Origin of the sequence: Halorubrum depositum, from assembly GCF_007671725.1 — an archaeon.
GTDB lineage: Archaea > Halobacteriota > Halobacteria > Halobacteriales > Haloferacaceae > Halorubrum > Halorubrum depositum.
This window is the reverse complement of the sequence record NZ_VCNM01000002.1, coordinates 1-55,968: the sequence shown is the minus strand read 5'-3', so window position 1 is coordinate 55,968 and position 55,968 is coordinate 1. Positions and strand designations below refer to the sequence as shown.

The window sequence follows — 55,968 nt, the reverse complement described above, 5'->3', positions numbered from 1 at the left end:
GAAAGCCGTTCCGGGTCGCCCGCGCGACGCGCCCGTTGTCGCGTGCGAGGGGTCCCGTGTCGCCCGCGAGGGACCCGCTCACCTATGGGTCCACGGGCGTAATCCCAGATATCGCATGACCGAGGCCGACGCCGAGAGCGTTCCCCTGATCGTCGTCGACGGCGACGAGCGCACCGAGCTGGCGGTCGAGCCGGGACGGAACCTGCGGCACGCCCTGCTCGACGCCGACCTGTCGCCGTACGCGGCCGCAACGCGGCGACTGAACTGCGGCGGGCGCGGACTGTGTGCCACTTGCGGCGTCCGGATCCGCGAGGGGCCGCCGCCGGACCACTGGCACGACCGCCTCGCGGCGCGGTTCGGCTACCCGCGGCTCTCCTGTCAGGTGACCGTCGACGGGCCGATGACGGTCGAACTCGTCGACAAGCGCGTGTGGGGGCCACGGGAGCGCGACGGGAACGACTGACGCGCGAGGATGGCCGGGCCCCGCGTCGCGGTCGCTCGGCCCGGAGACACCTCGTTTCCGGTGAAAACGGCGGGGAGTTCGATGCCGTCGCGCGGCGCGCGAGGCGGCGAGGCGATCCGCCCGTGTGCACAAGACACAAGGCCTCACGGGCGAACGCTCCGGTATGCAACCCTCCAAGGAGGAAGAGGCGTCCGACGGCGATCCGATGGACGACCTCGACGACCTCCTCGACGACGACCTCGCCGGGGGAGGGGAGCCCTCGGCGTCGGACCGCGGCGGGGCGGACGCCGCGACGGGCGGGTCGTCCGGACAGGCGGTCGACGCGGGCGACGACGGCGGCCGGGTCGGAATGAGCGGCCGCTGGTTCTCCGGGAGGGCGTTCGCGCTCTCGCTCGCCGCCGTCGCCGCCGGCGTCTTCCTCGGCGGCGCGATCCCCCTCATCGGTGGAACGGTCGGCTCGGCCGGGGGCGTGTTCCTCGCGGCGTTCCTGATCGGGCTGGCGCTGTCCGCCCGTCGGTACGTCGAGACGGGGGTCGCCGGCGCCGCGGCGGGAGCGCTCGTCGCCGTGACGAACGTCCTGAACGTCGGCTTCCTCCCGATCGGCGTCGACTACCTCCAGCAGTGGGGGCTCTCCCTGCTCGCGATCGGGGGCGGGCTCGGGCTCGTCGTCGCGCTGCTCGGCCACTACCTCGGCCGCGACCTCCGCGCTGGCCTGACCGCGGACGTCGAGGGCTGAGGGGTCCGATCGCCGGAAATTCCGACGACTCGGTGCGGACGGTCCTTACTTTCGCCCGGTCAGCGCGGGCCAGTGATACGCGTCGAATCCGACGTACGCGGCGATCGCCCGGCGTTCGAGCGCGAGGAAGCCGGCGAGGATCGCGACGAACCCGACGATCGCCTCCGCCCCGATCAGGCTGCCGAACAGGACCCAGCTCCCGACCGCGGCGACCACGGGCTCGGCGTACCCGACGAGGTGGAGCTGCGCGGGACCGACCGCGTCGAGCAGCGCGAAGTAGATCAGGAAGGCGACGACGCCCGACAGCAGCGTGAGGTACGCGAGCGAGACGATAGCGGTTCGGTTCCACTCGATCGCTGCCGGCGACTCGCCGAACGCGGCGGCGCCGACGAAGAGGAGCCCGGCGCCGAGCACCATCGCCCACCCCTGGAGGGCGGCGATCGGGAGGTCGGTCCGGAGCGGTCGGAGCAGCACCGCGCCGAGCGAGAAGGCGACGGCGCCGGCGAACGCGAGCCCGACGCCGAGCAGGGTGGAGCCGCCGACCCCGGCCGCCGTCGGGTCGGCGATCACGACCACGCCGAGGACCCCGAGCGCGAACCCGCCGATCTCGACGGGACCGAGCCGCTCGCTCGGGAGGAGCAGGGCGGCGAACACCGCGGTCAACACCGGCGCGAGGCTAACGACCACCGCGGTGACCGCCCCGGAGATGTAGAGCTCGCCGACGTACAACAGCCCGTGGTAGGCGGCGATCACGAACGTCGCCGCGACGGCGACGCCGAGCCACTCGTCGCGGCCGCTGGGGACCGTCCGGCCGGACGTGACCGCGGCGACCCCAAGCACGATCGCCCCGGCGATCGCGTACCGGACGCCGGCGAACAACAGCGGCGGGAAGTAGTGTAACCCGGCCTCGATGGCGACGAACGAGGTGCCCCACAGGGTCGCGAGGAGGACGAACGCGGCGACGATAGATTCCGAAGTGGAGAGGAGGTTCCGTAGCTTCATTGAGTGTCAGTTCGAAGTTCCTCGTGATGTTTAAACTATTCTCCTATATCCATCGATATTCAGAATGAACAATCACGCATACGAACTGAGTGCAATTCGGTCCCGAAACGAGGTCCGTTGTTGAACTCGACTACAAGTGTATCGGTCGGAATATACAACAATCCCTCACGCGAAGGGGCCGTATGGACGAGCGCGACGTGCGGCTGTTGAAGGCCATCTCGGACCTCGGCACGGGGAGTCCCGAGCGGCTCCACGAGGAGACGGGGATTCCGGTGTCGACGATCCACTACCGGCTGAACAACCTCCGCGAGGACGGCGTGATCGAGAACGACCTGTACGACCTCGACCACGAGGCGCTCGGGCTCGGCGTCACGGTGATCGTCGAGGTGCTCGCGAGCTACGAGGGGCCGTACGAGGAGTTCGCCGACGAGCTGCTCGCCGTCGAGGGCGTCACGGAGGCGTTCTTCACGATGGGCGAGACCGACTTCGTCGTGCTCGCGCGGCTCTCGTCGTCGGACACCGTCGAGCGACTCATCAGCGACTTCGAGGCGATCCCCGAGGTCGAGCGCACGAACTCGACGTTCACCATCGCGACCCTCCGGGACGAGCCGCGCGCGCCGGCGACGTACGACCTCGACACGCTGATCGCGGAGCTGACGGACTGAGGAGAAGGCGATCTCACCGCGTTGGCGACGACATTTTGAAGGAGAACTGGGAGTTGCGACGATTACAGATAATGGATGTGCGGTGGCGCGCGCCTCCGAGCGGCCGCAGGGCGCGAGGAGCGTCGTGCGAGGGACGCGGCGACCGAAGGGAGCCGCGAGGCTGGGGAGGCGTGAGGCTGCGGTCCCGCGAGCAGCGCGAGCGGGAGCACGGAAGACGCAGCGCCGAGCGAAGCGAGGCGACCGTCTTCCGGCGGTACTTTGCGGGGGGGACTCAAAGGGGCAGTCGCGAGGGCGAAGCCCGGCGACGGTAGCACCGCAGCGAGCACCGCGAGCGAGGAGCGTGGTTCGAGAGAGCAAAGCTCTCACGTCATCACGAGACGCCGAAGGCGTCTCGAACGACACCGAGCCGCGCGAGTCCTCGCGACTGGGGCTTTCGAAGAGTCACCGTCGATCCGGCGTCAACTACGTATCTCCGAGCGGCTGGGGCTTTCGAAATGGTTACTGCAACACCAGTAGCGATAGCTTAAAAACGACCGTCGCACCACACGTCAATGTCTACGACCGCTTGCCGATCTCCTCGCGGAGCACGTCGGAGACGACCTCGCCGTCGGCCTTCCCGCGGAGCGCGCCCATGGCCTCGCCCATCAGTCCCGAGAAGGCGCCCATCCCCTCGGCCTCGATCTGGTCGGCGTTGCGCTCGACGACGTCGACGACCGCATCGCGCACCTCGGCCTCGCTCACTCCGGAGAGCCCGGCCTCCTCGACCGCTTCTTCGGCCGTGAGGTCGGGATCCTCCGCGAGCGTCGTCAGCACCTCCGGCACGCCTTCCTTCGCGAGGTCACCGTCCTCGACGAGTGCGAACAGGTCGAGGAAGTGGTCGTCGGTCAGGTTCTCGACGGGCGCCCCCTCGCGGCGGATCTCCGTCGTCGTCGACTCCAGCGTCGACGCGGCGAAGGTGGGGTCGACGCCGCGCTCGACCGCGGCCTCGAACAGCGGGAAGCGACGCCCGAACGCGACCTGCTCGGCGAGCCCGCGGTCGAGCCCGAACGCCTCGACGTAACGGTCGGTCTTCTCGTCCAAGAGCTCGGGCCGGTCCACGTCGGACGGGTCCGGCTCGACCGGCGGCACGTCCGTCTCGGGGTACATCCGCGCGGCGCCGGGGAGCGGGCGGAGGTACCGCGTGGTCCCGTCCTCGTTGGCGCCGCGGGTCTCCTCGGGGACCCCCTCGATCGCGGCGGCGGCGCGGTCGGCGGCGGCCTCGATCGCGAGGTCGGCCGTCTCCGGGTCGGCGGCGACGATGGCGACCGCGTCCTCGGGGTCGGCGCCGACCGCCTCGCGGAGGGCGTCGACCTCCTCGTCCGTGACGCCGTACGCCGGCAGCTCGTCGGTGTGGAAGATGCCTCCCGCGCCGTGTCGCTTGGCGTGGTCCGAGAGCTCGGTGCCGAGCCGGCGGTCGGGCTGGAGCTCCCGGCCGACGAGGCCGTCGAAGCCGAACAGGGGGACCGCCGTCACCTTCCCGCCCGCGTCGAGCGCGCTTCGGATGACCCCGGAGTCGGTGTCGGCGAAGACGTCGGTGACGTCCGAGACGTCGCCGACGCTCGCGTCGCGCTCGCGGAGCTCGTCGCGGATCGCGAGCAGCTCCGCCTGGCGACCGACCTCGCCGCGGACGATGTCCTCGATCCCCTGCAGGTCCTGGACGCCTTTCACCTCGACGCGGGCGCCCTCGGCGATGGAGACGTTGACGTCCTGGCGGATCGTGCCGAGCCCGCGCTTGACCGCACCGGTCGACCGGAGCAGCATGCCGATGCGCTCGGCGGCCTCGCGGGCGCCCTCGGGGCTCCGGATGTCCGGCCCGGTCCCGATCTCGACGAGGGGGACACCCAGCCTGTCGAGCGAGTAGACGACGCCGTCGTCAGTCTCCTCGACGCGCTTGGCCGACTCCTCCTCCAGCATGAGGTCGACGACGGACACGCGTCCCTCGCTCGTCTCGATCTCTCCCTCCTGGCCGAGCAGGATCGAGCGCTGGAAGCCGGAGGTGTTCGAGCCGTCGATGACGAGCTTCCGCATCACGTGCGCCTGGTCGACGACCGAGACGTCGAGCAGATCCCCGATCTGCAGCGCGACGGAGAGTGCCTCGTCGTCGACGCGGCGCGGCGGCTCGTCGTCCTCCTCCACGAGGCAGGTGGTGTCGTACGCGAGGTAGGTGAACTCGCGGTCGACGCGGCTCTCCTCCATCGCGGCGTCGTCGAGCTCGCCGAGCTCGCTCTTCGTCGGGTGGAGCCGGCGGGTGATCTCCCGCTCGGCGTCGGCGGGGTCGCGCTCGGTCGTCGGAGAGTCGCAGAACAGCTTCGTCTCCGTGTCGAGCTGCTGGTGGATCTCCAGCCCGGCGACGAGCCCCAGCTCCTCGTGGTCGTACTCGGGGGTCGCGTCCTCGCTCATTACGCGTACCTCCGGCAGGCCGGGACTAAAAGGGTGGCAGTTCGTCGGGGAGGCGTCGACCGCGGGAGCGAGCCTGGAGTCGGCCTGTCGCGAAACGAAGCCGTCGCTCGAATCGTAGCGGTCGGTAGGAATTGTGCGTGGGTGCTGTCGTAGAGACAACACCGTGCATCGTGTGGCGGGTGTACCGCCGAGCGATGCGTGGGACCGGATTTGAACCGGCGGACCTCTACAGGACAGCGCCCTCAACGCTGCGCCGTTGGCCTGGCTTGGCTACCCACGCTCGCGGTGTTCTGTCGCGTTCTCACGTACCCTTCCCCCAATTAAAAGCCCTTCCATTCGGCAGTGCCGTGTCGGAGAGTGACACCGGTCGGCGGGGTCGAACGCATCGCCGGTCGAGCGCGTCGGTCGGACGCGCCGGAACCGGCACGCGTTTGGGGGAGGCGACCCTCGAATCCGCCATGTCCGAGTGGGCCCGCGAGAACGTCTCGCTTCTGACCGCGCTCAGCTCCGTCGCCGCGCTCGCCGTGGTGTTCGGCGCCGTCGGCGGCGCGATCCCGAGCGCACTCCTCCCGCGTGCGAGCGACGCCGTCCTCGCCGCCATCCCGCACTTCAACGCCGCCGTCTCGGCGACGGCCATCGTCACCATCGTGCTCGGCTGGCGGGCCATCGCGCGCGGCGACGTGCACCGACACCGCGCGTTCATGCTGACGTCGTTCGGCCTGTTCACGGCCTTCCTCGGCGCCTACCTCTACCGGCTGATCCACGTCGGCACGACCGAGTTCCCCGGCCCCGAGGCCGTCTACACCTACCTCTACCTCCCGTTCCTCGCGATTCACATCCTGCTCGCGATCCTCTGTATCCCGTTCGTTTTCCACGCGCTCCTGCTCGCCGCGACCCGACCGTACGAGGAGCTGTACCACACGCGACACGCGCAGGTCGGCCTCGTCGCCGCCGTCCTCTGGCTGGTCTCCTTCGCGATGGGGATCGGCGTGTACGTCATGTTGTACCACGCGTTCTGAGGCGGCCGCCGAGGCTTGAAGCCGCCACGGTCCGTACGGATCGGCGTGCTGTTCGCGACCCATCTCCTCGCCGCCGTCGGCATCGGGTGGTTCACGGGCCACTCGCGAGTCCGGCGGCGTTTCGCCGGCGTTGCGATGCCGACGCTCTCGACCGCACCGCCACTCTCGGTCCGGTGGCTCGTCGCCGGCGCCGCGATCCCGGACGTGGTCGACAAGCCGCTCGGCGTGCTCGGCCTCTTTGACGTGTACCAGTCTATCGGGCACTCCGCGCTGCTCGCACCGCTCGCCGTCGCCCTGGCCGCGAGGCATCGACGCGGGCTCGCGGTCGCGGTCGGCTGGGGGTCGCACCTCGCGCTCGACGCGCTCCACGTGGTCGTGAACGGGCGGGCGGGCGACGCGCTGTTCCTCGCGTGGCCGGTCCTCCCGCGGTCCGACCCGCTCGCGATCCCGCCGGGCGAGTTCGCGCTCTATTATATCGGGACCTCCGCCTTCTTCCTCGAAGCGGCGCTGTGGCTGTCGGCCGTCCTCCTCCTGTTGCGGTCGCGGGTCGCCGCCGGCGCGGATCGGAAAAACGGTCAGTGAGACCGGCTCGGCCCCCTACCCCTCGTCGTTCGCCATCCGGTGGGCCGCGTAGAAGAGCGGAACGAGCAGCGCGCCGGCGAACCCGAAGCCGAGCGCGAGCGCGCCGATGTCTCCCGCGGTGAGGGTGCGACCGCCGCCGCCGTCGCCTCCGTCACCACCGTCGCTGCCATCGTCGCCGTCACCGCCGTCTCCGCTCCCGCCGTCTCCACCGTCGCCGCCGTCTCCGCCCGCGTCCGGCTCGACGAGGTCGTCGTCGACCGACCCGATCGCGACGGCGCCCTTCATGCCGACCGCCTCGTGGGGGACACAGAGGTAGTTGAACGTGTCGCCCTCGGAGACGTCCTCGAACGTGTGCTCGAAGGTGGTCCCCGCCTCGCTGACCGTCTCGCCGCTGTCGAACGTCCCGTCCTCGGCGACGACGTTGTGCGCGCCGCCCTCGCCGGTCCACTCCCAGACGACCGTCGTCCCGGGGTCGATCAGGATCGCCGCCGGGCCGAACTTGAGCCCGTCGACCGCGCCGACGTCGACCGTGACCTCGTCCTGGCCCGTGTAGTCGTGAGTGCCGTCGTAGTTGTCCACGTCGTCGAGCCAACCGCCGTACTGGGCGGCGGCAGTCCCGGATCCGGCGGCGAGGCCGGTCGCGGCGGCGGCGCCCGCGGCGCCGACCCTGAACAGCCCGCGGCGGCTCATCGTCGCGTCGTCGGCGTCGGATGTCATACCCGTACCTCCCGGCGTGGGCGTATTTAAATTCCCGATTCCTGACTCGCGGCGTGAGAACGCTCCGGCGTCGCGCGAGACGCGTCGGAGATCGCGGTCGAAACCCGATCAGTCGTCCGCCGGTGTGGGGTCCGGCCTGACGGCGTCGAGGTCGCGGTCGCTCTCCTCGCCCTCGACGTCGAACGGGTACTCGCCGGTGACGCAGCCGAGACAGAGGTCGGCGCGGCTCTCGCCGAGCGCCTCGGCGACGGCGTCGATCGAGAGGTACGAGAGGGAGTCGGCGCCCACCTCCTCGCGGATCTCCTCGGTGGACGCGTCGGCCGCGATCAGCTCCTCGCGGGTCGCCATGTCGATCCCGAAGTAGCAGGGAGCGACGATCGCCGGCGCACCGATGCGGAGGTGGACCTCCTCGGCGCCCGCCTCGCGGACGAGATCGACCAGCTGCGTCGACGTCGTCCCGCGGACGATGGAGTCGTCGATGATGGTGACCGACTTCCCCTCCACGGTCGACTTGATCGGGTTGAGCTTCAGCCGGACCGCGCGTTCGCGCTCGTCCTGCGTCGGCATGATGAACGTGCGCCCGACGTAGCGGTTCTTCATCAGCCCCTCGGCGAACTCGATGCCGGCGTCGCCCTCCGGACGGACCTCGCCGTCGGCGGTCGTCTCGCCGGCCGCGTCGGCGTAGCCGGAGGCGAACGCCCGCCCGGAGTCGGGCACCGGCATCACCACGTCGGCCTCGACGCCCGATTCCTCCCAGAGCTTCCGGCCGAGCTTGCGGCGGACCTCGTACACGAGGTTCTCGTCGATGACGGAGTCGGGGCGCGCGAAGTAGACGTGCTCGAAGAAGCAGTGGGCGGTCGACTCTCGCTCGACGAGCTGGTACGTGTCGTACCCCGTCCCGTCGGGGTCGAGGACGACGAGTTCGCCCGGGCGCACGTCCCGGATGAGCTCCCCGTCGAGGGTGTCGATGGCGGCCGACTCGCTGGCGAGCACGTAGCCGCCGTCCACCTTCCCGAGGCACAAGGGGCGGTTCCCGAGGGGGTCGCGCACGCCGAGCACGGTGTCGTCGTGGGTGATCGCCAGCGAGTAAGAGCCGTGGATGCGGTTCATCGTGTGTTTGACGGCGCGCACCAGGTCCTCCTCGAGGAGGTTGCGCGCGAGGTCGTGGGCGATCACCTCGGTGTCGCCGTCGGAGGTGAACGCGTGGCCGGCCGCCGCGAGCTCCTCGCGCACCTCGTCCGCGTTGACGAGGTTGCCGTTGTGCGAGAGCCCGAGCGAGCCGGACTTGAAGGAGACGGAGAACGGCTGCGCGCAGCTCTTGTCGAGGCTGCCGGCGGTCGGGTACCGGACGTGGCCGATGCCGGTCCCGCCCGACAGCGACGCCAGGTCCCCCTCGTCGAACGCGTCGCCGACGAGCCCGCGCTCGACGTGGCTGTGCTGTTGGAACCCGTCGTGCGTGACGATCCCCGCGGACTCCTGCCCGCGGTGTTGGAGCGCGTACAGCGCGTAGTACAGCGGGCGCGCGGCCTCGCGGTCAGCGAGCGAGATGCCGACGACGCCGCACTTCTCTCGCGGCTCGTCAGCGGTGTGGTCCCCACCGGCGTTCATGTACGCGACGGTGGGGTGGCAGGCGATAAAAATCCTCGTGTTCGTGGTGCTATCGGGTTTTACGACGACGCATGTATACACGAACGCGGATCGAACACGGCGAAGTCGCCGACCGGCCGGCCGCGCTCACTCGCCCTCGATCAGCTCATCTAACCGCTCGAAGTACTCCTCGCGCGGCACCTGGTAAGCGGCGCGGTAGTCGACCTCGCCAGCGGCGAACCGCTCCGCGACGGCGACGGCGGCGGCCGCGCCCGCCTCGCGGTCGTCGCGGGTCTCCGAGACCGCCTCGACCTCGGGCTCCAAGAAGAGGACGACGTGCCACTCGTCGGTCGCGTACTGGCCGGAGCCGGGCCGGGCCGTGCGCGCGCCGTTCGTGAGGTAGATGGTCGGCAGACACTCCGCGGGGAGCTCGTCGCCGTCGAACACGTCGGGCCGGTAGACGAGGATGGCCCGCCCGCTCGGCTCCTCGTTCCACACCCGCCAGCCGTCCGGCAGCGCCTCGAAGCTCATGGGCGGAGTCGGGGGCGGAGGCTTGAAAGGGTCGCGCTCCGGGGCGGGGAGGTGGTCATCTCGCTCCGACAGCGCCCGACAATCGCCTCAGTCGACGACGTCGGAGCCGCCCGGCGGGAGGAACTCCTGAAGCTGGTCCGCGCTCGCCACCTTCCGGACGAACGACTGGTCGGCGAACCGCCCTTTCAGCTCGCGGTAGACCATCATCGCGGCGTCGTTCTGCGCGTACATCCCCGGCTCCAGCGTTATCGAGGTCGCCGCGCGGTCGACGATCGCCGACGGCGGCCCGCCGATGGCTCGGGTGACCGGCTCGCACTGGACGCCGACAGCGACCCGGCAGGGCACGTCTTCGAAGTAGGTGCGGTCGCCGCGGATCACGAAGCTCCCCTTCTCGATGTACTCGCCGCTCTCGGGCGTCTTCGACACCTGGTCCGGCGCGACCATGTACGCGTCGCCCGCGCCGCGGCCGTCCTTCCAGTCCGAGGAGTACGAGACCGCGAACTGCGCGGCCTCCCGCAGCGTCTGGTCGGAGAAATCGACCGGGTCCGCGGACTCGGATGGTCCGGCGGCCTTCAGCAGCGTCACCGGCCCCCCGTGCGCCTGCGTGTGGAAGAACCGATCGTGTTTGCCCATGTACTTCTTGACGAGCTCCTCGTTCTGGTCGGCGTTGCGCCCGCCGATGACGAGGTAGCCCGTCGAGGTGTGGAACCACCGGAAGCGGTCGTACCAGTCGTCGGGGCTCCGGATCGGGATCGAGGCGCGCGAGAGCCAGTCGGTCTCGTACTCCTCGTCGTCCTCGTCGGTCTCGTCGTCGCCGCCGGCGTCGCCGTCGTCGGCCGCCTGTTTCGCCTCCCACTCCGCCTTGCGCTCCTCGACCGCCTCCAGCTCGCGGCGGGTCGACTCGATCGCCTCCATCGCGCCCTCCCTCTTCCCCTCGATGCGCTTCGCCTCCTGATAGAGCCGGTCGGCGTTGACCTCGACGCCGGTGCTCGCGTCGAGCTCGACGCGGACCGAGTCGGCGTCCTCGCCGTCCTCGTCGCTTCCGGCCTCGAGCGCGACCGTCACGGTCCCCTCGCCGCCGTCGACGTCGACGACGGCCTCCGCCGCCGGGATGCCGCGCTCCGCGCCCGCGTCGAGCGTCTCGGCGATCTCGTCCCACGGGACCTCGTTCTCGCGGGCCTCTTGGACCGTCGAGAGCACCTCGTCGACGAGGTCGTAGTTCGCGTACAGCAGTTCGGCGCGCTCGCGCTCCGCCTCCGCCTGCTCCTCGAACCCCTCGATCGCCCCCTTCTGCTGTTCGATGATCCGCTCCTGTTTGGCGATCTCTCCCTCGAAGTCGGGCCGAGAGGGACTCGCGTCCGACGGGGCCTCGCCCGCGTCGGTGTCCTCGTTTTCGAGCCGGTAGAAGTACTCGTCCACGGCGGCGTTGAACGAGTCGAAGCCGACGCTCGGGAGCCCCTCGTGCTCGGAGAGCGGGAAGGGCGTGACGTCGACGACGCGGGGGTCGCGGTCCTCGTCGCCGTCCCTCTCGTCTTCCTCGTCGAGCGCCTCCTCGTAGACGCGCGGGTCGATATCGCCGGAGCGAAGCCGGTCGCCGATGCGTTCGAGCGCCTCGTGGAGCGCGCGGAGCTGGTCGTCGGTCGTTTCCTCGATCGGCGTCTCCTTCGGGACCCCGGCGCGGGTGCACACCTCCTCGGCGTAGAGCCCGCCGAGGTTGAGCTGCGTGGCGAGGGTCCGCACCACGTCGCTGTCGGACTCGCGCATGTGCCGCTCGAACCCGCCGAGGCTCACGTCGAGGGGGTTGAGCCGCGAGGCGGGGTACTCGTACTGCGCGCCGGGCGCGACGGTTCGGGACTTGAGCCGGACCGTCGACAGCGACCCGACGACCTCGCCGGTCTCGTCGAGCGCGGCGACATTTCCCTGCCCGAACAGCTCGGCGACGAGCGTCGTGTTCTCGTCCTCGCGTTCGAACTCGAAGGTGAGGATCCGGTCGAACTCGTACTGCTCGACGCCCGCGAAGTCGGCGCCGGACATCCGGTTCCGGAGCATCTTCGCGAAGTTCGGCGGGCGCCCGGGCGCGTCCGCGACGTGGTCGGCGTCCGCGACGTGGGCGCGCTTCACGTCGCCCACCTCGATCATGAGCTCGACGCGGCCGCGGTCGAAGTCGCGGAGCTTCAGCCGGAGCAGGTCGTCGTCGTAGAGGTACGCCTTGTCGACCTTCGCGCCCTCGTACCGATTGAGCTCGGTGACGAGGGCCGCGAGGTCGATGCTCGACAGCTCCCGCTTCTGGTCCATACGCGACAGAGACTCGCGGGCCGGAAAAAGGCGTGTCGTTGTGGGGACGCGCCATCGAGGAGCGGGCAAACGGGTCGTCGAGGAGCGGGCGGCCGCGCCGGCGGCCGGCTACAGCCGCTTCGACACGTACGGCCCGTCCTGGTGGTAGCCGAGCTTGTTCCGGTAGTACTCCCGCGCGCCGATGCCGGAGATGACGGCCATCTTGCGGTAGCCGGCGTCGCGGGCGAGCTCCTCAGCGCGTTCGAGCAGCTTCGTCCCGTACCCCTGATGCTGCCAGTCGCCGTCGCCGCCGATGGCGACCTCGCTGCCGTACACGTGCAGCTCGCGGATCAGGGCGGCGTCTTCCAGCTCCCGGCGGATCGCGTCGTCCTCGGTGCCGGGCGCGCCGGGCTGGTCGGGCGCGAACGAGGGGAACCGCAGGCGACAGAACCCGACGAGCAGGTCGCGGACGGGGTCCTCGAAGGAGATGAAGTGTTCCGTCCCGCCGCCCGCCTCGTAGGTCATCACGTCGAGTTCGACGTCGTCCGGGTCCGGGTCGGCGTCGTTGTGGCCCACCTCGCGGGCGCGGATGTCGCGCTGGACGATCCCCTTCTGTTCGGCCCGCTGGTCCGCGAGCTGTCGGAGGTTCGACTTCCAGACGCCGCCCTCGATGAAGTCGGCGGGGATGTCGCGCTGGACGCGCTGGAGCCGGGTGTACTTCGGGACGTGGTCCATCGCCTCGGCGACGACGTCGGCCGCCTCCTCGTTCGTCAGGGGGTCGAACTCCTCGCGGCGCCACCGATCGTACACGCGGGTCCCCTCGACGACGAGCGTCGGGTAGATCTTCAGGTAGTCCGGCCGCCAGTCGGGGTTCTCGAACAGCTGCCGGAAGTCCTCGATACACATCTCGCGGGTCATCCCCGGCTGGCCCGGCATCATGTGGAACCCCACCTTGAACGCGGCGTCGCGCAGGCGCCGGTTGGCGTTCCGGGAGGCCTCGTTGCCGTGGCCGCGGTGCATCTCGCGGTTGATCCGCTCGTAGGTGGTCTGGACGCCGACCTCGACCTTGGTGCCGCCCAGGTCGAGCATCCGGTCGATCTGCTCGGGGTCGCACCAGTCGGGCTTCGTCTCGAACGTCGTCCCGATGTTGCGGATCTCGTTGGTCTCGTTCGTGGCGATCACGTCCTCGAGGTACTCGAACTCGGTCTCCTCGGGGGCGGGTGCGAACGACTCGCCCTCGGCCGGCTCCGGCTCCTTGTCGAGGTCGTAGTCGTTCATCGCCTGCAGCGCGCGCTTGACGAACCACTCTTGGTAGTCGTGCGAGCGCGCAGTCATCGTCCCGCCCATCAGGATCAGCTCCACCTTGTCGACCGGGTGCCCGATCTTCCGGAGCTGTTCGAGCCGGAGCGTGACCTGTCCGTACGGGTCGTAGTCGTTCTGCTCGCCGCGCGCGGCGGCGGGCTCGTGGCCCGTGTACGACTGCGCCGAGGAGAACTCGGAGGCCGGCCCGCCGGGGCAGTAGAGGCACTTCCCGTGCGGGCAGAGCTTCGGCGAGGTCATGATAGCGACCGGCGAAACCCCGGACGCGGTCCGGACCGGCTTCCGCTGTACCACCTCGATCACGTCGTCGCGGGCCTCGGACGGGGCGTGGTCCAGAATCTCGGTGTTCTTCGGGACCTTCGGCGAGGAGAACTTCGAGCATGCGTCGAGCTTGGCGGACTCGAGGTCGTCGCGATCGATTTCGCCCGCGAGGATCCGGTCGACGAGGTGCTCGCAGGTGCGGACGAACGCCTCGGACTCGGCGTCGGCCCCCTCGCCTGCGTCCCCGCCGTCGTTCTCGCCGCCGGCGTCCGCGTCACTCGCCGCGTCGGTACTCATTACGCTCCGATCGACGGGTTTCGGAGTTAAGCGTGTCGCACCCGCTCGCGTCGACCGGACCGGGGCGGCGGGACGAACCTCTCATCCAAGAATATATTAGTTAGTGGTATAACTAAGTAATCAATGTCCTCGACACAGATTCAGCGGGCTCGGAGCGGCGAGATCACTCCGGCGATGGAGCGCGTGGCGGAGCGAGAGAACCGCGATCCGGAGTTCGTCCGTCGACAGGTCGCGGACGGACAGGCGGTGATTCCGAACAACCACGCGCACGACTCGCTGGATCCGATGATCATCGGCAGGGAGTTCTCGACGAAAGTCAACGCGAACATCGGGAACAGCGAGACGACGAGCGACCGGACGGCGGAGCTCGAAAAGCTCCACGCGGCGGTCCACTACGGCGCCGACACGGTCATGGACCTCTCGACGGGCGAGCGCTTAGACGAGACCCGCGAGGCGAACGTCGCGTACTCGCCGGTTCCGGTCGGCACGGTGCCGATATACGAGGCGGTGAAGCGGGCGGACGATCCGGCCGAGATCACCCACGAGCTGCTGCTCGACGTGATCGAGAAGCAGGCCGAACAGGGGGTCGACTACATGACGATCCACGCGGGGGTGTTGATGGAGCACCTGCCGCTGACCGACGGTCGCAAGACCGGGATCGTCTCCCGCGGCGGCTCGATCCTCGCCCGGTGGATCGAGGAGAACGGGATGCAGAACCCGCTGTACGCGAAGTACGAGGCGATCTGCGAGATACTCGCCGAACACGACGTGACGATTTCGCTCGGCGACGGCCTCCGGCCCGGCTGTCTCGCCGACGCGAGCGACGAGGCGCAGTTCGCCGAGCTCGACACCCTCGGCGACCTCACGCGCACCGCGTGGGACCACGGCGTGCAGGTGATGGTCGAGGGGCCCGGCCACGTCCCGATGGACGAGATCGCCGACAACGTCGAACGACAGCAAGAGGTGTGCGACGGGGCGCCGTTCTACGTGCTCGGACCCCTCGTCACGGATATCGCCCCCGGCTACGACCACGTCACGAGCGCGATCGGCGCGACCGAGGCGGCGCGTGCGGGCGCGGCGATGCTCTGCTACGTCACGCCGAAAGAGCATCTCGGCCTTCCCGACGCGGACGACGTGCGAGACGGGCTCGCGGCGTATCGGATCGCGGCCCACGCCGGCGACGTGGCGAACGACCTCCCCGGCGCGCGCGACTGGGACGACGCCCTCTCGGAGGCGCGCTACGAGTTCGACTGGCGCCGGCAGTTCGACCTGGCGCTCGATCCCGAGCGCGCTCGCTCGTACCACGATCAGACGCTCCCCGGAGACAACTACAAGGAGGCGCGGTTCTGCTCGATGTGCGGCGCGGAGTTCTGCTCGATGCGCATCGATCAGGACGCCCGAGACGCGGACGGCGAGATGGCCGCCATCGACGGAGCGACCGACCTCGACGAGTCCGTCGCCGCCGCGGTGAACGTACCGCCGGTCGGCACGCACGACACCGGCCGTGTTCCGGACGAGATCGAGATCGACGGCGTCACGTTCACGCCGGACACCGGACACGCCGACGACTGACGGACTCTCGAACGACGCCCGCGTCCCTCGACCGGATCCGCCCGTTTTAGGTCGACCGGACCGTACCACGGGAGCGTGCTACGCAAGGACCTCCTGCGCGTCTCGCGGGCCGGCGGCGGCTACCGCCCGCGCTTTACGACTCGCGAGCACCGCCCGCTCGCGGCGCGGGTGCTCGGGACGTTCGAGTCCTGCGTCGGGGAGCGCCGCGGCGCCCTCGACGACGCGCTGGCCGCGCTGGAGGCCGACGCCGGCGACGCCGGCGGCGACTTCAAGCTCGTCCGGGGACTCGCCGCGCTGGTGGAGCGCGAGTGCGAGTTTGAGACGCGGGCCGCGGTCCCCCCGCGCCGCGTCCGGCGGGCCGCGTTCGAGGCTGCGGAGGCGGTCGGCGTCGCGAGCGAGGCGGAACGGGAGACCGCGGTCGACCGCGCCGCCGACGCGTTGGGAATCGAGCCGGGCGACGTGGAGGCGTCGCTGTACGCCGACCGCGACGTCAACGAGGTCCTCGTCGACGCCGACGTGCGATGGGACCCGGACTCGCTCCTGACACAGTACGACCTCTCCTTGGCCCAGACCGCCCTCTTCGACGCGACCGAGGTTCGGATCCGGTCGAACGACCCGAAGCGGCTCGTCTCGGCGGTGAAGCGGCTCCGGCTGATGTACGAGCTGGAGAAGACCCCCGAGGGGCGCGAGCTCGTCGTCACCGGGCCGGACGCGCTGTTCTCGCGGACCCGACGCTACGGGACCGCGTTCGCGCGGCTGCTCCGGACCGTCGCCGAGTCGGCGGAGTGGTCGCTGGAGGCGACCATCGACGACCGCGGCCGCGATCGCACCATGCGCCTCTCCGACGGCGACGTGACGGTGCCGGGCGTCGAGCCGGTCGCGGAGCCCGACTTCGACAGCGGGGTCGAGGCCGACTTCGCCGGGCGGTTCCGCGGGCTCGACCTCGACTGGACGCTCGTGCGGGAGCCGGAGCCGCTCGAAACGGGGACGCGGGTGATGATCCCCGACTTCGCGTTCGACTACGACCACGCCGACTTCCGGCTGTTCTTCGAGGTGATGGGGTTTTGGACCCCTGAGTACGTCGCGAAGAAGCTCGGCCAGCTCGCCGACGTCGAGGACGTTGACCTGCTGGTCGCCGTCGACGAGAGCCTCGGTGTCGGCGAGGAGATCGCCGCGCGCGACCACCGCGTCGTGACCTACTCGGGGACCGTCCGCGTGAAGGCGATCGTCGACGTGCTCCGCGAGTACGAGTCCGAGTTCGTCGCGGACGCGGCGGCCGACCTCCCCGCGTCGCTGTCGCCGGATTCCGACGCGATCGCGCTCAACGACCTCGCGGCCGAACGGGGCGTGAGCGTCGAGGCGATCGAGGGCAAGGAGTTCCCCGACCACGAGCTGGTCGGGCGGACGCTCGTGCGGCCGGCGGTGTTGGAGGCGGCCGGCGAGGGGATCGAGGCGGGGATGGCTCTCTCGGCCGCCGAGTCGATCCTCGACGACTACGGCATCGACGACGCGAGCGCCGCCCTCTCGCGGCTCGGATTCCGCGTCGAGTGGGAGGGGCTGGACGGCGGGACGGTGCGGAAGAAGGCGGAGTAGCGGCACGGGTCGACCGGGGTCTCGACGCCGCGACGCCTACTCCACGACCGGCAGGTCCGCCCGGCTCCCCTTCGGCACCACCGAGCGCAGCTCGTCGTAGAGGTAGAGCCCGACGCCGATCGGCTCCTGCCCGCCGGCTATCTCGTGGGTCGCGATCAGGTACCCCCAGTCGCCGTCCCACTCCGGGAGGTCCTGGTCGTCGCCGGCCATGAAGGACACAGCTTGCTCGGAGCCGAGCTCGATAGCGTTCTTCGTCGCGTGACCTCCGAACCGGGTGGCCGCCCTGCTCGTCGGCTTCCAGTGCTCCTGTCGCGTCCGGAGGAGGGTCATCCCGATCGCCTCCACCTCGCTGGGGTCGGTCGCCTCGCCGTTGAAGATCCACACCTTCCCGGCGCCCTTCTCCCAGAAGCTGTACCCCTCGAAGACGCTCGGGTCCACCCCGAACCGCTCCGCCCACCAGTCGAGCACCTCCCGCCGGCTCGCCCGCCCCTCGACCTCGCGGTCGGCCGGGGTCTCGGGGAGGCGGGCGAACCGCTGCCCGTCGTTGGTGGGAGCGCCGTCGGCGGTCATGCGGCCACCTCGCCGTCGCTCGCGCTCTCGTCGCCCTCGCCGCCCACGCGCAGCTTCGCGCAGAAGAACCCGCCCGTGTCGTTGTGGTGGGGGTAGACGCGGTGCGCGCGCGTCACAGACTCGTCGTACGTCTCGTCCTCCCACTCGGTGACGCCGGGGACCGTGTCCAGCGGGAGGTCGAACTCGACGAGTTCGCAGTCTTCGTTCGCGAGGACGTGATCGAGCACCGCCTCGTTCTCCTCCGGCGCGAACGTGCAGGTGGAGTAGACGACGGTGCCGCCGGGCCGGGTCGCCTGCACGGCGCGCGCCAGGACCCCCTTCTGGATCCCGGCGACCGCGTGGACGTGGTCGAGGGTCCACTGGTCGACGACGTCCGGGTTCTTCCGACAGGTGCCCTCACAGGAGCAGGGGGCGTCGACGAGGGCGCGGTCGAACTCGTCGAACGCGAGCGGCTTCGTCGAGAAGTTGCGGGCGTCCTGGTTCGTGACGATCGCGTTCGTGATCCCGAGGCGTTCCGCGTTGTGACGGAGCGCGGAGAGCCGCCCGAGGTTGTTGTCGTTGGCGACGACGGTCCCCTCGTCGTCCATCGCGTCGGCGATCTGGGTCGTCTTGCTGCCGGGCGCCGCGCAGGCGTCCCAGACGCGTTCACCGGGCTGCGGGTCCAAGGCGAGCCCCGGCAAGACGGAGACCTCCTCCTGGCCGTGGGTCCAGCCGTGGACGTACGGCCAGTTGCCGCCGGGGTTCCCGTCGGGCAGTCGAAAGAGGCCGTCGTGCCACGCCACGGGCTCGTAGGCGACGCCCTCCTCGTCGAAGGCCTCGCGGACCCGAGCGGGCGAGGCCGCCATCTCGTTCACGCGGACGACGGAGGGAAGCGGTCGGTCGCAGGCCGCGCGGAACGCCGCCGCGTCGTCGACGAGCGGCTCGTACCGCTCTAACGGATTCATGGCCCCTCTTTCGCGCCGGCCCGTTAGTCGGTTTCGGGACGGGCGCGGCCGGCGGTCCCGCGCGCTCGCCCCCTCGCCGCCGTACCTTTAGGTCGCTGCCCGGAGTAGGCGAACCCATGGCACGCATCTCCGTCCTCGACGACGACGTCTCGCTGGAGGAGCCGACGCTGGTAGAGGGGTTCCCCGGAGTCGGTCTCGTGGGGAAGATCGCGACGGACCACATGATCGAGGCGCACGAGATGGACCACTACGCGAACGTCCACTGCGACGGGCTCCCGCGGGTGGCCGTCTACCGCGAGGACAACCGGGCGCTGACGACGCCGGTCCGGCTGTACGTCGACGCGGAGAAGGACCTCGTCGCGCTCCGCAGCGACGTGCCGGTGAACCCCGGCGCCGCGACCGAGGTCGCCGGCTGCCTGGAGAGCTGGTTCGCCGAGACGGCGACGTTCCCGGTCTTCCTCTCCGGGCTCGGGAAGGAGAAGGGGGAGGCGCCGCCGGCGATCTACGGCGTCGCGACCGGCGACGGCGGCGACGCCCTCGACCGCGCCGACGTCGAGGACCCCCCCGAGGCCGGGCTCGTCTCCGGACCGACCGGCGCGATGCTGGCGGAGTCGCTGGAGCGCGACCGCGACGCCGTCGGGCTCGTCGTCGAGTCGGACCCGCAGTTCCCCGACCCGGAGGCCGCGCGCGTCCTCATCAGGAACGGGATCGACCCGATCGCGGGGACCGAGACGCCGACCGACGGCCTCGTCGATCAGGCGTCCGAGATCCGGGAGGCGAAGCAGGCGTTCGCCGAGCGGATGCAGCAGGCGACCGAGGAGAGCTCGCAGGCCGAGCCGCTGAAGATGTTCCAGTAGGCGGCGCGCAGATACGCGTGGCCTCAGTCGTCGCCCGCGACGACCGAGCCGGCCCCCGCCTCCAGCTCGTCGAGGATCGGGCGGTACTTGAGCTGGATCTCGTCCCACTCGCGGTCGGGATCGGAGTCGGCGACGAGCCCGACCCCGGCGAAGAGGGTGGCCCGGCGGGCGGTCGCGACCGCCGAGCGGATCGCGACCGCGAACGCGCCGTTGCCGGCGGCGTCGATCCAGCCCACGGGCGCCGCGTACCAGCCGCGGTCGAACGGCTCCGTCTCGTGGATCGTCTCCAGCGCGCGGTCCGGCGGGAGCCCGCCGACCGCTGGGGTCGGGTGGAGCGCCTCGACGAGCTCGAGCACGTGGCGGTCGTCGCGCAGCTCGGCCGTGATGGGCGTGTGGAGGTGCTGGACCGTCGCGAGCCGGCGGACACGACGGTCGCCGGCGGAGACCGACGCCGCGAACGGCTCCAGCTGCTCGCGGACGGTGTCGGCGACGAGCCGATGCTCGTGGACGTTCTTCGCGTCGTCGAGCAGCTCCCGGGCGAGCCACTCGTCCTCCTCCGGGGTCTCGCCCCGGCCGGTGGTCCCCGCGAGCGCGTCGGTCTCGACGGTCCGCCCGCGCAGCGAGACCAGCCGCTCCGGGGTCGCGCCGAAGAAGGCGCTCCCGCCGCCGTCCGGCTCGAAGTAGTACCGGTGGCAGTCCGGGTACTTCCTCGCGAGCCGCTCCAGCGTCGCCGCTCGCGGGAAATCGGCCGCGAGGTCCGCCTCCAGCGCCTGCGCGAGGACGACCTTCCGCAGGTCGCCGCCGCGGATGCGGTCGACCGCGGCCTCGACGCTCTCGCGCCACGCCTCCCGGCTCGTGGTCCGACGGGTCTCGGATATGCCGGGGCGCGGCGGGTCGCTCCCGTCGGCGTCGACCGCGGAGAGGCGCTCGACCTCGTCCGCGAGCCGGTCCTCGACCGCGTCGACGGCGGCGTCCGGCCCGGCGGCGTTCACGGTGAGCCAGGTCCCGTTGTCCGCGAACGTGAGCTGGACGCGCGGGAGCACGAAGCGCGCCTCCGGGAACGGCCCCCACGGGTCGCCGCCGCAGGCCCCTTCGTGGAAGGCGAATCCACCGAACACCCGGGGGCGAGCGGCCTCGGTCCCGGCGTGGACGTCGCCGGAGTCGAACAGCTCGGCGGCGGCGCTCCGGATATCGGCGAACCGCTCCGGCCCGCTTGCGGTGAGCGTCGCGGCCGCGCCGCTCCCGAGCACGAGGGCGTCGTCGGGCGCGCTCCACGTCGTCCGCGGCGCCGAGAGGGCGTCAAACGCGGCCGCGAACGGGGGCGCGTCGACCGCGGTCGTGCGGCTGACGAGGGGCGGAGCCGACGTCGAACGCGCCCGTTCCATTGAACGACGGTCGGTACCGCGGCCCCTTTATCTTGACTATCGCGGGGGTCGGCGGGGGCGTCGATATCGGGGCGTCGATATCGGGGGCGTCCGATCGTCAGCCGTACCGCTCCTCGTTCCACGGGTTCGCGGTGTCGCTGTAGCCGCGCTTCTCCCAGTAGCCGAGCTCCTTCTCCGTGAGGAACTCGACCCCCGAGACCCACTTGGCGCCCTTGTACGCGTACTTGTGCGGGGTGACGACCCTGATCGGTCCGCCGTGGTCCGCGGGGAGGTCGTCGCCGTCGTAGCCGTACGCGAACAGGACGCCGTCGCGCGTGCACTCGTCGAGCGAGAGGTTCGTGGTGTAGCCGTCGAGCGCGTGGAAGAGGACGTGTTCGACGTCGTCGCGGACCCCGGCGCGGTCGACGATCTCGGCGAACTCGACGCCGGTGAACTCGCAGTCGAACTTGCTCCACCCGGTCACGCAGTGGAAGTCCTGTCGCTGGGTGACGGCCGGAAGCTCGCGGAACTCCGAGAGCGAGTACGCGAGGGGGTCGTCGACGGCGCCCCAGACCTCGAACGCGAACGTCTCGGGGCTCCACGAGGGCGTCCCGCTCTTCGAGAGCACCGGGAACCGGTCGGTCTCGCGCTGGCCCGGGGGGAGTCGGTCGTCGCCGTACTCGCGGTAGAGCCCGGTGAGGTCGTCGACATCGCCGTCGGTCTCGGCCGCGGCGTCCGAGGCGCCGGATCCACTCATGCGCCGGCGTAGGCGTCGCGCCCACCTATGGGTATCGCTCCGCGTCGCACTCCCGGCTCGGGGAGCGACGCCGGTGGCGGGGATGCAGCCGTCGCTCGCGGGAAACGAAGTCGTCGCCAGCGACGACGGAAGCCCGCCGATCGATCGGTGGGAACGCAGGTGCGGCGAAACGTGTCGTATATATTCTAGAAATTTCGTATAACGGATCTAGAGTTTAGATAGTTCGAACTGAAGTTTCGGATCTGCCGCTATGAGATTTCCCATAACCGTATCGTCGACGCCACATTTATATACCCATTGCCATTACTCCCGGGCAGGAAATGCCACGAGTAGAGATAACCGTGCCGGAGCATCTGGAGATGCAGATCGCCCAGATGGTCGAGCAGGGAGAGTTCCTCAACCGGGAGGAGGCGGTGGAAGAGCTCCTTTCGACGGGAATCAAGGCGTACAAGACGAGCGGACCGAGAGACGAGGACGACTCCGGCGGGTTCGAGGACGAGGGCATGATGGGCCACGAAGACGAGTACGTGTTCTGAGCCGGCGGCCGGCTCCGCGGTCGGCGTTTTCGTTCGTGTCCGACGACGCCCGACAGCCGTGCGTATTCCCCTCAACAACGCTTAAAGTGTCTACGCCCCGTATCCCGGGTATGCACAAAGACGAGCTCCTCGAACTCCACGAACAGATGGTGACGATCATGGAGCACTTCCGCTCGCACGAGACCGTCGACGGCTCGCTGTTCGACCCGTACGACGAGCTGGAGGTCGACCCCTCGCACGTCCACAAGTCGAAGAGCGAGCACAAACACGCCGTGTTCGTGCTCGGCAACGCCCTGGCGAACGCGATGAGCGAGGACGAGTTCTCCCCCGCCGGCCGCGTCGGGAAGCGCATGGAGGAGCTCGCGGACGACGCCGAGAGCAAGATCTGAGGACGGGGCGTCGCCTGCCCCTCGGACCGTCGCCCGACCCGCGGATTGATATGCGGCCGACCGCTCCTTCTCCCACATGGTCTCGGAGGCGCTGACGTCCGACGCCGCTCACCTCGCCGTCGGTGGCGCGCTCGTCGCCGTCGCGCTCGCCGTAGTTTATAAGACGGACCGGCCGAACGGGGCGTGGACCCGCGCGCTCCGCTCGCGCTTCCTGCTCGGCGTGCCGTGGGGGACCCTCGTCGCCGTCGCCGGCGTGATCGGGGTGTACCTCTTCGTCCAGAGCGGGCTGGAGAACCCCGACCGCCCGGTCGTGATCCCGTTCCGCTCGTGGTCGTACCTCTACCCCGAGGGGATTCTCTGGTCGAGCTTCGCGCACGCCGGCCGGGGACACATCACGGGAAACCTCCTGTCGACGCTCGTCGCGGGAGGAATCGCCGAGTACGCCTACGGTCACTTCCCCGGCGGTCGCGACGTCGACGAGGAGACGGGAACGCTGCGAGGGGCGGTTCCCCCACGCGAGTCGCTCCCCTCGCGCGAGTCGCTTCGCCGGATTCGGTTCGAGGGGGGTGCCGGGTTCGGCCTCGGTGCCGTCGGGCTCCCGACCCTCGCGTCGCTCTCGGCGCTCGCGTCGCGCACGGACGTCGGTACGCTCGCCGAGAACCCGTACGTCCGCGCGTTCGCGGTCGTGCCGGGGGCGATGGCGCTGTTCGGCGTCGTCGCCGCGCTGTTCGCGCTGGGACCGGTCATCGGGTTCTCCGGGGTCGTCTTCGCGCTGTGGGGGTTCGCGCTCGTCTTCCACCCCGTCGGCACGATCGTGGCGCTCACGGGCGCGACGCTGGTGAACGTCGCCTACGAGACCCTCCGGAATCCGGTCGTCACCGCCGGGGCGAGCGGCTTCTACGGGCCGCCGGGATGGGCGAACGTCGCGATCCAGGACCACGCGCTCGGACTCCTCACAGGGGTCCTCGCCGCGGCGTGGCTGGTCCGGCGGCGGCGGGAAGGAGTCGACGGCGACGTCGGCGCCGACATCCGATCTGGAGCTGAAACCGCCGTCGACGACCGCCGAACGACCGCTCTCGTCGCGTTCGGGGCGGTCCTCCTCTTCGGCGTCTCCCGTCGGCTCTGGGCGGTGTACTGGTACCTCGGGAACGAGCGGTACGAGCTGTATCGGGCGCTGGGGTTCGGACTGCTCGCGGCGCTCGCCGCGATCGTCGCGCTCGCGGTCGCGGGACGGGACGAGCCGCTGCGGCCCGACCTGGCCGTGCCGTCGCCCGAGACGGTCCGGGGGGCCGTCCGGTCCGCCACGCCGGCCGGGGTCGGCCTCCTGTTGCTCGCGTCGGCGCTGGCGGTCGTCGCCGGGCCGGGCGTGGTCCCGAACCTCGTCGCCGTCGACGACGGCGACCTGCCGGGCGATCCGATCGAGATCGACGGATACCAGGTGACGTACGCGGAGGACGTGGAGAATCAGCAGGTGAGCGTCGTCGACGTCGAGGCGTTCGGCCGGTCGACGAGCGTCAACACCTCGGGGGTGATCGTGAAGAACGCGGACCGGGAGATCTGGACGACGGCGGTCTCGCGGGGGAGCCTCGCCTTCTGGGAGTACCGCGCCGTCGACGTGGGCGGGACGGGGTGGCGCGAGACCGTCTGGGTCCAGCGGGTCGGCTGGGTGGCGTCGAACGGCGGACCGGCCTACCGGGTCGACGCGGTCCGGAACGAGACGCGCTCGACGCTGTTCACGAGCGAGCCGGTGCGGGCGGAGCCGCGGATCGACGGGCGCAACGTCACCGTCGCCGCCGTCGAGGGGGGGTTCGAGCTGCGCGTCGCCCACGAGGGCGAGACCGAACGGGCGGCGCTCCCCGCGGCGAACGAGTCGGTGGCGCTGCAGGGCGTCGCGTTCGTCCGGGAGGACGACGCCGTGTTCGCGGAGCGCGGGGAGACGCGGGTGCGGATCGCGACGCGGGAGCGGTACGAGGGGCGGCAGTGACGCGGGCGGGTGAGAGGGACCGACGGCCTCACGCCCACTCGATCCGGTACACCTCGGCGTCGACCTCGCGCGACTCGTCTTCGTGGTGGTCGAACTGCGCGTCGATCGCGAAGTCGGCGGCGAACGCGTGGGTCACCTCGCCGCCGTTGTCGGCCGCGAACGCCTCGACGAACCCCTCGCTTCCGGCGTTGTGGACCGAGTAGGAGACGGTCGCGACCCGGCTCGCCGTCGTCAGGAACCCGCGGTCGGCATTGCGGTTCCCGTCCTGCGCGCCGAACGGGGGGTTCATCACGACCGTCACGGGGTCTGGCACGGCCAACGGGAGCCGCGTCGCGTCAGCCTGGATCCAGTGAACGGGCGCGCTCGCGGCCACCCGGCGCTGGTTGGCGATCGCGGTGATCAACGGGTCGCGGTCGAGCTCGACGCCGAGGACGCGGGCGGGGCCGCGGAGGGCGGCGGCGAGCGCGAGCATCCCCGTCCCGGTGCCCAGATCGAGGACGGTCCGCCCGTCGACGTCGCCGTGGAGGTCCGCGAGGTGGACGACGTGCGCGGCCAGATCGGGCGGCGTGGGGTACTGTTCGAGCGCGACGCGCGGCTCCTCGAACCCGGCGACGACGCCGAGCTTCGTCGCGAGCGAGCGCTTCGACGCCATCCGTCAGGCCGCCGTCGCGTCGCCGCCGGTCCGGACGAGCTCGACCCCTTCCCGACGGGCGCGCTCGGCCAGCGCCGACAGCGCCGGCTCCGCGGCGGCGGGATCGGAAACCTCACCCAGACGGACCTCGATCCGACCGGCGCCGAGGAACGACGCCGCGCGGACGTACTCGCGGAGCCGGTCGGCCTCCCGCTGCGTCGAGAGCGTGTCCTCGCAGTCGAAGCAGGCGTCGACCGACAGCGTCGCCGGCTGGTAGCCGCGGGCCGAGAGCTCGGCCTTGAGGTCGCGGAGGTGTTCGGGCGCGGTGCTGTCGAGGTCGGCGGCGTCGATGACGATCGGGTCGATCTCCGCGGGTCGACAGCCGCGGAGCGTCCCCTCGATCCCGTCGGACTGCGTCGTGCTCATGGAAACCAATATGTTGTAGTTATACAAAAGTCTTTGTGAATGCCTAGTAGTAATTATTGGGTCGAGCGCCGAGAGCCGAATGTGACCCACCACGACGGTCACGTTTCGTGTTCGACGTCCGGCGGCGGCGACGTCTCTGCGGGCGGTAGCGTCCGCGCGAGATCGTCAGAAACGTGCGCGTGAAGCGCCGGAGGCCGTACTCAGGCCGGATCAGACGAGTCGCTACCGACCGACGGCGCGTGCGGATCCGGGACAAAGGTTTAAATGCGGCAATAACCAGAAACCTTATAATGGAACGTCCGAGCCGCCAGCGTCAACAGGAGCGGAACACCGAGCGAGAGTCGGACGAGACGGAGACGCTCTCCTGCCCGGAGTGCGAGTCGGAAGAGATCGTCACGGACGCCGACCAGGAGCTCGTGTGCGAGGACTGCGGGCTGGTGTTGGACGAGCGGAACATCGACCGCGGCCCGGAGTGGCGCGCGTTCAATCACTCGGAGCGGCAGTCGAAGTCGCGCGTCGGTGCCCCCATCACCGAGACGATGCACGACAAGGGGCTGACGACGACGATCGACTGGAAGGACAAGGACGCGTACGGCCGGTCGCTCTCCTCGGAGAAGCGGTCGCAGATGCACCGGCTACGGAAGTGGCAGGAGCGGATTCGGACGAAGGACGCGGGCGAGCGCAACCTCCAGTTCGCGCTCTCGGAGATCGACCGCATGGCCAGCGCGCTCGGCGTTCCGCGGTCGGTACGCGAGGTCGCCTCAGTTATCTATCGACGCGCGCTCAACGAGGACCTCATCCGCGGGCGGTCGATCGAGGGCGTCTCCACCGCCGCCCTCTACGCCGCCTGTCGGCAGGAGGGCATTCCGCGGTCGCTCGACGAGGTCGCCGACGTCTCGCGCGTGCCGCAGAAGGAGATCGGCCGGACGTACCGCTACATCTCCCAGGAGCTCGGCTTAGAGCTGAAACCCGTCGACCCCAAGCAGTTCGTTCCGCGCTTCGCCTCCTCGCTGGAGCTGAGCGAGGAGGTCCAGTCGAAGGCGACGGAGATAATCGACGTCTCCGCCGAGCAGGGACTCCTCTCCGGGAAGTCCCCGACCGGCTTCGCCGCCGCCGCGATCTACGCGGCCTCGCTTCTGTGTAACGAGAAGAAGACTCAGCGCGAGGTCGCCGACGTCGCGCAGGTGACCGAGGTCACCATCCGTAACCGCTACCAGGAGCAGATCGAAGCGATGGGGTTCCGCTAGCGGCGACGCGGGCGGAGGCGACGTTCACTCGGCGCGATCGGAAACGCGACTGCGTCGCGCGGTCTTCTCGCGAGGCGCCGCTGGTGATCGGGTTTTTAATCGATACCGAGCGTAGCGAGGGTACGATGTACTCGCAGATCCTCGTTCCGACCGACGGCAGTCCCGCGTCGGACGCCGCGATCGAACACGCGATCGACCTCGCCGGCCAGTACGGCGCCACGCTCCACGCGCTGTACGTCGTCGACGGCGCGGCGTACTCGACGCTCGAAGCGGGCGCCGAGGTCGTCGTCGACGCCCTCGAATCCGAGGGGAAGGAGGCCACGCGGCGGGTCGCGGACGCGGCCGAACGCGCCGGCGTGGACTGCGAGACGACCGTCGCGACGGGGACCGCGTACCGCTCGATCCGCGACTACGCCGACGAGCACGACGTCGACATGATCGTGATGGGGACGCACGGCCGGAAGGGGCTCGACCGGTACCTCCTCGGCAGCGTCACCGAGCGGGTCGTCCGGACCTCCGACGTGCCGGTGCTCACCGTTCGACACCCGACCGATGAGTGAGTCGCCGCCGCGACGGGGGTGACCCCCGTGCGCGACTGGCTGTCACACCGGGTCGCCGCCTCGCCGGACGACGCGGCGCTCGTGCGGGCCGAGGACGGCGAGGCGTGGACGTACACTGACCTCGACCGGCTCGTCTCGGAGACGGCCGGGCGCCTGGTCGCCCACGGGATCGAGGCGGGCGACAGGCTCGGCGTGCTCACGCCGCCGTACGTCGGGACGGTCGGGCTGGTCCACGCGGCGATGCGGATCGGCGCGACCTTCGTCCCGCTCGGGCAGGGACTCACGCCCAGGGAGCTCTCGGAGCGGATCGAACGGGCGGAGCTCTCGGCGGTCGTCTGCGCGGAGCCGACAGAGGACGACGCGCTGGCGGCCGTCGACGGCATCGACGACACGCCCGTCTTCTCCGTCGACGACCCCGCCGACGCGACCGTCACCGCCGTCCACGACGTGGAGCCGGCGACGATCGACCCTCCGGAGTGGGAGTTCGGCGATCACCTCTGTATCCTCTTCACCTCGGGCACGACGGGGGAGCCCAAGCCGGTGCCGCTCACCGCGGGCAACGTGTACAGCTCCGCCGTCGCCTCCGCGTTCCGGCTCGGGGTCGACCCCGGCGACCGCTGGCTCGTCTCCCTCTCGTTGCACCACATGGGCGGGCTCGCACCGGTCTACCGCTCCGCGCTGTACGGGACGACCCTCGTGCTCCGAGAGGGGTTCGACGCCGGCGGCACCGCCGACGACATCGACGCGTACGACGTGACCGGCGTCTCGCTCGTGCCGACGATGCTCAAGCGGATGCTCGACAGGCGCGGCACCCTCTCGGACACGCTCCGCGCGGTCCTGCTCGGCGGCGCGCCGGCGCCGGACGAGCTGCTGGAGCGCTGTCGGGACTACTCGGTCCCAGTCTATCCGACCTACGGGATGACCGAGTCGGCCTCGCAGATCGCGACGGCCACCCCCCGGCAGACGAAGGGCCGGCTCGGCACCGTCGGACGCCCCCTGTTCGGCACCGACGTGACGGTCGTCGACGAAGACGGCGCGCCGGTCGAGGCCGGCGAGACGGGCGAGATCGTCGTCGACGGCCCGACGGTGACGCCGGGGTACCTGGAACGCCCGCCGGACCCAGGTGAGGGGGCGGCCGCCGAGCTCGACCGCTCCGCGTTCGGTCCGCACGGGCTCCACACCGGCGACGTGGGACGGTTCGACGAGGACGGCTACCTCTACGTGCTCAACCGGCTCGACGACCGGATCATCACCGGCGGCGAGAACGTCGAGCCCGGCGAGGTGAGCGACGTGCTCCGGCGGTTCCCCACGGTCGAGGACGTCGCCGTCGTCGGCCTCGACGACGAGACGTGGGGCGAGCGGGTCGCCGCGCTGCTCGCGGTCGACGACGGGATCGGGGAGCAGGTGGACGAGGCGGCCCTCGCGTCGTTCGCGCGGGAGCGACTCAGCGGATTCAAGATCCCGAAAACGATCGCCCTCGTCGACGAGCTCCCGCGGACCGTCTCGGGCACCGTCGACCGGGAGGCCGCGCGGGAGGCGCTTCGGGAGGGGGGTCGGGCGCTGGACCCCGATCCCGAGACCGAGCTGGAGACGGCCGGCTTCGAGCCCTGCGATCCGGCCGAACCGCCGGACGGCGACGGCGAGAGCGAGGGCGACGCCGACGTCGACACCGCGGGGGACGCCGACTCCGGCGGCCGAGACGGCGACGACGACGACCCCGCCGACCGAAACGGGGAAGGCCGAGAGGACGAGAGTCCCGCCGCGGTCGACGACGAGGTCGTCGACGCCGAGGAGACGCGAGGCGGAGAATAAACTCACCCACGGTTTTTCGTTGTTCCACGAACGTTTTGGTCGCGGGGGGCGCGGATCGGACATGGATCTACTCGACGACAGCGTCGTGCCGGAGCACGCGCGCGACGTGAAGGCCGAGGCCCGCGAGTTCGCCGCCGAGCACATCGCGCCGAACGCCGAGGCGTACTACGACTCGGGCGACTACCCGTGGGAGGTGCTGGAGGCGGGGATGGACGCCGGGCTCGTCGCGCAAGACATCGGCGAGGAGTACGGCGGGAAGGGATTCGACCTCGCGCAGATACTCGCGATAGCGGAGGAGTTCTACCGGGCCGACGCCGGCATCGCGCTCACCCTCCAGCTCGCGAGCTTCGGCTGCGAGATGGTCGAGCAGTACGGCACCGACGGTCAGAAGGAGGAGTACCTCCGCCCGGTCGCGGAGAACGACCAGATATCGGGGCTCGCCGTCTCCGAGCCCGAGACCGGCTCCGACCTCGCCGGGATGACGACGAAGGCGGAGAAGGTCGAGGGGGGGTACGAGCTCACCGGCGAGAAGTACTGGGTCGGCAACGCGGTCGAGGCCGACTGGCTCACCGTCTACGCGAAGACCGGCGAGAGCGACGACCGCTACTCGAACTACACCCTGTTCATCGTCGAGACGGACAGCGAGGGGTACGAGGCGGAGCACATCCCGGAGAAGATGGGGATGCGCGCCTCCAAGCAGGGCCACATCGTCTTCGAGGACTGCTTCGTCCCGGAGGAGAACGTCGTCGGCAGCGAGGGCGGCGGCTTCTACGTCCTCGCGGACTTCTTCAACCACGGTCGCGTGGTCGTCGGCGGGCACGGCCTCGGGCTCGCCGCCGCCGCCATCGAGGAGGCCGAGGAGTTCGTCCACGGGCGCAACGCCTTCGGCCGCACCGTCAACGAGTTCCAGGCGGTCCAGCACACGCTCTCGGACATGCGGATCGGCTTCGAGTCGGCGCGCGCGCTCAACTGGCGCGCCTGCGAGAAGGTCGCGGACAACGAGGACGCGGGGTACTGGGCCGCGCTCGCGAAGACCAAGTCCACGGAGGTCGCCACCGACTGCGCCGAGAAGGGGATGAAGCTCCACGGCGGCCGGTCGATCCTCATCGACCGCCGGATCGCCCGCGTCTACCGCGACGTGCGCATCCCGGTGATCTACGAGGGAGCGAACGACATCCAGCGGAACCTGATCTACCGGCAGTCGCGGTAGGCCGGCCGCGGCGGGCCGCCCCTATTTTAAATCCGATCCGCGAGCGCGTCGAGGGCGTCGCCTCCGCCCGACGCGAGCGGGTCGCCGTGGCCGACGCAGGCCACCTCGAACGCCGGGGCGCGGTCGGCGAGGTCCCGGATGCTGTCCAGCACCCGATCCGTGTCGTAGCTGATGACCCACTCGGAGGGCTCCAGCGCTCCGTCGGACTCCGAGACGAGGTCGCCCAGCAGCGCGACGCTCAGCTCCTCGCTCACGTACGCGACGTGGCCCGGAGTGTGGCCGGGCGTGTGGTAGGCGGTGAACGAGCCGAGGCACTCGCCGTCCCTGACCGACTCGATCTCCAGGTCCGGCCGCGTCGCGAAGAGCCCGGCGAGCCGCTGGAACGCCCCCTTGTGGTTCCGCCACGGCGGCGACCGCTCGCCCCGGAGGATCGCCGCGTCGAACCCGCCGGCGTACACGGTCGCGTCGAGCTCCGGCGTCAGCGCGTCGAGCGTCCCGACGTGGTCGAGGTCGTAGTGGGTCAGGAGCACCCGGCCGACGTCCGAGACGTCGAAGCCGGCGTCGGCGAGCCCCTCCCGGATCGCTTCCTCGTCCCACGGCGTTCCCGCGTCGACGAGCGTGGGCACGTCGTCGTCGACGAGGTAGGCGCTGACGCCGCGCAGCTCGAACCGCCACACACCGTCCGCGAGTTCCGTGGCCATGGCGGGTGGTAGCGACCGTCGGGGTTTGACGGTGGCGACCGGCGGGTGTGGGGCCGGCGGCCGGGGGACCGCGGGGACGCGCCGCGTCCGGCGCCCGCCCCGCCGCCGACGAAAACGCCAAGACGCCGCGCCGTCACGTCGGCGTATGCGACTCGAGGACTACTGGGGGATCGGCCCGAAGACGAGCGAGCGGCTCGTCTCGGCGCTGGGGACCTCGCGGGCGATCGAAGCGATCGAGTCGGCCGACGTGCGGGCGCTCGTCGACGCCGGGCTCCACCGCGGGCGCGCCACCCGGATCCTCCGCCGGGCCAACGGCGAGGCCGGCATGGACGTCCTCGCGACGGGAGACACCCGGTCGGTGTACGACGACCTGCTCTCGCTGGCCGCCGGCCACGCGCTGACGGCCCACGCCGCCGACCGGATCCGGGTGTTGACGCCGCTTACCGACCGGGAGGCGGTCGAGGAACGGCTCGACGGCGTCGTCGCCGCCCGGGACGCGTGGGAGGGGCTCGACGAGGCCGACCGGGAGCGGGTGACCGAGGCGTTCGACGCGTACGACGACGCCGAGGGCTCCGACCTCGCCGCCGTCGAGACGGCCCTCGCGCTGCGGGAGGCGGGGCTCGACGACGGCCCGTTCGAGGCGGTCGGCGAGCTGGAGGCCGAGCGCCTCCGGGAGGCCGCCGACGCCCTCGCAGACGTGCGCGGGTCGATCGACCCGACGGCGATCGAAGACGGGGAGATCGAGATCGCTCGCGGCGCCGACGCGGAGCTGGATCGCCTGCGTGATCAACGCGACGCGGCCGAGGGGCTGGCGAACTCCGCGTTCGACGTGCTCGACGCGGTCCGGGACGGATCGCTGCGCGACTTCGAGGCGCTGGAGGCCGCGACGATCGACCACGTCGCGAGCGAGACGGGCGTCGACCCGGCGACGGTCCGATCGGTCGCGCCGGACGACGCGCTCGACGCCGCCGACTTCGTCTCGGCGACCCTCCGCGACCTCGCGGCGGAGCTGGAGGCGGAGGTCGGTGAGCGCGAGGCGGCGGTCGCCGCCGACGTCCGCGAGCGCCTCGGCGGAACGGCGACCGACGGGGAGAACGGCGAGGACGGGGCGCGGGACGGCGACGTCGCCCGCGCCGTCAGCGCCGTCTCGGACGCCGCCTTCCTGCTCTCGCTCGCGCGCTTCGCGGCCGCGTACGACCTCGTTCGCCCGACGCTCGTCGACGACGGGATCGCGGTGCGAAACGCGCGGAACCCCTTTATCGCCGGCGACGTGCAGCCGGTGTCGTACGCGGTCGGGACCCACTCGCTCGCGGGCGACGCGGGCGTCGCGAGCGTCGACGCGCCGCCGACCGGCGACCGCGTGAGCGTCCTCACGGGCGCGAACTCGGGCGGGAAGACGACCCTCTTGGAGACGGTCTGTGCGGTGGCGCTGCTCGCGTCGATGGGGCTCCCGGTGCCCGCCGAGGAGGCCCAGGTCGGTTCCTTCGACCGGATCGTCTTCCACCGCCGGCACGCCTCGTTCAACGCCGGCGTGCTGGAATCGACGCTGAAGTCGGTGGTCCCGCCGCTGGTCGAAGAGGGGCGGACGCTAATGTTAGTCGATGAGTTCGAGGCGATCACGGAGCCGGGGCGCGCGGCCGACCTGCTGAACGGGCTCGTGACCCTCACGGTCGAGCGGGGCGCGCTCGGCGTGTACGTCACGCACCTCGCGGAGGACCTGAGCCCGCTCCCGGACGCCGCCCGGATCGACGGGATCTTTGCGGAGGGGCTCACGAACGACCTGGAGCTCCGCGTCGACTACCAGCCGCGCTTCGGCACGGTCGGCAAGTCGACGCCGGAGTTCATCGTCTCGCGGCTCGTCGCGAACGCGAGCGACCGCGGCGTCCGGGCCGGCTTCGAACACCTCGCCGGCGCCGTCGGCGAGGAGGCCGTCCAGCGTACCCTGTCGGACGCCGAGTGGGCGGGAGACGATGACTGAGGGCGGGTCGGACGGTCCCGGCGGCGCGGGGGGAGCCGACCGGATCCGGTCGATCGCGGTCCACCGCGAGGACGTCGCGAGCGCGCTCGAAGCGACGCTCCGGAGCGACCGCGACGTGGTCCTCCGGGTGACGCCGCCCTTCTCGAGGCGAATGCGCGCCCGGTTGCACGCGGTCGACGCGGACGCACCCGACGGCCGCGGGGCGAGCGAGAGCGACGACGGCCCGGCTCCGATCCGCGTCGATCCGCGGGACCTCGTCGCCGACGTTCCGCCGTATCCGGAGGTCGACGAGACGGCGTCGGACCACCCCGACGCGGACATCGAGAGGCGTCGTGAACTCCACGAGGCGGCCGTCGAGTCGTGGCGCGAACGCGTCAGAGAGTCGATCGTCTCGGTAGTCGAGGTCGCGGTCGGTGACACGACCCGCGAGGTCGACGTGACCGCGCTCGGGTGACTCCGACCGTTTAAAACGCCTCTGTTGAGATCCGTATTGCTCGATAGAGAATCCGTGCCGGATACAGAGTATCTGATCAGCAGAATTGTCAGTCGTCCATTCGAAACATTCTGCGGTTAAAATAGCCGCTAGTTAGCGAGGCATCCTTGCCTAGGGCCCCGGAACGAATACAGTCGGCACATTTTGACAACTTCTACCAGACGACGGGGCGAGAAGACGGACGTCGCTGCACGGTTCTCGATCAGGCGACCAGCGAAAGTAGAACGGAATTCCCTCAGAGAAGAAGTTAGGGTTTTGCTTCGAAGACCAGACTGGTCGGCGTCTCGGCCGCCCGGCGGAAACGCGTGAACCCGCCTCCGGTGACGACCTCTCGCGTTCGGTCCTCTCCCGCCTGCGCGCCGAGCCCGTACCCGACGTCTTGACTGAGCGAATTTGGCGTACAGGCAAGTGTCGAAATAGAGTATCCGAGGCGGCCAAACGGGGTGAGATTGTTTTCGACCTGGTCATCGGCGTACGGTTCGACGATCATCCACGCACCGTTCTCGCTTAGCGTCTCTCGAACGTGAGCAGCCACCCCGACGGGATCCCCCATGTCGTGGTAGCAGTTGAACATCGTCACGAGGTCGTAGTCGGAGCCGGTGTACTCCCGCGCGGTCGCCGCTTCGAAGCTAACGCGGTCGGCCACACCCGCCTCTTGCGCCCGCTCGCGCGCTACCTCGATCGATTCCTCATGGTAGTCGATGCCGACGACAGTCGAATTGGGGTACGCTTCGGCCATGCGGATCGTCGGCGCGCCGTGACCACATCCCACGTCGACGATCCGGCCTCCCGATTTCAGCCCGTCATCGACGCCGTCGAGCGCTCCGACCCAGTCGAGCAGGAACGCCCCGTAGGACGGCCCGAAGAAACGTTCCGTCCCGTGGAACACGTCCTCGTCGTGTTCGTGCCAGCCGATGCCTTCGCCCGTTCGGAAAGCCTCCTTGAGTTCGGGGCCTATCTTTGCCACTGACCCGACCAGCTGGAACGCACCGGGCATGAACACGGGGCTCTCCTCGTCGGCCAAGATGTGCGCCTGCTCCGGGGTGAGGTAGTACCGGTCAGTCTCAGTGTCGTAGGTCACGTACCCGCCCGCGGCCTGCGAGCGCAGCCACTCACGAACGTACCGCTCGACGGTTTCGGTTCTGTCGGCGAGTTCAGATGACGTGAGCGGCCCCTCGTCATCAAGCGTCTCGTACAGCCCGAGCTCGTCGCCGATGACGACCAGTGCGGCGTGAACCGTCGCACCGAGATCGACGAGGGAAGTCGCGACGAGTTCGCTTAGTTTCGCTTCGTTTATCGGTTCGAGTTTGTCTGTGTCTAATGATTCACTCATCGTTGTTCACCGATCAGTCGTCTCCCGTCGCTTCGGCGGGGGTTTTGATGTGTAGCTGGATGTCTTGAGCGAGTGATAACAGCGTGTAGACGGGCGCTCGTCGCGCCCACTCATCGATCAGGTCGTCGTCGATGTCCTCCCCGTCAATTTCGACCTCCGCGGTCAGATTCTCGTACACCGAGTCGGCCTCCTTGAGTTCAGCGAGACTAAAGAGGACCGCCGGATCGAAATCCGTCCCGACGCGCGTCCGAAGACGGTCGATGTCGACGCCGTTCGCGGCGGCGTTGATCGTGATGCCGACGTTGATACAGGCGGCGAGCGCAGACAGCGCCGCTTCGATGGGTTCGATTCGATCGGTCGCACCGACCCACCCACCGGCGTCCAGCACCTCCTTCCAGGCGCCGTACGGAACGGTGTATTCACGCGTCTCGCGAGCGACTGTCTCGCCGCCGAGGTCGTAGCTATCGATCTTTGCCAGGCTGTGCGCGGCCGTCCCCTCGTAGGTCGCGGCCGCCCCGAGGCCGAGCTGAACGGCTTCGGGATTCTCGGCCGCGTGTTCGGCGAATCCTTCGAGTGTTTCGAGGTCGATCCCGTGCATGAGTTGCCGGTCGTCAGTCATTGTTTCGTTGTACCTCCCGACAAGCGACACGACGACCCCTGAGACGTTGTAGCTATCTCGTGCGATTTCGGCAGGCCCGGCTATTCTTTCAGCGACTGCACACGCGGCAACAGGTGCTCACTGAACTCCGCCGAGAAAACGATGACAGACCGGCCCGTGCTGCGAAGTAGAAGAGGAGGCACTGAGCGACCGGATGGACATCGCGCTCACGGGACCGGGAGCGTCACTCCATGTAGGCTTCGGGGGTGACCGGTCGCGCATCGGTCTCGAAGGATGCATACGTCGATTCTGCCCACTCGCGGATAGCCGGAACGTCGGTGTCGATCAGTGCCTGGACTGACCCGCTGTCCTGCTCGTAACAGCTGATGGTAACTCGGGTTTCTAGCAGGCCAATTCCGCATTTGGGGAGTTCGTCATGCTCGAGAACCGTGAAATTGTCTCGTTTCTCCATCTCTAAACTGCGCTCGGGATACGTCGTGATGAAGTATGCGTGACATCTCGGTCGGTCGACTAACGTTATGTCTACACTGGCGTCGATCAACGAGAGGAGCACGTCGAAGCAGGGCTCCATCAAGGCAACCTCTGGTCGGAGATAGCGGACCTCGTTCGTCTGCCTGAGCAGCGACTTGAATCGGTTCACGGGACGGTAGGGTGAATCGGGCTCCGAAAGTGTGACAGTCGTCTCATCCCATGTCTCGATCGGGACTTCAACCATCTCGTCTGGAAGCCAGTGCCAGATGTCACGCAGCTTCCGCTCGGTTTCGAAAAGTTCGATCAGATCCTCCATCCCGGTCGCGATGGCCTCTCCCAACCGCGTTGCCACATACTTGTACCCGTCCTTTCGAACCCAAGCGCGGTCTTCGAATTCGCTTAACGTTCGTCGGACCGTCGACGACGACATCTCAGTCAGCTCACAGAGTTCGGAGCGACTCCGGGGACGCTCCGTCAGCGCGACGAGCATCGGGATGCGATGTTCGGATCGAGAGAGGTACCCGATGTCGGCGATCGGCGAATCACTGGCAAGTGAATTCATACCATACATAGCTGAGGTACGATAATAATCATTCGCTTCGGGGGTGTGGCGACTACATCTAACGGGATACGGAGGGTGTGTGACTGTCACCGACCCTTCATTCTCTTGGAGAATCCTCGGATAAAGTGCCAGAAAGATTCTTCCAACCCATACAGCAGGGTATCGTCATAGATCGCCATAAACCCCTTCAGCGGTACGCAAATCATCTGAACGAACCGATTCGGTTAAACATATCTGCGACGCGTATTCGCGATCGATAAGCGCCTCTCTGTTCAGCACGGCTCCTAACTCCCGTCATCTGTCGCGGATTTCAACGGAACGAGAAAAAACCGCGAACCGCCTACAGCCGCAACCGCTCGACCGACGTGCCGGCGTCGCCGAAGTCGGCGAGGGCCGCGTCCGCGTCGTCGCCGTCGGCGGTCGCCGCCGCGACGACCACCGTGGTGGCCTCGAGGTCGGCGTCGAGCCGGACCTCGTACTCGCCGTCGTCGGCCGTCGCCAGCGTGGAGCCGTCGGCGGCGTACACCGCGACCGCGTCGCCGTCGGTCTCGCCGGAGACCACCAGGTCCCCGCCCGCGTACTCGACGGCGGCGGTAAGGTCGGGACCCGCGGGCCGGTCGCGCTCGACGTAGCGCTCGCGGACGGCGGTCGGGGTCTCGACCGGCTCGCCGGCGTCGACGCCGTGCGCGAGCCGGATGTAGCCGGCCATCGACCACGCGAGCGGGGTCGCCCCCCCGGTGCCCTCGCCGAACTCCCAGCCGTAGTCGGTCGGGTGTTCGCGGTCCCACACCTGCTCGGGGAGCATCCGCCCGGAGTTGCCGAAGCCGGCCATCGTCTCCAAGAGGGCGTCGGGCTCGAGTTCCGCCTCGTCGGTGCCGCCGAAGGCGTCCGGGCCGTCGGCGCGGGCGCGGAGCTCGTACTCGCCGCGCTCGCCGGTGAAGATCGGCCACAGGCGCCCGCGGCCGTCGCCGGTGCCGGCCCACGGCGCGCCCGGGTCGCCGGCGGCGATCTCGCCGTAGGCGTCGCCGACGTAGCGGTACCACGCGGGGCCGTACGGCGTGTCGACGCGGATCGAGTCGTCGACGACGGAGACGGAGTTCCGGACCGTCTCGTCGTCGGCCGGCTTCACGCCGAGCCGGACGAGTTCTAAGAATCCGCCGTCGACGATCTCCCGCTCGTCGTACGTCGGCCCGTCGTTGGCAATCGTCCGCGGCCGCCCGGACTCCGGATCGCCGTCGGCGGTGATCCGGAGGTAGTACGGCGTCTCGGCGTGGCGCTCGGTCCCGGTCGACGTCGCGCACCACTCCTCGACGCGCGCGGCCCAGTCGTCCGCGAGCCCGAGCCACGCGAGCGCGTCGGCGCGGAGCTCTTCCGGAGCGGGACTGCCGCCCGAACCGGTCGCGCCGCCGCCCGACTCGGCCCGATCGGCCTCCGCGAGCGCGAGCGCGGCGCCGCAGACGAGCCCGGCGATCTCGGCGGCGATGCTCGACGGCGAGAAGCCGGCCTCCTCCTCCCACCGTTCCTGTGCCGTCTCCGGGCCGTTCTCGGCGATGTAGCCGAGCGATCGCCGGACCTGGTCGTAGCTGTAGTCGGCGTCCGCCGGCGTCATGCCGTGCTCGTACAGCTGCCACGCCATCACCGACGGGAACGCGATGTTGTCCATCTGCTCGCCGCCCCACCGGGTGCGGCCGTCGATATAGGTGTTCTGCGGGAGGAAGCCGTCCGCGTCCTGCTGGGTGTTGTAGAGGTACGCGAGCGCGTTCGCGCCCCGCTCGACCTCGCCGACCTCGATCAGCGCCGTGAACACCTGGTAGAGGTCGCGCGACCAGACGAAGTTGTAGCCGTAGCCGCGGTCCTCGGCGGCGTACTCGGTCTCGCCCCACGGCACCGACGGGCTAGCGATCCCCGCGCCGTCGTGGCGCTTGTCCTCCACGGCCGCGAGGGTCATCAGCGCGAAGCGGTACTGCGCCTCCAAGTCCGCGTCGCCGGTCACCGAGTCCGGGAACTCCCGGCCGGAGAGCCAGTCGCGCCACGTCTCGACGTACGAGGCGGAGACGTCGTCGAAGCCGCGCGAGATGGCGCCGCGGGCCTCGCCGAGCGCGGCCGCGGTGTCCGCGTTCTCGGCGAACCCGAGCGCGACCGTGTCGGAGACCGCGGTCCCGCTCCCGACGAGTCCGGCGAGGACGACGTTGCCGGTCGCCTCCGCGGCGCCCTCGCCGCGCTCGCCGTCGCCGAACAGGGCGTCGGCCTCCCCGCCGCCGGCCGCGAGGACGCTGGCCCACTCGAACCGGTCGTCGCTGGCGAGCGCGAGCGCGACCTCGAAGGAGTCGCCGTCGTCGTCGACGAGCTTCCCCGTGTTCCGCTCCGCCGCGTCGTCGTTGCGGGCGAGCAGGTGGTAGCCGTCGGCGCCCGCCACGCGGTCGCCCCGGTCGTTGGTGCCGACGTTCGTGATCGTCGTGTCGACGAGGGCGTACACGTCGTACTCCCGCTCGCCCTCGAAGTCGACGTCGGCGAGGACCGCGTCGCCGTCCGTGTCGACCGCGTACTCGACGGTGAGCGTCCACTCGTGGCCGTGGCCGTCGCCGGTCTCTCGGATCGTCTGCGTGTACGCCAGCGCGTCGCCGACCGTCGGCTCCGTCGTCCGCTCCACCGTCTCCGTCGTGGTGACGTGACTCGTCTCGTCGAACGTCCGGACGGTGTGGCCCGTCTCCGGGTCGGCAATGAGGAAGTCGAACGTCCGGACGTTCATCACGTCGATCCGGGGGAACCGCGCCTCGGTGAGCGCGCCCTCGGTCAGCGTGAACCAGACCGGGACCGGGTCGTCGGTCTCGTGGTCGGCGGGCGTGCCGACGCCGAACTTCCGGCCCGTCGTCCAGTGGGGCGCCTCGTCCGGCCCGGTCGGCCGGTCGTGCGGGACCGGGAGCGCGCCGTGCTTCGCGAGCGTCACCGTCGCCTCGATCCGGAGCGCGTGCGACCACCCGATCGGCGTCGCGCTGTCGAGGTCGCCGTCGTCGAACGCCTGCTCGGCGAACAGCCCGGCGTCGTTAACGAAGTGGCCGTCCGGCTCGCAGAGCCGGTACAGGTCGCGGGCCGCCCCGAACAGCTCGTCGGCGTCGTCATCGTCGGCGCCCTCGCCGTCGCCGTCACCGTCTCCGTCGCGCTCGCGGATCAGCCCGCCGAGCCCGGCAGCGGCCGTCGCGCCCCACAGCGTCGCGATCGACCACACCTTCGCGGCGCCCTGCTCGGCGGTGCGCCAGTCGTCGCCGGTGAACCTGACGAGCCCCTCGACGTCGGCCGTCTCGCGGCGGAGCGCCTCGACCGAGTTCCGGACGTGGGTCGACACGCGGTCGAGGAACAGCTCGAAGTCGGCCGTCGCGACCGCCGCGCCGGAGCCATCGGTGACCGCGCCGTCGACCTCGGCGCGCTCTTCTCGCAGCGCCGCGTACTCTGCGGTCGCGCCCGCGAGCGCGAACGTGCTGGCGTCCGCTCGGTCGTCGCGGCTCCCAGCGCTCGCGCGCTGCGGGAACCGTTCGGTGTCGGGGTTCCAGCGGCCGTCGAGCCCGGCGAGCGCCTCGTCGGCCGCCGCGGCCGCCGCGACGCGCGTCTCGTCGTCGACCGGGGCGCGGGCGACCGCGGCGAACGCGCGGAGGTACGTCGCCCCGGTGTGGGTGAACCGCCCGAGCGCGTTCTCCCAGCAGTTCTGACAGCGGCGGGGGAGCCCGTCGTCCTCGGTCGTCTCGCGGAGGAAGGCGACCGCGTCGGCGATCGTCGCGTCGATCCGCTCGCGCCACTCCTCGGGGAGGTCCGTCGTTCGTCGGAGCCGGGCGAGGAACGCGACCACGGACGCGGGCTGGTCGAGCTGGTCGTTCGGGCCGGCTGTCCCGTTGGCGCCCTCGATCCGGGCGTTCGCCCAGCCGGGGGCGACCTTGCCGGAGTCGGCCCAGACGCGGTGGGGCCACGAGCCGTCGGCGTCCTGCGTGCGACAGAAGAAGGCGGCCGTCGCGAGCAGCTCCTCGTCGGCGTCGAGACCGATCTCCTCGCTCGCGCTCAGCAGCGCCGTCGCGGTCTCCGCCTCGTCGCGGAACCAGGTGTAGCCGTAGCCGCCGGAGGTCGAGTAGAAGGGGTCGAACTCGGGGGCGGCGATCCGGGCGCCGGACTCGGCCGTCAGCAGGTCGAGCGCGCGGAGGTCGCTCGCGATCACGCCCCGGCGCGGGACGTCCTCGGGGACCGTCGGCCCCCGGCCCGCCGCCGCTTCGCGGAGGTCGTCGGCGTCGGGGTAGGCGGTCGCGATCCGCGAGAGCTCCTCGATCCGCCGCTGGCGGTCGGGGCCGTCGGAGAGCGCGGCCATCGCGTCCTCTCCGGTGTCCCGGGTCTCCTGCCGGTCCACGACCGCGCGGCTCGCCAGCGTGACGCGCTCGGTCCGGCCGTCGCGCTCGAACGGCGCGCGGACGACGACGTCGGGGGTGAGCCGCGAGTCCTCGCGCTGGTCGATCTCCCCGCGGTGGGGGAACCCGTTCTCGTCCTCGCCGAGCAGCTCCGTGATCGTGCGGAGCCGCTGGCCGTGCGCCGCCGAGAGCCCCGTCGACGCAGTGAGGAAGTCGTGCTCGGAGCGGTGGTACACCTCGACGACGCTCCCGTCGGCCGGCCCCGCCTCCTGGTGGACCAGGTTCCCGACGCGGCCCTCGACCATGTCGGGCGAGAACGCGCAGGCGGCCACCAGTTCGGCACCGGCCGGCGGCGCGCCGCGCAGTTCGACGTGGGTGAGGTGGGTGTCGCTCACGACGAGGTCGAACTGGTGGATCGTGTACCGCCCCGCGTCGTACTCGGTCTCGACGAGCGGGGTGTCGCCGTCGTAGTGTTGACGCGTCGTGGTGAGGTCGTCGAACCAGCGGACGCCGCGACCGGCCGTGATCCCCATTCGGAGCCGATCGGCCCCGCCGACTCCCGACAGGGAGTACGAACAGTCGTGGACGGTGCCGTCGGGTCCGACGTGGACCAGACGGCCGTCGTCGCCCGTGAACGCGCCGGCGGTCGTGGGACGCTCCGCCGGATAGCGCTCGCCGCGCCGACGTTCGTGCTCCGTGAGAGCGGTACGCAGTCGCATAGTCGCCCTGCGATTCCCTCGGTAAAAGCCTTGACGAACGAGGCGAGCCGTCGGCCCCGACGCGATCGAGCGAAGAGCAACACCGAAGACCCCGGGCGTTGATGTGTGTCCCATGCACCACCCTGGACCCCCCCGATTCCTCTCGACCGGGGAGACGACGCAGCTCGCGCCGCGGGACCCGGACCCGACGGCGAGTTACGAGTGGCGCGTCGCCGACGCGCCGCCGGACAGCGAGGCGACCGTCGGCGACGAATCGGTGACGGAGTTCACGCCGGACGCTCCCGGACGCTACCGCCTCGGCCTCGACGCGCCCGACGGCGACCACCTCCTCACGGTCCGCGCGTTCGCGGCGAGCTACGAGGGCGTCGACGTCGCCGGCGGCAGCGGCACGGCGATCCGCGACCGCGACGCCGACCACGCCGCGATCGACTACGGCGCCGAGCGCGCCCACGAGGGCGTCGGAAAGCCGCGCGTTCGGCTCGACGCGACCGTCGAGGAGGCGGCGGGAGGCGAACCGAGCGGGAGCGGCGCGGTCGGCGGCGAGAGCGCCGAAGTCGTCGTCCGGGCGACGCCGACGCCCAACCCCGAGTCCGCCCTCGACGCGTCCGACCTGGCCGTCGCCTTCGTCGTCGACGACCGCGACGTCGAGCGCGCGGTCGCGGAGGGGCGACGCGACCCGCGGGACGCGGCCCGGACGACCGACGACGGGCGCGCCCTCCGGGTCCCGACCGACGCCGTGCCGGACCGGCTCCGCGTCCACGGGGTCGCCGTCGCCCGCGAGCCGGGGCGCGAACAGCGGGTGAGCGTCGCCGACGCGGTCGCGGTCGAGCGAGCCGGTCAGGGGGCGCTTCCCGACGCGGACGAGGCGAACGACCCGGACCCGACGGCCGCGACCGGCGCCGACGGGCCCGCCTTCGAGACCGTCCGGCTCAACCAGCCGCCCGAGTGGACGGCGGACGCGACCGTCTACGAGGTGTACGTCCGGACGTTCGCCGACGCCGACGAGGGGGAGGCGTTCGCGGCGATCGAAGACCGGATCCCGGAGATCGCCGCCCTCGGCGTCGACACGCTGTGGCTCACCCCCGTCCTCCAGCACGACGGGAAGCCGCACGGCTACAACATCGTCGACTTCTTCGACGTGGCCGAGGACCTCGGCGACCGCGACGACTACGAGGCGCTCGTCGAGGCCGCCCACGACAACGGGATGCGGGTGCTGTTCGACTTCGTCGCCAACCACACCGCGCGCGACCACGAGTGGTTCCGGGACGCCTATCGGAATCCGGAGTCGCCGTACCGCGACCGCTTCGAGTGGCAGGAGTCTGGCGAGCCGGGGACGTACTTCGACTGGGAGCTGATCGCGAATCTGAACCACGCGAACCTCGACGTGCGGCGGTTCCTGCTCGACGTGATCGACGAGTGGGCGCCGCTCGTGGACGGGTTCCGCTGCGACATGGCGTGGGCCGTGCCCGACTCGTTCTGGCGCGAGCTCCGCGACCGGGTGAAGGCGAAGGACCGCGAGTTCCTGCTGATGGACGAGACGATCCCGTACATCCCCGGCTTCCACGAGGGGATGTTCGACGTCCACTTCGACGCGACGCTGTACTTCCAGCTCCGACAGGTCGGCCGCGGCGCCGAGCCCGCCGCGTCGGTGCTGGACGCGATCGACCAGCGCGCGGAGATCGGCTTCCCCGACCACGCCGGCTTCCTCCAGTACATCGAGAACCACGACGAGACGCGCTACCGCGTCGAGTGCGGGGACGCGGCCGCGGCCGCCGCCGGCGCCGCGACGTTCACGCTCCCCGGCGTGCCGATGGTGTACGCCGGCCAGGAGATCGGGCAGCGCGGCCGCCGGGACGCGATCGCGTGGGACCACGCGCGCGAACCGGTCCGCGAGCGCTACGAGCGCCTGATCGCGACCCGAGAGGACCATCCGGCGCTCGGCGCCGACGGCGACCTCGAACGGGTGGGGTACCACGTCGCCAGCGGCGACCTCGACGAGCGACCGATCGTCGCCAGCGGGGACGTCCACCCCGACGACGTGGTGGCGTTCCGCCGGCGCGACGACGCGGAGTCGCTGATCGTTGTCCTCAACTTCGCCCCGGAGCCGGCGAGCGTCGCGGTCGACGCCGACCACGCGGACCGCGACCTGGTCACCGGCGACTCCTGCGTCGTCGTCGACGGCGAGGGGACCGAGCGGATCAGCGTCGACGAGGTCGCTGTCGTCCGGGAGCGGGAGTGAGCGTCGGGCGGGGTCGATCCCCGCCTCAGCGTCGGTCCGGGGCGCCGCCCGCGATAGTGACACGGACGCAACGCTTGAGTCGGTGGGGGTCGCAGGGGGACGCATGCGATTCGACCGCTCCGACGGCGTGTTCTGCCACGTCACCTCGCTGCCGGGACGACACGGGATCGGCGACCTCGGCGACGGCGCGGAGGCGTTCCTCTCGTTCCTCGGCGACGCCGACGTCGACCACTGGCAGATCTGCCCGCTCGGGCCGACGATACACGGCGCCGGGGAGTCGCCGTACCAGTCGCCGTCGGCGTTCGCCGGCAACCCCCTCCTGATCGATCTCGACGGGCTCGTCGCCGACGGCCGGCTCGACGAGGCCGACCTCGAACCGGTCCCCGACTTCCCCGACGACCGGGTCGACTACGGCGCGGTCCGCGAGTACAAGCTCCCGCTGTTGCGCGACGCATTCGAGCGGTTCGACGCCGCGGACGCGCCCGAGGCCGAGGCCGACCTCGACGCCTTCCGCGAGCGCGAGCCCTGGCTCGACGACTACGCGCTGTTCCGGGCGCTCGCCGAGGCGCGCCCCGAGGGGACGTGGGTCGAGTGGCCGGAGCCGCTCCGCACCCGCGACCCCGAGGCGCTCGCCGACGCCCGCGAGGAGCACGCGACCGAGGTCCGGTTCCGGGAGTTCGTGCAGTGGACGTTCGACCGGCAGTGGCGCGACCTCCGCGCGGTCGCGGCCGAGGAGGGCGTCTCGATCGTCGGCGACGTGCCGATCTACGTCGCGCTCGACTCGGCCGACGTGTGGGCGAACCCGGAGGCGTTCCGGCTCGACGAGGGGAACCGCCCGACCGAGGTCGCGGGCGTCCCGCCGAACCCGGGCGACGACGGGCAGCGCTGGGGGAACCCCGTCTACGACTGGGAGCGGCTCGCCGAGCGAGAGTACGACTGGTGGATCGCCCGGTTCCGGCGCCTGTTCGAGCTCGCCGACGTGGCGCGGCTCGACCACTTCCTCGGGTTCGCGAAGTACTGGGCGATCCCGGCCGACCGCGACGACCCGGCCGCCGGCGAGTGGCGGGAGGGACCGGGTCGCGACTTCTTCGAGACGGTCGAGCGCGAGCTGGGGCAGGCTCCGTTCATCGCCGAGGACCTCGGCTTCGAAGAGCCGGCGATGAACGAGCTGATGGCCGAGTTCGGCTTCCCGGGGATGCGCGTCCCGCAGTACGCCGACTGGTGTCAGGAGGGGAACCCGTACCAGCCGATGCACTACCCCGAGGGCGTCGTCGGCTACACGTCCACCCACGACACGGACACGTGGGTCGGCTACTTCGAGGACCTCCCCGAGCGCCAACGCGACTGCTTCAGGTACAACGTCGGCGCCGACGGCGACCGCGCGCCGGAGTGGGAGGTCATCGACGAGGTGTGGAGCTCCGAGGCGGTGCTCGCCGTGACGACGATGCAGGACCTGCTCGGGCTCGGCAGCGAGTCGCGGTTCAACGAGCCGGGGACGATCGACGGTAACTGGGAGTGGCGCGTCACTCGGGACCAGCTCGACGACGAGATCGCTGACCGGCTGTGGGAGCTCGCCGGACGGCACATCCGGTAGCGCGGTGCTCGGGAGCATCATCCCAAGTTCGCCGCTCGTCCACGTCGCGGTGATTGTCGCCGCGACCGCTGCCATCTGGATCGGCAGCGGATGGCTCGAGGAGGCGGCCGAGACGCTCTCCGCGTACTACGGGCTGCCGGCCGTCGTGCAGGGGTCGATCGTCGTCGCCGTCGGGTCGAGCTTCCCGGAGCTGGTGAGCGTGCTCGTCACCGCGCTCGTCGGCGTCTTCGACATGGGCGTGGGCGCGCTCGTCGGTTCCGCCATCTTCAACATCCTCGTGATCCCCGCGTTGTCGGGGCTCAACGCGGAGGGCCCGCTGGAGTCCAGCCGGACGATCGTGTACAAGGAGGCGCAGTTCTACATGATCGCCGTCGCGGCGCTCGTCGTGACGTTCTCGCTCGCGGTCATCTACGTCCCGGTCCCTTCGGAGGGGATCGCGGGCGAACTGACCCGACCGCTGGCGCTCATCCCGCTGACGCTGTACGGGCTCTACCTGTTCATCCAGTACCAGGACGTGGGCGACGCCGACGTGGAGACGGTCCGCGAGGGGGTCGACGTCGGCCGGGAGTGGGGGAAGCTCGCGGCCGGACTGCTCGTCATCGTGGTGACCGTCGAACGGCTGGTCGCGTCGGTGGAGTCGCTCGGCGCGACCTTCGGTATCCCCGAGTTCCTCGCGGGCGTCACGATCGTCGCGGCGGCGACGAGCCTCCCCGACACCCTAGTGAGCCTCCGGACGGCGGAGGAGGGGCGCGGCGCGACCAGCCTCGGGAACGTGCTCGGCTCGAACACGTTCGACCTCCTCGTCGCCATCCCGCTCGGGGTGCTCATCGTCGGCCGCGTCGAGGTGAACTTCTCGACGGCCGTCCCGATGTTCGGCGTGCTCACGCTGGCGACGGTGCTTCTGTTCGCGGCGCTCCGGACGGACCTGTCGCTCACGAGCCGGGAGTCGTACCTCCTGCTCGCGGCGTACCTGCTGTTCGTGACGTGGGTGGTCGCAGAAACGGTCGGAGCGACGAGCCTCTTGCGGGGCGTGTGAGCGCCTACCGGTTCCGACCGATGATGAAGTAGAGGACGAGGCCGAGCAGCGGCGCGAGGAAGGCGACGATGGCCCACAGGAACGCGGGCTGGTCGCTGCGCTGCTTCGCGTCCGAGTAGATCCAGACGATGATGGCGAGCTGTACGAGCAGCACCAGCAGACCGAACAGGAAGGCGATCCCGCCGGCCAGGGCCTCCTGCAGCAGTATCGGGGACATCGGTCGAACTCACTCGGGGACGTAATAAGTGTCTTTGGGGCTCGGATCGCTGCCCCGAAATCGTCGCGCTCGGCCCCGTCTCCGGCTGCGATGGCGGCGTCGCCCTCGGCCCCGCCCCGACCACGAACCGTTTTGGTCCGGCGGCGCTCCGATCCGCGCATGGACCTGACAATCGACGCCGACCGCCTCCGCGCGGACCTGGAAGCGAACGCGGCGTTCGGACGCGTCGAGTACGACGACCCGGAGAAGCGCGGCCGGACGAACCGGACCGGGAGCGAGGCGAACGCCGCCGCCCGCGACCGGCTCGTGGAACGGATGGAGGCGGCCGGCCTCGACGTCGCCGTCGACGAGGTCGGAAACGTCCTCGGCACGTGGACACCGGAGTCGGCGGACCCGGAGGCGGCGCCCGTCGTGAGCGGGAGCCACCTCGACAGCGTCCCCGAGGGCGGGATCTTCGACGGCCCGCTCGGGGTGTACGCCGCGCTGGAGGCGGTGCGGGCGATGCAGGCCGCGAGCGTCGATCCCGAGCGCCCGGTCGGCGTCGTCAGTTTCACCGAGGAGGAGGGGTCCACGTTCGGGAACGGGCTGCTCGGGTCGTCGGTGGCGACCGGCGAGACGACCCTCGACGAGGCCCTCGCGTCAGAGAGCGACGACGGGGAGACGCTGGGCGAGGCGCTCGACCGGATCGGCTACCGCGGCGACGACGCGATCGGCCCCGCGAGGTGGGCGGCGTTCTACGAGCTCCACGTCGAGCAGGACACCGTTCTGGAGGATGCGGGCGCGGACGCCGGCGTGGTGACGACGATCACCGGGATCACCCACTGCGAGGTCGCGATCGAGGGCGAGGCGAACCACGCGGGCGCGACCGCGATGGGCGACCGGACCGACGCGCTCGCGGCCGCGAGCGAGTTCGTCCTCGACGTGGAGTCGGCCGCGAACGCGGTCGTCGACGAGTCGAGCGCCTCCGCGGTCGGCACCGTGGGGTCGCTCACCGTCTCGCCGAACGCGACGAACGTCGTCCCGGGCCGCGTCGACGCCGGCGTGGACGTGCGCGACGTCGAGGCCGCGTCGATGGAGACAATCGTCTCGGCCGCGCGCGAGTCGCTCGCCCGGCTGGAGCGCGAGCGGGGCGTCGAGACGTCGCTCGAACGCCCCTTCGACGTGGCGCCGACGCCGATGAGCGACCGGCTCCGGGAGGCCGCGCACGCCGCCGCAACCGACGCCGGGCGGACCGCGATCGACCTCCACTCCGGCGCGGCGCACGACGCGATGCGCGTCGCCCGCGTCACCGACGCCTCCCTGCTGTTCGCGCCCTCGCGGGACGGAATCTCGCACAACCCCCGCGAGTGGACCGACTGGGCGGACTGCGCGGCCGCGACCGAGGTGCTGGCGGGGGCGCTGGCGCGGGTCGCGGTCGGCGGGGAGTGACGGGTCCGGAGCGTCGCGGTCGGATCGGACGACCGGACGTCACAACCGTTTTGCCGGTCGGCCGCGACCGGCGAGCGTGAGACGTTCACTCGCGCTCGCCGCCGTCGCGCTCGGCGTCGTCGCCGCCGCCGCCGGCACGCTGGTGGGGACGACGGGCGCCCTCGGCGACTGGCCCGACCTGGTCGGCTATCCCGCGACGATCGTCGTCGAGCGGGCGCTGCTCGTCGTCGCCGTGGGGGCGCTGCTGTACGGGTCGTACCTCCTCGTGGTCGGCGTCCTGATGCGGTCGGCGAACAAGCGGCGCGCGTACAACACGCGCAACCTCCTGCGGCTCGTCTTCGGCTTCGTGGGGACGATCGCGACGCTCGCGGTGTTGACCGAGAACTGGCTCGGCCTCCTCTTTTCGCTCGGAGTCATCGGCTTCGCGGTCACGTTCGCGCTCCAGCAGCCGCTCCTGTCGCTTATCGCGTGGGTGTACATTACGGTCAAACAGCCGTACGGCGTCGGCGACCGGGTCCGGATCGACGACGCGAAGGGGGACGTGATCGGCGTCGACTTCCTCGTGACGACGCTGTGGGAGATCAACGGCGAGCTCGTCACGACGAACCAGCCGTCGGGGCGGGTGGTGACGGTGCCCAACAGCGTCGTGCTCTCCTCGAACGTCGTCAACTTCGGCGGGGGCGGCTCTCCGTACGTGTGGAACGAAGTGGGCGTGCAGGTCGCCTACGAGACCGACCTCGATTTCGTGCGCGAGGTCATGGCCGAGGAGGCGAGCGACCTGCTCGGCGACGAGATGGCCGCCGGCATCGCGGCGTACCGTGAGGCGCTCGCCGAGACGCCCGTGGAGCTGGAGGTGTACGACAAGCCGACGGTGAACGTGACGCAGGGCGAGTCGTGGGTGGAGCTCCGCGTCCGGTACCTCACGCACCCGCGTCGGGGACAGCGCGTGAAGAACCGGCTGTACGAGCGGATCCTCGACCGCTTCAACGACGCGCCCGACCGAGTGGCGTTCCCGGTGAGTCGGAACCGGTAGCGGACGGCGATATCGGCGACCGATGACGCGGTCGCCGGCGGCACCGACCGGCAGTGACCCGCGGATCCAACATGATTTATATACCGGGAAGTTTCGGTTCGCTGTCGCGTCGTCGATCACGCCGAGAGTTCGAAGTGCCGTAAACGGTCGTTATCGCGACTATCGAGCCGATTCTCCGAGATGTATGCTAACTCGATTCACGAAGTATTTATATACTCTGACGACTTACTATTGGTTAACGAATCGGCTCGCCCGGCACCAGTATTTCAGTCGGGAGTTCGATCGGAGAGAACCCATGACAGAAACACGTACGCGCGATTACGGCGGAGAAACGGAGCGAGAGCGAACGAGCCGGGATCGGACGACGGAGACCGACGAGTCGGAGTCGACGGCGGCGGAGCGGACCACGACCTGTCCCGAGTGCGGCGGGAGCCTCGTCACCGACACGGAGCACGGCGAGACGGTGTGTGACGACTGCGGGCTCGTCGTCGAGCAGGACTCGGTCGACCGCGGGCCGGAGTGGCGCGCGTTCAACTCCGGCGAGCGAGACAGCAAGTCGCGCGTCGGCGCCCCGACGACGAACATGATGCACGACAAGGGGCTCTCGACGAACATCGGCTGGCAGGACAAAGACGCCTACGGGAAGTCGCTGTCGAGCCGGCAGCGCCAGAAGATGCAGCGGCTCCGCACCTGGAACGAGCGGTTCCGCACCCGCGACTCCAAGGAGCGCAATCTCAAGCAGGCGCTCGGCGAGATCGACCGCATGGCCTCGGCGCTCGGCCTCCCGGACAACGTCCGCGAGACCGCCTCCGTCATCTACCGCCGCGCGCTGAGCGAGAACCTCCTTCCCGGCCGCTCCATCGAGGGGGTCGCCACCGCGTCGCTGTACGCGGCCGCTCGGCAGGTGGGGAACCCGCGGAGCCTCGACGAGTTCACCGCGGTCTCCCGCGTCGACAAGATGGAGCTCACGCGGACGTACCGCTACGTCATCCGCGAGCTGGGGCTGCGCGTCCAGCCGGCCGACCCCGAGAGCTACGTCCCGCGGTTCGTCTCGCGGCTTGAGCTCTCCGAGGAGACCCAGCGGCTGGCCCGCGAGCTCCTCGACGGTGCGAAGGAGAGCGGCATCACGAGCGGGAAGTCCCCGGTCGGGCTCGCCGCCTCCGCGGTCTACGCGGCGGCGCTCCTCTCGAACGAGAAGGTGACGCAGAGCCAGGTGTCCGACGTGGCCGACATCAGCGAGGTCACTATCCGGAACCGGTACAAGGAACTCCTCGAGGCGAGCGAGGGGCTGGCGCCCTGACACGGCCGTCCGAACGGTTCTCTCCCTGTCATTTTCTCTCCGCGTTCGAGCGCCCTCGAATCGCTCTCGCCACGTACGTTTTTAACCCGGCCGCGTGTACGGCCGGCCATGGTGGATGCGTTCGTCAGACTCGTCTGTCCGGAGTGCACCAAGGAGTGGCAGGACAACCCCGCTGATCTCCAGAACCTCCGCTCGAACTTCAGCTGTCCCGAATGCCACGCGACCCGTCGGCTGACGGAGTTCATGCGGACCGAGCGCGACCTCGAAGCGGTCAAACAGTTCCAGTAGCTCGCTGCGGCTGCGCTCGCGCCCGCGGGATCTCCTCGGCGGATCGTCGCTCTGGGCGGACCGTCGCGCCCGAGACCGGCGAACCGACCTCCCGGCGCGACAGCGCCGCGTCTCGGAGTCCGATCGACGATCGTCGGCCGGTAGAACCTTCCCGATCGATAACCCGAAAATACCCGTCTACGCCTCCTAGACGGCGAATACGCGAAGCCCCTTGGTAACGTGACTCAAGATAATAATATAAACCTCCGGTAGCAAAGGGCTGTTACTCATGAAGAAGCAGGAGCTCATCCATCTTCACGGCCTTCTCGCGGAGGTACGAAAACAGTGCGAGTTCTGGAACGAGGACATCGACCTCGAAGCCTACGAAGAACTGGGCGTCAAGCCGACATCGATTCACAAGTCGAAGACCGACCACAAAGCGGCCGTTTTTAAGCTGACCGAGGGGATCACGGAGCCGATGGAGGAGTCCGAATCGGAGCCGCTGGCCCCGACCGCAGACTGAGATTTCGTTCCGCTTCCCGTCGTTCCTCACCCGTCTAGCGGCAGCCGCACCCGTGCGTTCGTCCCTCGAACGGTCGATCCCGGTAGACCAGTTCCGTACGGGATCCGCCGACACGAGGGAGCCTTCGGCTCGCTCCGACCCCGCCGGAGTTCGCCGGGAGAGTCCGAGGCGCTACGGTTCGTCGTCAGGGTGCGAGTCCGGCTCGGTCTCGTCCTCGTCGTCCGCTTCGATCACCTCGACGTCGAGCACCTTCAGCGGGATGTTTCGGAGCCGTTGGCCGATCTCCTTCCGCGCGACCCGACTGGCGTGTTCGGCGCGTTCGACGTTGAACACGTCCATGTGGAGTTCGAGAGCGACGAGCGCCTCGTCGGCGGCGACGAAGGCGGGCGGTAGCTCCTCGCCCGCGGGCGACGTGCGGCTCCCGGTGTCGATCTCGACGTAGCTGAGGTCCGGATTCAGCATCTCGCCGGTCTTCGATATCGCGATCCGGACGGCTTCGTCGGCGGTCCCAACGTCGTACACCGGGACGGCGGCCTCCACGGCGACTCGGCAGTCCATCACGGTACCACCTACCACACGATCCAATATGAAACTTCGGCCGACAGGTCGAAGCGCCGAAACGACGGCCGCCCGCGACCGGCCCGACTCACTCGCCGCCCGCCCGGAGGTAGTAGAACACGTACGTCTGGGCGTAGCCGGCGTACTCGCCGCCGAAGCGCTCGCGGATCGCCCGCGACGTCTCGGCGTAGTTCCCGCGCTCGCAGTCGGGATAGTACTCCTCGATCGTCGTCCGGATCCAGGTGTCGAGCGGCACCGCCTCCAGGAAGCCGAGCGAGAACAGCAGCACGCAGTCGGCGACCTTGTCGCCGACGCCGACGAACCGCGTCAGCGACTCTCGCGCCTCCTCGTACGGGAGGTCCGCGGCCGTAAGCGGGTCCGCCTCGCCCGACGCGACCATCTCGGCCGTCCGCTGGACGTACGGCGCGCGGTAGCCTAAGGAGAGGTCGCGAAGCTCCGCTTCCGTCCGGGCGGCGAGCTGCTCGGGCGTCGGGAACGCGTGGTATCTCTCCCCGCCGAGCTCGACGACGTCGCCGTACGTCTCCCGGAGGCGTCGCTGCATTCCGTGGATCCGCGCGACGCGCATCTGCGCCGAGCAGATAAAGGAGATGAGACACGGGAAGACCGGGTCGCGGGTGAGTCGCATCCCTTCGTACGCGTCGTACGCCCGTTCGAGCAGGGGGAGGTCCGGGGTCGCGTCGAGGATCGCGTCGAGGTCGTCGTCGAGCCGGAACAGGTGTTCGATCAGCGGGACGGCGTCGGTCGCCGACTCCCAGTAGAGCGTCCCGTCGTGGACACCGCCCTCGTGTCTGACCCGCAGGGGGACGCGCTCGTCGACGACGCCGGGAATCGGCGAGACGACCGTCTCGTACCACTCGTCGCCGCCGTGAGCGTGGAGATCCGCGTAGGTGTCCCCGTCGGCGCGGTTCCAGAGGTAGCTCTGGCCGCTCTCGACGGTCGCCTGCAGGTCGAACGGACCGGCCAACTCCGCGATGTCGATCGCGCCTCGTTCCATTACCGATCCGAGGGAGTCGCAGCGGTATTCGGATTTCGGTACCGGCCGAGGCTCGCGACGTCGCGCCATCGGTGTCGGGGTTCGGCGTCGACGACACCGCGGGCGAATCGCCGGCAACCCCCACGGGCGAAGCGGGGTTTTTGCCCGGTCGCCACGTAGCGAGGGTATGCCGACGTACCGCCGGACGACGCGCGTGCCCGCGCCCATCGACGAGGTGTGGGCGTTTCACTCCACGATCGACGGCCTCCGCGCGCTCACGCCGGACTGGATGAACCTCCGCATCGGCGGCGTCGAGGGACCGGACGGGGAGCCGGACCCGGAAGTGCTCGCCGAGGGGTCGCGGATACGGATGTCGATGCGGCCGTTCGGCGTCGGGCCCAGACAGCGGTGGGTCTCCCGGATCGTGGAGCGGGAGCCCGACGGCGACGCCTCGGTCGAGGGGAGCGCGCGCTTCGTCGACGACATGGTCGGCGGCCCCTTCCGACGGTGGGAGCACACGCACGCCTTCTACGACGACGGCGAGGAGACCCTCCTCGTCGACACTGTCTCGTACCGGCTCCCGCTCGGGCCGCTCGGCGACCTCGCCGGGCCGTTCGCGAAGGTCGGATTCGAAGGGATGTTCCGCGACCGACACCGGCGGACGATCGAGCGGTTCGAGGCGTGACGGATCGACTCCGACGTCAGCCCGACGCGCCCGTCGACGTCAGCGCGATTCCGGCGAGGACGACGGCGCCGCCGACGAGCGTGACTGGCGTCGGCGCCTCGGACAGGAGGAGGAACGCGAGCAGCGTCGCGCCGACCGGTTCGCCGAGCAGCGACACGGACGCCACGCTCGACTCGACGTGCGCGAGCGCCCAGTTGAGGACGGTGTGTCCGAGCAGGCCCGGGCCGAGTGCCAGCCCCGCGAAGATCGCCCACTCGCGCGACGGATACCCGGCCAGCGGGTGCCCCTCCGCGAGGACGAGGGCGAGGAGCGAGGCGGTACAGACCCCGTAGACGACGACCACGTACGGGACGAGCGAGACGCGCTGCCGGAGCGACCGACCGGCGAGGACGTAGCCGGCCGCCGTCACCGCGCCGAACAGCGCCAAGCCGTTTCCGTAGAGCGGTCGCGGCCCGACGAGCACCCCGCCGAGGAGGTCGCCGACTGACATCGCGACCATCCCCGCGACCGCGACCGCGATGCCGACGGCCATTCGGCGCGTCACGCGCTCTCGGAGGAGCAGCCACGCGCCGAGCGCGACGAACACCGGCTGCGCCTGGACGAGCGTGACGCTCGCCGCGACGCTCGTCCACTCCAGGCTCTCGAACCAGGCGGCGAAGTGGAGCGCGAGCGCGACGCCCGATAGCGTCGCGAACGCGAGGTCGCGGCGCCCGATCCGTGTGAACTCGGTCCGGTACCGCCAGAGCGCGACCGGGAGCAGCGGCAGCGTCGTGAACAACACCCGGTAGAACGCGGCCACCGAGCTCGGCGCCTCGCTGAGCCTGACGAGGATCGCCCCGGCGCTCACCGCGACCACCGCGGTGGCGAGGGCGGCCGCCGGCGGGACGCGGGGATCGGTCGACATCGAGTCGTCAGTCGGTTCCGGCCCCCGTCGCTTACCGGTTTCGGGACGAAGCGGTGCGGCCGGGACGCGCCGACGGAGATTTGCGACTCCGGTCCGAACGTCGGCGCATGTGCGCAGACACGTTCGGCGTGGGCGTTCACCTCACCGAGGAGGAGCTCCAGTTCGTCGTTCACGTCCCGTCGGACGTCGACTCCGGGTGGACCGACCCCGAGGCGTTCCAGTCGCTGGTCGCCGAGACCGTCTGGGACCTGCTCGATCAGCGGGCCGTCCTCGGGACCATCGCCGAACGGTTCGAGACGGGGACGACCGTCACCCTCGGCACGGTCACGCTCGAACCGGACGGCACCGTCGTGTCACACGAGCTCGACCCTCCGGCGGCAGCGCCGGGCGACGGGACGGAGTGAATCGGACGGGTGAACGCCACGAGACCGACCGCTCAGTCGTCGCCGACGGTCTCCGGCCCGCCGTCCGGCCCCGATTCGTCCGCCGACGCCGCGAGAACGGCTCCGACGACCCACATCCGATCGAGGTCGTACGCGGTGAGGTCGTACCGCGTCGAGCCGACGGTCTCCCCCCACGTGTCGAGCACGCCGAGTCGCACGAGCCCGGACAGCGTCGCGCCGAGCGTCCGCGGCGTCGTCTCCGGGTCGGAGAGGGCGGCGTGGACCTGCCGCGACTGGGGGTAGTTCCGCGTACAGCGCTCTATTCCGTCGCGCGCCTCCGCCCAGTGACGGCGAACGTACCCGAACGTCGTCGGATCGTCGCGGTGCAGTCGGTCCAGCGCTCCCGCCACGGGATGGTCGACGCGCCCCACGTCGCCGGTGAGATCGAACACCGATCGGACGTCCGCCGCCACTTCGGGGCGGTACGAACACCCGACGATCACGTCGCCGACGCCGGACAGTCCGCGCAGCGCCGTCACGAACGACCGAGTCGCTTCGGCGCCCCGTTCGGTTATCACCGGAGCGATGTCGTCTATGACGACGGCGGGCGCTTCCCCCTCGAAGTCGTCGACGTACGTCGACACGGCGTCCATCACGCGATCGAGCGACGCTGACGCGTCGAGCATCGTGTACGCGAGCCGCCGCCCCGGCACGACCTGCGTCGTCGCCGTCGATCCCCGAGTGGTGTCGCTCGCGGAAACGATCGCCTCACGAGACGGTCCCGATCCGGGCGAGCTGCGCCATCCGCGTCGCCACTCCTCGATTCCGGTTCCGAACAGCACGGAGATCATCCGCTCCAGCGGCACACCGTCACGGACCGGTGGCTGTCCAGTCGCGGACAGTCGCACCGTGACGTTGTGGTCGGGATCCGTCGGAACGGCCATCTATAACGTTAGCTTCAGCGACAAAATTGATAAACTTATGGGTAGACATCTCAATATTGAAATTCGGGCGCGGGGCGGCCGAGCGGCGATGCGACGCGAGATCGCGCTGTCGACGTGACGTGGTCTCGTACGGAAATCGTCGGTTTGAGGGTGGCACGACAGCCGACCGCTCCTCTCGGCGTCGATTGAAAACGGGTGGGGCAATCGCCCCATATGAATGGGCAGGCGGCGAACCGCGGTTCCCAGAGGATCGCTCA

The 55,968-nt window shown here is 70.2% G+C and carries 50 protein-coding genes and 1 tRNA gene; 27 read left to right on the top strand and 24 right to left on the bottom strand.

Annotated elements, in window-relative coordinates:
• The first annotated feature begins 115 nt into the window (after window positions 1-115).
• Both FGM06_RS07790 and FGM06_RS07785 read left to right on the top strand, forming a co-directional pair.
• Window positions 116-463 (top strand): 2Fe-2S iron-sulfur cluster-binding protein, encoded by a 348-nt coding sequence (locus FGM06_RS07790; protein WP_144798597.1) that lies wholly within the window; start codon window positions 116-118, stop codon window positions 461-463.
• 163 nt (window positions 464-626) lie between these two features.
• Window positions 627-1,199, top strand: coding sequence for a hypothetical protein (locus FGM06_RS07785; protein WP_144798596.1), 573 nt, complete (start codon window positions 627-629; stop codon window positions 1,197-1,199).
• A 45-nt stretch (window positions 1,200-1,244) separates the two neighbouring features.
• Here FGM06_RS07785 and FGM06_RS07780 read toward each other — a convergent pair whose 3' ends face one another.
• The gene (locus FGM06_RS07780; protein ID WP_144798595.1) at window positions 1,245-2,201 is read right to left on the bottom strand and encodes a DMT family transporter; all 957 of its coding nucleotides are present in this window, start codon (window positions 2,199-2,201) and stop codon (window positions 1,245-1,247) included.
• 182 nt (window positions 2,202-2,383) lie between these two features.
• Here FGM06_RS07780 and FGM06_RS07775 point away from each other — a divergent pair, with 182 nt between their 5' ends.
• Window positions 2,384-2,866, top strand: coding sequence for an Lrp/AsnC family transcriptional regulator (locus FGM06_RS07775; RefSeq protein WP_144798594.1), 483 nt, complete (start codon window positions 2,384-2,386; stop codon window positions 2,864-2,866).
• Between the two features lie 555 nt (window positions 2,867-3,421).
• On the opposite strand, the gene gatE is transcribed toward FGM06_RS07775, so the two are convergent.
• Both gatE and FGM06_RS07765 read right to left on the bottom strand, forming a co-directional pair.
• Complete coding sequence (gatE, locus tag FGM06_RS07770) at window positions 3,422-5,305, bottom strand: Glu-tRNA(Gln) amidotransferase subunit GatE (RefSeq protein WP_144798593.1); 1,884 nt, start codon at window positions 5,303-5,305, stop codon at window positions 3,422-3,424.
• A 195-nt stretch (window positions 5,306-5,500) separates the two neighbouring features.
• Window positions 5,501-5,585, bottom strand: a tRNA-Leu gene (locus FGM06_RS07765).
• Window positions 5,586-5,763: 178 nt separating this feature from the next.
• Between FGM06_RS07765 and FGM06_RS07760 the strand changes: the two genes are divergently transcribed.
• Together FGM06_RS07760 and FGM06_RS07755 are read left to right on the top strand one after the other, a co-directional pair.
• The gene (locus FGM06_RS07760) at window positions 5,764-6,324 is read left to right on the top strand and encodes a DUF420 domain-containing protein (protein ID WP_144798592.1); all 561 of its coding nucleotides are present in this window, start codon (window positions 5,764-5,766) and stop codon (window positions 6,322-6,324) included.
• Window positions 6,325-6,369: 45 nt separating this feature from the next.
• Window positions 6,370-6,906 (top strand): metal-dependent hydrolase, encoded by a 537-nt coding sequence (locus FGM06_RS07755; RefSeq protein WP_186310988.1) that lies wholly within the window; start codon window positions 6,370-6,372, stop codon window positions 6,904-6,906.
• Window positions 6,907-6,921: 15 nt separating this feature from the next.
• Here FGM06_RS07755 and FGM06_RS07750 read toward each other — a convergent pair whose 3' ends face one another.
• The 5 genes from FGM06_RS07750 to FGM06_RS07730 all read right to left on the bottom strand — a co-directional run bounded on the left by FGM06_RS07750 (window position 6,922) and on the right by FGM06_RS07730 (window position 13,893).
• Entirely contained in the window at window positions 6,922-7,623 is a 702-nt protein-coding gene (locus FGM06_RS07750; RefSeq protein WP_144798591.1) for a halocyanin domain-containing protein, read from the bottom strand.
• Between the two features lie 108 nt (window positions 7,624-7,731).
• Entirely contained in the window at window positions 7,732-9,231 is a 1,500-nt protein-coding gene (gene purF / locus FGM06_RS07745; protein ID WP_144798590.1) for an amidophosphoribosyltransferase, read from the bottom strand.
• Window positions 9,232-9,357: 126 nt separating this feature from the next.
• Window positions 9,358-9,741, bottom strand: coding sequence for a DUF5820 family protein (locus tag FGM06_RS07740; protein WP_144798589.1), 384 nt, complete (start codon window positions 9,739-9,741; stop codon window positions 9,358-9,360).
• An 87-nt stretch (window positions 9,742-9,828) separates the two neighbouring features.
• A complete protein-coding gene (gene rqcH, locus FGM06_RS07735) occupies window positions 9,829-12,036 on the bottom strand; it encodes a ribosome rescue protein RqcH (protein WP_144798588.1) in 2,208 nt (735 codons plus the stop codon).
• 108 nt (window positions 12,037-12,144) lie between these two features.
• On the bottom strand, window positions 12,145-13,893 hold the full coding sequence (locus FGM06_RS07730) for a tRNA uridine(34) 5-carboxymethylaminomethyl modification radical SAM/GNAT enzyme Elp3 (protein WP_144798587.1): 1,749 nt from the start codon (window positions 13,891-13,893) through the stop codon (window positions 12,145-12,147).
• Between the two features lie 123 nt (window positions 13,894-14,016).
• Between FGM06_RS07730 and thiC the strand changes: the two genes are divergently transcribed.
• Both thiC and FGM06_RS07720 read left to right on the top strand, forming a co-directional pair.
• Complete coding sequence (gene thiC, locus FGM06_RS07725) at window positions 14,017-15,465, top strand: phosphomethylpyrimidine synthase ThiC (protein WP_144798586.1); 1,449 nt, start codon at window positions 14,017-14,019, stop codon at window positions 15,463-15,465.
• A 75-nt stretch (window positions 15,466-15,540) separates the two neighbouring features.
• On the top strand, window positions 15,541-17,058 hold the full coding sequence (locus tag FGM06_RS07720) for a DUF790 family protein (RefSeq protein ID WP_144798585.1): 1,518 nt from the start codon (window positions 15,541-15,543) through the stop codon (window positions 17,056-17,058).
• A 36-nt stretch (window positions 17,059-17,094) separates the two neighbouring features.
• Here the strand turns inward: FGM06_RS07720 and FGM06_RS07715 are convergent, their stop codons facing one another.
• Together FGM06_RS07715 and FGM06_RS07710 are read right to left on the bottom strand one after the other, a co-directional pair.
• Entirely contained in the window at window positions 17,095-17,628 is a 534-nt protein-coding gene (locus tag FGM06_RS07715) for a DUF7122 family protein (RefSeq protein WP_144798584.1), read from the bottom strand.
• Window positions 17,625-18,572: an RsmB/NOP family class I SAM-dependent RNA methyltransferase gene (locus FGM06_RS07710; RefSeq protein WP_144798583.1), complete on the bottom strand. Its 948-nt coding sequence runs from the start codon at window positions 18,570-18,572 to the stop codon at window positions 17,625-17,627. The genes FGM06_RS07715 and FGM06_RS07710 overlap by 4 nt, the downstream gene beginning before the upstream one ends.
• A gap of 116 nt (window positions 18,573-18,688) precedes the next feature.
• Between FGM06_RS07710 and FGM06_RS07705 the strand changes: the two genes are divergently transcribed.
• On the top strand, window positions 18,689-19,429 hold the full coding sequence (locus tag FGM06_RS07705) for a proteasome assembly chaperone family protein (protein ID WP_144798582.1): 741 nt from the start codon (window positions 18,689-18,691) through the stop codon (window positions 19,427-19,429).
• A gap of 23 nt (window positions 19,430-19,452) precedes the next feature.
• On the opposite strand, the gene FGM06_RS07700 is transcribed toward FGM06_RS07705, so the two are convergent.
• Together FGM06_RS07700 and FGM06_RS07695 are read right to left on the bottom strand one after the other, a co-directional pair.
• On the bottom strand, window positions 19,453-20,814 hold the full coding sequence (locus FGM06_RS07700; protein ID WP_144798581.1) for an isochorismate synthase: 1,362 nt from the start codon (window positions 20,812-20,814) through the stop codon (window positions 19,453-19,455).
• A gap of 97 nt (window positions 20,815-20,911) precedes the next feature.
• The gene (locus FGM06_RS07695) at window positions 20,912-21,550 is read right to left on the bottom strand and encodes a sulfite oxidase-like oxidoreductase (protein WP_144798580.1); all 639 of its coding nucleotides are present in this window, start codon (window positions 21,548-21,550) and stop codon (window positions 20,912-20,914) included.
• Window positions 21,551-21,870: 320 nt separating this feature from the next.
• On the opposite strand from FGM06_RS07695, the gene FGM06_RS07690 reads away from it, so the two are divergent.
• The 3 genes from FGM06_RS07690 (at window position 21,871) to FGM06_RS07680 (ending at window position 24,459) form a co-directional block, all read left to right on the top strand.
• Window positions 21,871-22,086: a DUF7120 family protein gene (locus tag FGM06_RS07690; RefSeq protein ID WP_094522403.1), complete on the top strand. Its 216-nt coding sequence runs from the start codon at window positions 21,871-21,873 to the stop codon at window positions 22,084-22,086.
• 110 nt (window positions 22,087-22,196) lie between these two features.
• Entirely contained in the window at window positions 22,197-22,475 is a 279-nt protein-coding gene (locus FGM06_RS07685) for a UPF0058 family protein (protein WP_144798579.1), read from the top strand.
• Window positions 22,476-22,551: 76 nt separating this feature from the next.
• Window positions 22,552-24,459, top strand: a complete 1,908-nt coding sequence (locus FGM06_RS07680; protein ID WP_144798578.1) for a rhomboid family intramembrane serine protease — start codon at window positions 22,552-22,554, stop codon at window positions 24,457-24,459.
• A gap of 28 nt (window positions 24,460-24,487) precedes the next feature.
• Here FGM06_RS07680 and FGM06_RS07675 read toward each other — a convergent pair whose 3' ends face one another.
• The gene (locus FGM06_RS07675) at window positions 24,488-25,111 is read right to left on the bottom strand and encodes an METTL5 family protein (protein ID WP_144798577.1); all 624 of its coding nucleotides are present in this window, start codon (window positions 25,109-25,111) and stop codon (window positions 24,488-24,490) included.
• Window positions 25,112-25,114: 3 nt separating this feature from the next.
• Window positions 25,115-25,516, bottom strand: coding sequence for a hypothetical protein (locus FGM06_RS07670; RefSeq protein WP_144798576.1), 402 nt, complete (start codon window positions 25,514-25,516; stop codon window positions 25,115-25,117).
• Window positions 25,517-25,806: 290 nt separating this feature from the next.
• Between FGM06_RS07670 and FGM06_RS07665 the strand changes: the two genes are divergently transcribed.
• The 4 genes from FGM06_RS07665 to FGM06_RS07650 all read left to right on the top strand — a co-directional run bounded on the left by FGM06_RS07665 (window position 25,807) and on the right by FGM06_RS07650 (window position 30,345).
• A complete protein-coding gene (locus FGM06_RS07665; protein WP_144798575.1) occupies window positions 25,807-26,763 on the top strand; it encodes a transcription initiation factor IIB in 957 nt (318 codons plus the stop codon).
• A 125-nt stretch (window positions 26,764-26,888) separates the two neighbouring features.
• Window positions 26,889-27,323, top strand: a complete 435-nt coding sequence (locus FGM06_RS07660) for a universal stress protein (RefSeq protein ID WP_144798574.1) — start codon at window positions 26,889-26,891, stop codon at window positions 27,321-27,323.
• 27 nt (window positions 27,324-27,350) lie between these two features.
• Complete coding sequence (gene menE, locus FGM06_RS07655) at window positions 27,351-29,135, top strand: o-succinylbenzoate--CoA ligase (RefSeq protein WP_144798573.1); 1,785 nt, start codon at window positions 27,351-27,353, stop codon at window positions 29,133-29,135.
• Window positions 29,136-29,196: 61 nt separating this feature from the next.
• A complete protein-coding gene (locus FGM06_RS07650; RefSeq protein WP_144798572.1) occupies window positions 29,197-30,345 on the top strand; it encodes an acyl-CoA dehydrogenase family protein in 1,149 nt (382 codons plus the stop codon).
• 26 nt (window positions 30,346-30,371) lie between these two features.
• Here FGM06_RS07650 and FGM06_RS07645 read toward each other — a convergent pair whose 3' ends face one another.
• A complete protein-coding gene (locus tag FGM06_RS07645) occupies window positions 30,372-31,046 on the bottom strand; it encodes an MBL fold metallo-hydrolase (RefSeq protein ID WP_144798571.1) in 675 nt (224 codons plus the stop codon).
• A gap of 145 nt (window positions 31,047-31,191) precedes the next feature.
• Between FGM06_RS07645 and FGM06_RS07640 the strand changes: the two genes are divergently transcribed.
• A complete protein-coding gene (locus FGM06_RS07640; RefSeq protein ID WP_144798570.1) occupies window positions 31,192-33,024 on the top strand; it encodes a MutS-related protein in 1,833 nt (610 codons plus the stop codon).
• Complete coding sequence (locus tag FGM06_RS07635) at window positions 33,017-33,478, top strand: hypothetical protein (RefSeq protein ID WP_144798569.1); 462 nt, start codon at window positions 33,017-33,019, stop codon at window positions 33,476-33,478. Before FGM06_RS07640 ends, FGM06_RS07635 begins: the two co-directional genes overlap by 8 nt.
• Before the next feature lie 286 nt (window positions 33,479-33,764).
• Here the strand turns inward: FGM06_RS07635 and FGM06_RS07630 are convergent, their stop codons facing one another.
• From FGM06_RS07630 to FGM06_RS07615, 4 genes are all read right to left on the bottom strand, one after another.
• Complete coding sequence (locus tag FGM06_RS07630; protein ID WP_144798568.1) at window positions 33,765-34,850, bottom strand: class I SAM-dependent methyltransferase; 1,086 nt, start codon at window positions 34,848-34,850, stop codon at window positions 33,765-33,767.
• Window positions 34,851-34,863: 13 nt separating this feature from the next.
• Complete coding sequence (locus tag FGM06_RS07625) at window positions 34,864-35,469, bottom strand: OsmC family protein (RefSeq protein ID WP_144799916.1); 606 nt, start codon at window positions 35,467-35,469, stop codon at window positions 34,864-34,866.
• Between the two features lie 223 nt (window positions 35,470-35,692).
• The gene (locus tag FGM06_RS07620; protein WP_241662549.1) at window positions 35,693-36,502 is read right to left on the bottom strand and encodes a helix-turn-helix transcriptional regulator; all 810 of its coding nucleotides are present in this window, start codon (window positions 36,500-36,502) and stop codon (window positions 35,693-35,695) included.
• Between the two features lie 340 nt (window positions 36,503-36,842).
• On the bottom strand, window positions 36,843-41,606 hold the full coding sequence (locus FGM06_RS07615; RefSeq protein WP_144798566.1) for a glycoside hydrolase family 15 protein: 4,764 nt from the start codon (window positions 41,604-41,606) through the stop codon (window positions 36,843-36,845).
• Between the two features lie 112 nt (window positions 41,607-41,718).
• On the opposite strand from FGM06_RS07615, the gene malA reads away from it, so the two are divergent.
• The 3 genes from malA (at window position 41,719) to FGM06_RS07600 (ending at window position 46,475) form a co-directional block, all read left to right on the top strand.
• Window positions 41,719-43,845, top strand: coding sequence for an alpha-amylase MalA (gene malA / locus FGM06_RS07610; RefSeq protein WP_144798565.1), 2,127 nt, complete (start codon window positions 41,719-41,721; stop codon window positions 43,843-43,845).
• A gap of 103 nt (window positions 43,846-43,948) precedes the next feature.
• Window positions 43,949-45,439 (top strand): 4-alpha-glucanotransferase, encoded by a 1,491-nt coding sequence (gene malQ / locus FGM06_RS07605; protein WP_144798564.1) that lies wholly within the window; start codon window positions 43,949-43,951, stop codon window positions 45,437-45,439.
• A 4-nt stretch (window positions 45,440-45,443) separates the two neighbouring features.
• The gene (locus FGM06_RS07600) at window positions 45,444-46,475 is read left to right on the top strand and encodes a sodium:calcium antiporter (protein ID WP_144798563.1); all 1,032 of its coding nucleotides are present in this window, start codon (window positions 45,444-45,446) and stop codon (window positions 46,473-46,475) included.
• Between the two features lie 4 nt (window positions 46,476-46,479).
• On the opposite strand, the gene FGM06_RS07595 is transcribed toward FGM06_RS07600, so the two are convergent.
• The gene (locus tag FGM06_RS07595; protein WP_144798562.1) at window positions 46,480-46,692 is read right to left on the bottom strand and encodes a PLDc N-terminal domain-containing protein; all 213 of its coding nucleotides are present in this window, start codon (window positions 46,690-46,692) and stop codon (window positions 46,480-46,482) included.
• Between the two features lie 159 nt (window positions 46,693-46,851).
• Here FGM06_RS07595 and FGM06_RS07590 point away from each other — a divergent pair, with 159 nt between their 5' ends.
• The 5 genes from FGM06_RS07590 (at window position 46,852) to FGM06_RS07570 (ending at window position 51,243) form a co-directional block, all read left to right on the top strand.
• Entirely contained in the window at window positions 46,852-48,120 is a 1,269-nt protein-coding gene (locus FGM06_RS07590; protein ID WP_144798561.1) for a Zn-dependent hydrolase, read from the top strand.
• Between the two features lie 76 nt (window positions 48,121-48,196).
• Complete coding sequence (locus tag FGM06_RS07585) at window positions 48,197-49,153, top strand: mechanosensitive ion channel family protein (RefSeq protein ID WP_144798560.1); 957 nt, start codon at window positions 48,197-48,199, stop codon at window positions 49,151-49,153.
• A gap of 295 nt (window positions 49,154-49,448) precedes the next feature.
• Window positions 49,449-50,453: a transcription initiation factor IIB gene (locus tag FGM06_RS07580; RefSeq protein ID WP_144798559.1), complete on the top strand. Its 1,005-nt coding sequence runs from the start codon at window positions 49,449-49,451 to the stop codon at window positions 50,451-50,453.
• A 108-nt stretch (window positions 50,454-50,561) separates the two neighbouring features.
• The gene (locus tag FGM06_RS07575; protein WP_144798558.1) at window positions 50,562-50,741 is read left to right on the top strand and encodes a DUF7836 family putative zinc-binding protein; all 180 of its coding nucleotides are present in this window, start codon (window positions 50,562-50,564) and stop codon (window positions 50,739-50,741) included.
• A 268-nt stretch (window positions 50,742-51,009) separates the two neighbouring features.
• Window positions 51,010-51,243 carry a UPF0058 family protein gene (locus tag FGM06_RS07570; RefSeq protein ID WP_094522443.1) on the top strand — a complete coding sequence of 78 codons (234 nt, stop codon included), beginning with the start codon at window positions 51,010-51,012 and terminating at the stop codon, window positions 51,241-51,243.
• Between the two features lie 171 nt (window positions 51,244-51,414).
• Here the strand turns inward: FGM06_RS07570 and FGM06_RS07565 are convergent, their stop codons facing one another.
• A complete protein-coding gene (locus tag FGM06_RS07565; protein WP_144798557.1) occupies window positions 51,415-51,801 on the bottom strand; it encodes a DUF555 domain-containing protein in 387 nt (128 codons plus the stop codon).
• Between the two features lie 88 nt (window positions 51,802-51,889).
• Window positions 51,890-52,816 (bottom strand): DNA-3-methyladenine glycosylase family protein, encoded by a 927-nt coding sequence (locus tag FGM06_RS07560; RefSeq protein WP_144798556.1) that lies wholly within the window; start codon window positions 52,814-52,816, stop codon window positions 51,890-51,892.
• Between the two features lie 166 nt (window positions 52,817-52,982).
• On the opposite strand from FGM06_RS07560, the gene FGM06_RS07555 reads away from it, so the two are divergent.
• Window positions 52,983-53,480 carry an SRPBCC family protein gene (locus tag FGM06_RS07555; protein ID WP_144798555.1) on the top strand — a complete coding sequence of 166 codons (498 nt, stop codon included), beginning with the start codon at window positions 52,983-52,985 and terminating at the stop codon, window positions 53,478-53,480.
• 16 nt (window positions 53,481-53,496) lie between these two features.
• Here the strand turns inward: FGM06_RS07555 and FGM06_RS07550 are convergent, their stop codons facing one another.
• Window positions 53,497-54,384 carry a DMT family transporter gene (locus FGM06_RS07550; protein WP_144798554.1) on the bottom strand — a complete coding sequence of 296 codons (888 nt, stop codon included), beginning with the start codon at window positions 54,382-54,384 and terminating at the stop codon, window positions 53,497-53,499.
• Between the two features lie 107 nt (window positions 54,385-54,491).
• Between FGM06_RS07550 and FGM06_RS07545 the strand changes: the two genes are divergently transcribed.
• The gene (locus FGM06_RS07545; RefSeq protein WP_144798553.1) at window positions 54,492-54,788 is read left to right on the top strand and encodes a hypothetical protein; all 297 of its coding nucleotides are present in this window, start codon (window positions 54,492-54,494) and stop codon (window positions 54,786-54,788) included.
• A gap of 32 nt (window positions 54,789-54,820) precedes the next feature.
• Here FGM06_RS07545 and FGM06_RS07540 read toward each other — a convergent pair whose 3' ends face one another.
• Window positions 54,821-55,711 (bottom strand): DUF7504 family protein, encoded by an 891-nt coding sequence (locus FGM06_RS07540; protein WP_144798552.1) that lies wholly within the window; start codon window positions 55,709-55,711, stop codon window positions 54,821-54,823.
• Between the last annotated feature and the right edge of the window lie 257 nt (window positions 55,712-55,968).

Excerpts from the sequence above, each read along its gene's own strand:
- FGM06_RS07635 (WP_144798569.1), top strand. The coding sequence starts at position 33,017 with ATGACTGAGGGCGGGTCGGACGGTCCCGGCGGCGCGGGGGGAGCCGAC.
- FGM06_RS07750 (WP_144798591.1), bottom strand. The coding sequence starts at position 7,623 with ATGACATCCGACGCCGACGACGCGACGATGAGCCGCCGCGGGCTGTTC.
- FGM06_RS07680 (WP_144798578.1), top strand. The coding sequence starts at position 22,552 with ATGGTCTCGGAGGCGCTGACGTCCGACGCCGCTCACCTCGCCGTCGGT.
- FGM06_RS07780 (WP_144798595.1), bottom strand. The coding sequence starts at position 2,201 with ATGAAGCTACGGAACCTCCTCTCCACTTCGGAATCTATCGTCGCCGCG.
- FGM06_RS07550 (WP_144798554.1), bottom strand. The coding sequence starts at position 54,384 with ATGTCGACCGATCCCCGCGTCCCGCCGGCGGCCGCCCTCGCCACCGCG.
- FGM06_RS07700 (WP_144798581.1), bottom strand. The coding sequence starts at position 20,814 with ATGGAACGGGCGCGTTCGACGTCGGCTCCGCCCCTCGTCAGCCGCACG.
- FGM06_RS07665 (WP_144798575.1), top strand. The coding sequence starts at position 25,807 with ATGGAACGTCCGAGCCGCCAGCGTCAACAGGAGCGGAACACCGAGCGA.
- FGM06_RS07785 (WP_144798596.1), top strand. The coding sequence starts at position 627 with ATGCAACCCTCCAAGGAGGAAGAGGCGTCCGACGGCGATCCGATGGAC.
- FGM06_RS07560 (WP_144798556.1), bottom strand. The coding sequence starts at position 52,816 with ATGGAACGAGGCGCGATCGACATCGCGGAGTTGGCCGGTCCGTTCGAC.
- FGM06_RS07630 (WP_144798568.1), bottom strand. The coding sequence starts at position 34,850 with ATGAGTGAATCATTAGACACAGACAAACTCGAACCGATAAACGAAGCG.
- FGM06_RS07580 (WP_144798559.1), top strand. The coding sequence starts at position 49,449 with ATGACAGAAACACGTACGCGCGATTACGGCGGAGAAACGGAGCGAGAG.
- FGM06_RS07640 (WP_144798570.1), top strand. The coding sequence starts at position 31,192 with ATGCGACTCGAGGACTACTGGGGGATCGGCCCGAAGACGAGCGAGCGG.
- FGM06_RS07760 (WP_144798592.1), top strand. The coding sequence starts at position 5,764 with ATGTCCGAGTGGGCCCGCGAGAACGTCTCGCTTCTGACCGCGCTCAGC.
- malA (WP_144798565.1), top strand. The coding sequence starts at position 41,719 with ATGCACCACCCTGGACCCCCCCGATTCCTCTCGACCGGGGAGACGACG.
- FGM06_RS07685 (WP_144798579.1), top strand. The coding sequence starts at position 22,197 with ATGCACAAAGACGAGCTCCTCGAACTCCACGAACAGATGGTGACGATC.
- FGM06_RS07675 (WP_144798577.1), bottom strand. The coding sequence starts at position 25,111 with ATGGCGTCGAAGCGCTCGCTCGCGACGAAGCTCGGCGTCGTCGCCGGG.
- FGM06_RS07620 (WP_241662549.1), bottom strand. The coding sequence starts at position 36,502 with ATGAATTCACTTGCCAGTGATTCGCCGATCGCCGACATCGGGTACCTC.
- malQ (WP_144798564.1), top strand. The coding sequence starts at position 43,949 with ATGCGATTCGACCGCTCCGACGGCGTGTTCTGCCACGTCACCTCGCTG.
- FGM06_RS07570 (WP_094522443.1), top strand. The coding sequence starts at position 51,010 with ATGAAGAAGCAGGAGCTCATCCATCTTCACGGCCTTCTCGCGGAGGTA.
- FGM06_RS07565 (WP_144798557.1), bottom strand. The coding sequence starts at position 51,801 with ATGGACTGCCGAGTCGCCGTGGAGGCCGCCGTCCCGGTGTACGACGTT.
- thiC (WP_144798586.1), top strand. The coding sequence starts at position 14,017 with ATGTCCTCGACACAGATTCAGCGGGCTCGGAGCGGCGAGATCACTCCG.
- FGM06_RS07625 (WP_144799916.1), bottom strand. The coding sequence starts at position 35,469 with ATGACTGACGACCGGCAACTCATGCACGGGATCGACCTCGAAACACTC.
- FGM06_RS07705 (WP_144798582.1), top strand. The coding sequence starts at position 18,689 with ATGGCACGCATCTCCGTCCTCGACGACGACGTCTCGCTGGAGGAGCCG.
- FGM06_RS07710 (WP_144798583.1), bottom strand. The coding sequence starts at position 18,572 with ATGAATCCGTTAGAGCGGTACGAGCCGCTCGTCGACGACGCGGCGGCG.
- FGM06_RS07670 (WP_144798576.1), bottom strand. The coding sequence starts at position 25,516 with ATGAGCACGACGCAGTCCGACGGGATCGAGGGGACGCTCCGCGGCTGT.
- FGM06_RS07775 (WP_144798594.1), top strand. The coding sequence starts at position 2,384 with ATGGACGAGCGCGACGTGCGGCTGTTGAAGGCCATCTCGGACCTCGGC.
- FGM06_RS07575 (WP_144798558.1), top strand. The coding sequence starts at position 50,562 with ATGGTGGATGCGTTCGTCAGACTCGTCTGTCCGGAGTGCACCAAGGAG.
- FGM06_RS07660 (WP_144798574.1), top strand. The coding sequence starts at position 26,889 with ATGTACTCGCAGATCCTCGTTCCGACCGACGGCAGTCCCGCGTCGGAC.
- FGM06_RS07555 (WP_144798555.1), top strand. The coding sequence starts at position 52,983 with ATGCCGACGTACCGCCGGACGACGCGCGTGCCCGCGCCCATCGACGAG.
- FGM06_RS07740 (WP_144798589.1), bottom strand. The coding sequence starts at position 9,741 with ATGAGCTTCGAGGCGCTGCCGGACGGCTGGCGGGTGTGGAACGAGGAG.
- FGM06_RS07540 (WP_144798552.1), bottom strand. The coding sequence starts at position 55,711 with ATGGCCGTTCCGACGGATCCCGACCACAACGTCACGGTGCGACTGTCC.
- FGM06_RS07730 (WP_144798587.1), bottom strand. The coding sequence starts at position 13,893 with ATGAGTACCGACGCGGCGAGTGACGCGGACGCCGGCGGCGAGAACGAC.
- FGM06_RS07615 (WP_144798566.1), bottom strand. The coding sequence starts at position 41,606 with ATGCGACTGCGTACCGCTCTCACGGAGCACGAACGTCGGCGCGGCGAG.
- FGM06_RS07590 (WP_144798561.1), top strand. The coding sequence starts at position 46,852 with ATGGACCTGACAATCGACGCCGACCGCCTCCGCGCGGACCTGGAAGCG.
- FGM06_RS07595 (WP_144798562.1), bottom strand. The coding sequence starts at position 46,692 with ATGTCCCCGATACTGCTGCAGGAGGCCCTGGCCGGCGGGATCGCCTTC.
- gatE (WP_144798593.1), bottom strand. The coding sequence starts at position 5,305 with ATGAGCGAGGACGCGACCCCCGAGTACGACCACGAGGAGCTGGGGCTC.
- FGM06_RS07690 (WP_094522403.1), top strand. The coding sequence starts at position 21,871 with ATGCCACGAGTAGAGATAACCGTGCCGGAGCATCTGGAGATGCAGATC.
- FGM06_RS07695 (WP_144798580.1), bottom strand. The coding sequence starts at position 21,550 with ATGAGTGGATCCGGCGCCTCGGACGCCGCGGCCGAGACCGACGGCGAT.
- FGM06_RS07790 (WP_144798597.1), top strand. The coding sequence starts at position 116 with ATGACCGAGGCCGACGCCGAGAGCGTTCCCCTGATCGTCGTCGACGGC.
- FGM06_RS07715 (WP_144798584.1), bottom strand. The coding sequence starts at position 17,628 with ATGACCGCCGACGGCGCTCCCACCAACGACGGGCAGCGGTTCGCCCGC.
- FGM06_RS07545 (WP_144798553.1), top strand. The coding sequence starts at position 54,492 with ATGTGCGCAGACACGTTCGGCGTGGGCGTTCACCTCACCGAGGAGGAG.
- FGM06_RS07650 (WP_144798572.1), top strand. The coding sequence starts at position 29,197 with ATGGATCTACTCGACGACAGCGTCGTGCCGGAGCACGCGCGCGACGTG.
- rqcH (WP_144798588.1), bottom strand. The coding sequence starts at position 12,036 with ATGGACCAGAAGCGGGAGCTGTCGAGCATCGACCTCGCGGCCCTCGTC.
- FGM06_RS07645 (WP_144798571.1), bottom strand. The coding sequence starts at position 31,046 with ATGGCCACGGAACTCGCGGACGGTGTGTGGCGGTTCGAGCTGCGCGGC.
- purF (WP_144798590.1), bottom strand. The coding sequence starts at position 9,231 with ATGAACGCCGGTGGGGACCACACCGCTGACGAGCCGCGAGAGAAGTGC.